General features: G+C 60.4%; 53 protein-coding genes and 1 tRNA gene (2 of these 54 cut by a window edge). 27 read left to right on the top strand and 27 right to left on the bottom strand.

Features of this window, described 5'->3' with window-relative positions; genetic code table 11:
- The 7 genes from AB5Y83_RS08190 to argS all read right to left on the bottom strand — a co-directional run.
- Positions 1-181 carry the 5' portion of an ATP-binding cassette domain-containing protein gene (locus AB5Y83_RS08190; protein WP_368174980.1) on the bottom strand. The gene continues 1,574 nt to the left of window position 1, outside the view, so only the first 181 of its 1,755 coding nucleotides appear in the window; the start codon lies at positions 179-181; the stop codon falls past the left edge of the window.
- A complete protein-coding gene (gene hlyD / locus AB5Y83_RS08185) occupies positions 178-1,146 on the bottom strand; it encodes a secretion protein HlyD (protein ID WP_368174979.1) in 969 nt (322 codons plus the stop codon). Before hlyD ends, AB5Y83_RS08190 begins: the two co-directional genes overlap by 4 nt.
- Before the next feature lie 85 nt (positions 1,147-1,231).
- Positions 1,232-1,873: a TetR/AcrR family transcriptional regulator gene (locus tag AB5Y83_RS08180; protein WP_204420011.1), complete on the bottom strand. Its 642-nt coding sequence runs from the start codon at positions 1,871-1,873 to the stop codon at positions 1,232-1,234.
- A 184-nt stretch (positions 1,874-2,057) separates the two neighbouring features.
- Positions 2,058-3,386, bottom strand: a complete 1,329-nt coding sequence (gene hslU, locus AB5Y83_RS08175) for an HslU--HslV peptidase ATPase subunit (protein ID WP_160880622.1) — start codon at positions 3,384-3,386, stop codon at positions 2,058-2,060.
- A gap of 66 nt (positions 3,387-3,452) precedes the next feature.
- Positions 3,453-3,986: an ATP-dependent protease subunit HslV gene (gene hslV, locus AB5Y83_RS08170; RefSeq protein WP_005340772.1), complete on the bottom strand. Its 534-nt coding sequence runs from the start codon at positions 3,984-3,986 to the stop codon at positions 3,453-3,455.
- Positions 3,987-4,188: 202 nt separating this feature from the next.
- Entirely contained in the window at positions 4,189-5,034 is an 846-nt protein-coding gene (locus tag AB5Y83_RS08165; RefSeq protein WP_368174978.1) for an SPOR domain-containing protein, read from the bottom strand.
- 3 nt (positions 5,035-5,037) lie between these two features.
- On the bottom strand, positions 5,038-6,783 hold the full coding sequence (gene argS, locus AB5Y83_RS08160) for an arginine--tRNA ligase (protein WP_120416343.1): 1,746 nt from the start codon (positions 6,781-6,783) through the stop codon (positions 5,038-5,040).
- A gap of 310 nt (positions 6,784-7,093) precedes the next feature.
- Between argS and AB5Y83_RS08155 the strand changes: the two genes are divergently transcribed.
- The 3 genes from AB5Y83_RS08155 to AB5Y83_RS08145 all read left to right on the top strand — a co-directional run bounded on the left by AB5Y83_RS08155 (position 7,094) and on the right by AB5Y83_RS08145 (position 9,058).
- The gene (locus AB5Y83_RS08155) at positions 7,094-7,660 is read left to right on the top strand and encodes an LON peptidase substrate-binding domain-containing protein (RefSeq protein WP_101530424.1); all 567 of its coding nucleotides are present in this window, start codon (positions 7,094-7,096) and stop codon (positions 7,658-7,660) included.
- 140 nt (positions 7,661-7,800) lie between these two features.
- Positions 7,801-8,370 (top strand): sigma-70 family RNA polymerase sigma factor, encoded by a 570-nt coding sequence (locus AB5Y83_RS08150; protein ID WP_005355542.1) that lies wholly within the window; start codon positions 7,801-7,803, stop codon positions 8,368-8,370.
- The gene (locus tag AB5Y83_RS08145) at positions 8,363-9,058 is read left to right on the top strand and encodes a ChrR family anti-sigma-E factor (protein ID WP_368174977.1); all 696 of its coding nucleotides are present in this window, start codon (positions 8,363-8,365) and stop codon (positions 9,056-9,058) included. Before AB5Y83_RS08150 ends, AB5Y83_RS08145 begins: the two co-directional genes overlap by 8 nt.
- A gap of 66 nt (positions 9,059-9,124) precedes the next feature.
- Here AB5Y83_RS08145 and bacA read toward each other — a convergent pair whose 3' ends face one another.
- The 5 genes from bacA to galE form a co-directional block, all read right to left on the bottom strand.
- Positions 9,125-9,940, bottom strand: a complete 816-nt coding sequence (gene bacA / locus AB5Y83_RS08140) for an undecaprenyl-diphosphate phosphatase (protein ID WP_368174976.1) — start codon at positions 9,938-9,940, stop codon at positions 9,125-9,127.
- A gap of 115 nt (positions 9,941-10,055) precedes the next feature.
- Positions 10,056-11,045: a galactose-1-epimerase gene (gene galM, locus AB5Y83_RS08135; protein ID WP_368174975.1), complete on the bottom strand. Its 990-nt coding sequence runs from the start codon at positions 11,043-11,045 to the stop codon at positions 10,056-10,058.
- Positions 11,042-12,190, bottom strand: coding sequence for a galactokinase (gene galK / locus AB5Y83_RS08130; RefSeq protein ID WP_236764701.1), 1,149 nt, complete (start codon positions 12,188-12,190; stop codon positions 11,042-11,044). The genes galM and galK overlap by 4 nt, the downstream gene beginning before the upstream one ends.
- Positions 12,187-13,245 carry a UDP-glucose--hexose-1-phosphate uridylyltransferase gene (locus tag AB5Y83_RS08125; RefSeq protein WP_181223155.1) on the bottom strand — a complete coding sequence of 353 codons (1,059 nt, stop codon included), beginning with the start codon at positions 13,243-13,245 and terminating at the stop codon, positions 12,187-12,189. The genes galK and AB5Y83_RS08125 overlap by 4 nt, the downstream gene beginning before the upstream one ends.
- A 60-nt stretch (positions 13,246-13,305) precedes the next feature.
- Positions 13,306-14,319 carry a UDP-glucose 4-epimerase GalE gene (galE, locus tag AB5Y83_RS08120; protein ID WP_368174974.1) on the bottom strand — a complete coding sequence of 338 codons (1,014 nt, stop codon included), beginning with the start codon at positions 14,317-14,319 and terminating at the stop codon, positions 13,306-13,308.
- Positions 14,320-14,520: 201 nt separating this feature from the next.
- On the opposite strand from galE, the gene AB5Y83_RS08115 reads away from it, so the two are divergent.
- From AB5Y83_RS08115 to AB5Y83_RS08090, 6 genes are all read left to right on the top strand, one after another.
- Positions 14,521-15,528: a substrate-binding domain-containing protein gene (locus AB5Y83_RS08115; RefSeq protein WP_159142721.1), complete on the top strand. Its 1,008-nt coding sequence runs from the start codon at positions 14,521-14,523 to the stop codon at positions 15,526-15,528.
- A gap of 189 nt (positions 15,529-15,717) precedes the next feature.
- Positions 15,718-18,777, top strand: a complete 3,060-nt coding sequence (locus AB5Y83_RS08110) for a beta-galactosidase (protein ID WP_368174973.1) — start codon at positions 15,718-15,720, stop codon at positions 18,775-18,777.
- A 276-nt stretch (positions 18,778-19,053) separates the two neighbouring features.
- Complete coding sequence (mglB, locus tag AB5Y83_RS08105) at positions 19,054-20,040, top strand: galactose/glucose ABC transporter substrate-binding protein MglB (RefSeq protein WP_005340747.1); 987 nt, start codon at positions 19,054-19,056, stop codon at positions 20,038-20,040.
- A 53-nt stretch (positions 20,041-20,093) separates the two neighbouring features.
- The gene (mglA, locus tag AB5Y83_RS08100) at positions 20,094-21,614 is read left to right on the top strand and encodes a galactose/methyl galactoside ABC transporter ATP-binding protein MglA (RefSeq protein ID WP_330125289.1); all 1,521 of its coding nucleotides are present in this window, start codon (positions 20,094-20,096) and stop codon (positions 21,612-21,614) included.
- A gap of 16 nt (positions 21,615-21,630) precedes the next feature.
- The gene (gene mglC, locus AB5Y83_RS08095; RefSeq protein WP_033136342.1) at positions 21,631-22,641 is read left to right on the top strand and encodes a galactose/methyl galactoside ABC transporter permease MglC; all 1,011 of its coding nucleotides are present in this window, start codon (positions 21,631-21,633) and stop codon (positions 22,639-22,641) included.
- 51 nt (positions 22,642-22,692) lie between these two features.
- Complete coding sequence (locus AB5Y83_RS08090) at positions 22,693-24,426, top strand: methyl-accepting chemotaxis protein (protein WP_368174972.1); 1,734 nt, start codon at positions 22,693-22,695, stop codon at positions 24,424-24,426.
- A 67-nt stretch (positions 24,427-24,493) separates the two neighbouring features.
- Here AB5Y83_RS08090 and trmA read toward each other — a convergent pair whose 3' ends face one another.
- Positions 24,494-25,627 (bottom strand): tRNA (uridine(54)-C5)-methyltransferase TrmA, encoded by a 1,134-nt coding sequence (gene trmA / locus AB5Y83_RS08085; RefSeq protein ID WP_368174971.1) that lies wholly within the window; start codon positions 25,625-25,627, stop codon positions 24,494-24,496.
- Between the two features lie 170 nt (positions 25,628-25,797).
- Between trmA and AB5Y83_RS08080 the strand changes: the two genes are divergently transcribed.
- A complete protein-coding gene (locus tag AB5Y83_RS08080) occupies positions 25,798-26,940 on the top strand; it encodes a DUF5610 domain-containing protein (RefSeq protein WP_368174970.1) in 1,143 nt (380 codons plus the stop codon).
- Positions 26,941-27,029: 89 nt separating this feature from the next.
- Positions 27,030-27,563 carry an ATP--cob(I)alamin adenosyltransferase gene (locus AB5Y83_RS08075; protein WP_042081773.1) on the top strand — a complete coding sequence of 178 codons (534 nt, stop codon included), beginning with the start codon at positions 27,030-27,032 and terminating at the stop codon, positions 27,561-27,563.
- Positions 27,564-27,662: 99 nt separating this feature from the next.
- Here the strand turns inward: AB5Y83_RS08075 and malZ are convergent, their stop codons facing one another.
- The 9 genes from malZ to AB5Y83_RS08030 form a co-directional block, all read right to left on the bottom strand.
- A complete protein-coding gene (gene malZ / locus AB5Y83_RS08070) occupies positions 27,663-29,492 on the bottom strand; it encodes a maltodextrin glucosidase (protein WP_005356962.1) in 1,830 nt (609 codons plus the stop codon).
- Positions 29,493-29,497: 5 nt separating this feature from the next.
- Entirely contained in the window at positions 29,498-30,328 is an 831-nt protein-coding gene (locus AB5Y83_RS08065) for an HDOD domain-containing protein (protein ID WP_005355498.1), read from the bottom strand.
- A gap of 88 nt (positions 30,329-30,416) precedes the next feature.
- The gene (locus tag AB5Y83_RS08060; RefSeq protein WP_100652293.1) at positions 30,417-30,833 is read right to left on the bottom strand and encodes an META domain-containing protein; all 417 of its coding nucleotides are present in this window, start codon (positions 30,831-30,833) and stop codon (positions 30,417-30,419) included.
- Between the two features lie 165 nt (positions 30,834-30,998).
- The gene (gene yegD, locus AB5Y83_RS08055) at positions 30,999-32,360 is read right to left on the bottom strand and encodes a molecular chaperone (protein WP_100652295.1); all 1,362 of its coding nucleotides are present in this window, start codon (positions 32,358-32,360) and stop codon (positions 30,999-31,001) included.
- A 92-nt stretch (positions 32,361-32,452) separates the two neighbouring features.
- Positions 32,453-33,442, bottom strand: coding sequence for a 2-hydroxyacid dehydrogenase (locus AB5Y83_RS08050; RefSeq protein ID WP_005340720.1), 990 nt, complete (start codon positions 33,440-33,442; stop codon positions 32,453-32,455).
- A gap of 74 nt (positions 33,443-33,516) precedes the next feature.
- Complete coding sequence (locus tag AB5Y83_RS08045; protein ID WP_005355485.1) at positions 33,517-34,011, bottom strand: CreA family protein; 495 nt, start codon at positions 34,009-34,011, stop codon at positions 33,517-33,519.
- A 26-nt stretch (positions 34,012-34,037) separates the two neighbouring features.
- The gene (locus AB5Y83_RS08040; RefSeq protein WP_368174969.1) at positions 34,038-34,484 is read right to left on the bottom strand and encodes a DUF962 domain-containing protein; all 447 of its coding nucleotides are present in this window, start codon (positions 34,482-34,484) and stop codon (positions 34,038-34,040) included.
- 62 nt (positions 34,485-34,546) lie between these two features.
- Positions 34,547-35,404, bottom strand: a complete 858-nt coding sequence (locus AB5Y83_RS08035) for a hypothetical protein (protein WP_279491523.1) — start codon at positions 35,402-35,404, stop codon at positions 34,547-34,549.
- A gap of 147 nt (positions 35,405-35,551) precedes the next feature.
- On the bottom strand, positions 35,552-35,938 hold the full coding sequence (locus AB5Y83_RS08030; RefSeq protein ID WP_005356952.1) for a TraR/DksA C4-type zinc finger protein: 387 nt from the start codon (positions 35,936-35,938) through the stop codon (positions 35,552-35,554).
- A gap of 478 nt (positions 35,939-36,416) precedes the next feature.
- Between AB5Y83_RS08030 and AB5Y83_RS08025 the strand changes: the two genes are divergently transcribed.
- From AB5Y83_RS08025 to AB5Y83_RS07985, 9 genes are all read left to right on the top strand, one after another.
- Entirely contained in the window at positions 36,417-37,748 is a 1,332-nt protein-coding gene (locus AB5Y83_RS08025; protein WP_013723370.1) for a glutamine synthetase family protein, read from the top strand.
- A gap of 276 nt (positions 37,749-38,024) precedes the next feature.
- Entirely contained in the window at positions 38,025-39,386 is a 1,362-nt protein-coding gene (locus tag AB5Y83_RS08020; protein ID WP_368174968.1) for an aspartate aminotransferase family protein, read from the top strand.
- Positions 39,387-39,439: 53 nt separating this feature from the next.
- Positions 39,440-40,537, top strand: coding sequence for an extracellular solute-binding protein (locus AB5Y83_RS08015; RefSeq protein WP_368175003.1), 1,098 nt, complete (start codon positions 39,440-39,442; stop codon positions 40,535-40,537).
- A 119-nt stretch (positions 40,538-40,656) separates the two neighbouring features.
- Positions 40,657-41,742: a polyamine ABC transporter substrate-binding protein gene (locus AB5Y83_RS08010; RefSeq protein ID WP_368174967.1), complete on the top strand. Its 1,086-nt coding sequence runs from the start codon at positions 40,657-40,659 to the stop codon at positions 41,740-41,742.
- 78 nt (positions 41,743-41,820) lie between these two features.
- Positions 41,821-42,975, top strand: coding sequence for a polyamine ABC transporter ATP-binding protein (gene potA, locus AB5Y83_RS08005; RefSeq protein ID WP_005340704.1), 1,155 nt, complete (start codon positions 41,821-41,823; stop codon positions 42,973-42,975).
- Entirely contained in the window at positions 42,972-43,877 is a 906-nt protein-coding gene (locus AB5Y83_RS08000) for an ABC transporter permease subunit (RefSeq protein ID WP_005340703.1), read from the top strand. The genes potA and AB5Y83_RS08000 overlap by 4 nt, the downstream gene beginning before the upstream one ends.
- Positions 43,877-44,719, top strand: coding sequence for an ABC transporter permease subunit (locus AB5Y83_RS07995; RefSeq protein WP_041202837.1), 843 nt, complete (start codon positions 43,877-43,879; stop codon positions 44,717-44,719). The genes AB5Y83_RS08000 and AB5Y83_RS07995 overlap by 1 nt, the downstream gene beginning before the upstream one ends.
- Positions 44,720-44,764: 45 nt before the next feature.
- Entirely contained in the window at positions 44,765-45,469 is a 705-nt protein-coding gene (locus AB5Y83_RS07990; protein WP_368174966.1) for an MOSC domain-containing protein, read from the top strand.
- 155 nt (positions 45,470-45,624) lie between these two features.
- Positions 45,625-45,701, top strand: a tRNA-Pro gene (locus AB5Y83_RS07985).
- Positions 45,702-45,960: 259 nt separating this feature from the next.
- Here the strand turns inward: AB5Y83_RS07985 and AB5Y83_RS07980 are convergent.
- Together AB5Y83_RS07980 and AB5Y83_RS07975 are read right to left on the bottom strand one after the other, a co-directional pair.
- Positions 45,961-46,488 carry a hypothetical protein gene (locus AB5Y83_RS07980; protein WP_005356927.1) on the bottom strand — a complete coding sequence of 176 codons (528 nt, stop codon included), beginning with the start codon at positions 46,486-46,488 and terminating at the stop codon, positions 45,961-45,963.
- A 124-nt stretch (positions 46,489-46,612) separates the two neighbouring features.
- Positions 46,613-47,077, bottom strand: a complete 465-nt coding sequence (locus AB5Y83_RS07975) for a thioesterase family protein (protein WP_005355465.1) — start codon at positions 47,075-47,077, stop codon at positions 46,613-46,615.
- Between the two features lie 133 nt (positions 47,078-47,210).
- On the opposite strand from AB5Y83_RS07975, the gene recQ reads away from it, so the two are divergent.
- Entirely contained in the window at positions 47,211-49,046 is a 1,836-nt protein-coding gene (gene recQ, locus AB5Y83_RS07970) for an ATP-dependent DNA helicase RecQ (protein ID WP_042081697.1), read from the top strand.
- A 67-nt stretch (positions 49,047-49,113) separates the two neighbouring features.
- Here the strand turns inward: recQ and AB5Y83_RS07965 are convergent, their stop codons facing one another.
- The gene (locus tag AB5Y83_RS07965; RefSeq protein WP_005340687.1) at positions 49,114-49,416 is read right to left on the bottom strand and encodes a cytochrome c; all 303 of its coding nucleotides are present in this window, start codon (positions 49,414-49,416) and stop codon (positions 49,114-49,116) included.
- 105 nt (positions 49,417-49,521) lie between these two features.
- On the opposite strand from AB5Y83_RS07965, the gene AB5Y83_RS07960 reads away from it, so the two are divergent.
- The 3 genes from AB5Y83_RS07960 (at position 49,522) to AB5Y83_RS07950 (ending at position 52,081) form a co-directional block, all read left to right on the top strand.
- Positions 49,522-50,949 (top strand): YdiU family protein, encoded by a 1,428-nt coding sequence (locus AB5Y83_RS07960; protein ID WP_368174965.1) that lies wholly within the window; start codon positions 49,522-49,524, stop codon positions 50,947-50,949.
- A gap of 10 nt (positions 50,950-50,959) precedes the next feature.
- On the top strand, positions 50,960-51,247 hold the full coding sequence (locus AB5Y83_RS07955; RefSeq protein WP_368174964.1) for a DUF3630 family protein: 288 nt from the start codon (positions 50,960-50,962) through the stop codon (positions 51,245-51,247).
- 159 nt (positions 51,248-51,406) lie between these two features.
- Positions 51,407-52,081 (top strand): 7-cyano-7-deazaguanine/7-aminomethyl-7-deazaguanine transporter, encoded by a 675-nt coding sequence (locus AB5Y83_RS07950; protein WP_005340680.1) that lies wholly within the window; start codon positions 51,407-51,409, stop codon positions 52,079-52,081.
- Between the two features lie 270 nt (positions 52,082-52,351).
- On the opposite strand, the gene rraA is transcribed toward AB5Y83_RS07950, so the two are convergent.
- Entirely contained in the window at positions 52,352-52,837 is a 486-nt protein-coding gene (gene rraA / locus AB5Y83_RS07945) for a ribonuclease E activity regulator RraA (RefSeq protein WP_005340678.1), read from the bottom strand.
- Positions 52,838-52,983: 146 nt separating this feature from the next.
- Between rraA and AB5Y83_RS07940 the strand changes: the two genes are divergently transcribed.
- Together AB5Y83_RS07940 and AB5Y83_RS07935 are read left to right on the top strand one after the other, a co-directional pair.
- Positions 52,984-54,837 carry a methyl-accepting chemotaxis protein gene (locus AB5Y83_RS07940; protein WP_368174963.1) on the top strand — a complete coding sequence of 618 codons (1,854 nt, stop codon included), beginning with the start codon at positions 52,984-52,986 and terminating at the stop codon, positions 54,835-54,837.
- 122 nt (positions 54,838-54,959) lie between these two features.
- A complete protein-coding gene (locus AB5Y83_RS07935) occupies positions 54,960-55,610 on the top strand; it encodes a chromophore lyase CpcT/CpeT (RefSeq protein WP_069527634.1) in 651 nt (216 codons plus the stop codon).
- Between the two features lie 100 nt (positions 55,611-55,710).
- Here the strand turns inward: AB5Y83_RS07935 and rpmE are convergent, their stop codons facing one another.
- Complete coding sequence (gene rpmE, locus AB5Y83_RS07930) at positions 55,711-55,926, bottom strand: 50S ribosomal protein L31 (RefSeq protein ID WP_005340673.1); 216 nt, start codon at positions 55,924-55,926, stop codon at positions 55,711-55,713.
- Between the two features lie 147 nt (positions 55,927-56,073).
- Here rpmE and priA point away from each other — a divergent pair, with 147 nt between their 5' ends.
- Positions 56,074-56,412 carry the 5' portion of a primosomal protein N' gene (gene priA, locus AB5Y83_RS07925; RefSeq protein ID WP_368174962.1) on the top strand. Its footprint extends 1,869 nt past the window's final position, so only the first 339 of its 2,208 coding nucleotides appear in the window; its start codon is at positions 56,074-56,076; the stop codon falls past the right edge of the window.

Below are 56,412 nucleotides of genomic sequence, written 5' to 3'. Positions count from 1 at the left end.
TGGTGCCCGCTTCGGGGATCAGCAGACCGGCCAGCAGGCGCAGCAAAGTGCTCTTGCCGGCGCCGTCGGGGCCGACCAGCCCGGTGATGCCGCCAGCCGGAATGGTGGCCGAGATGGCGTTGAGGGCGACCCGCTCGCCAAAGCGTTTGGTGAGCCCATCGAGGGAGATGGCGCAGCTCATGGCGCCAGCCTGACGGTGACCGGCATCCCCTGGCGTAGGGCCGGGTCGGGGTCCTGCACCACGATGCGCAGCCGGTAGACGAGGTGAGTGCGCAGGTCCGGCGTCTCCACCGATTTCGGGGTGAACTCGGCGGTCGGCGAGACAAATCCCACCACCCCGTGATAGGGCTTGTCCGGCCGCGAGTCGGTGGTGAGGGTCACCTTGGCGCCGCTCGGGAAGTGGCCGAGCCAGGGCTCCTCCACATAGGCTCGCACCCAGACCGGCGCGGTCAGGGAGAGGTTGAAGGCGGTCGCTCCGCTCTGCACCATGCTGCCGTTCTCGACGGCGCGGCTGATGATGATGCCGTCGCTGGGGGCGGTCAGGCTGGCATCTGCCAGCGCCAGTTCGGCACTGGCGAGCGCCGCTTTGGCCCCTTCCAGCTGGGCATCGGACTGGGCAATCTCTTCCGGGCGGTAACCGGTTTCGAGCTGGGCGAGCTGCTCGCGGGCCGAGCGCACCTGCGCCTGGGTCTGATCTCGCTGGGAGCGGGCGGTATCGAGCTGACCGCGGGAGATGGCACCGGTGGCAGCCAATGCGCTCTGGCGGCGCCACTGCTGGTCGGCCTCCAGCGCAGCGGCTTCGGCGGCGGCCAGTGCGGCCCGGGCGCGGTCGGTCTCTTCGCTGCGATAGCCTTTGTGGATCAAGGCGTTGGCGGCAGTGATCGCGGCCAGATTGGCGCGGGCGCTGTCGCGGCTGTGGGTGAGGGGAACCGGATCGAGGCGGGCCAGCAGTTGACCGGTTTTTACCCTATCCCCCTCATCAACCAGCACCTGATCGACGCGGCCGCCGACCCGAAAGGCCAGATTGACGTCGCGAATATCGACATTGCCGTAGAGGATGGAGCCGTCGGCCGGGCGCCCCTGCCACCAGAGGTAGCCACCGATAACGGTCAGCAGCAGGGCCACAATTGCAATGCGTTGCTTCATACCGCTTCTCCTTGAGGATGGCTCTGCAACCAGAGGTCACCACTGAGAACGGTCAGCAGCAGAGCTACCATCGCGATGCGTTGTTTCATACCGCTTCTCCTTGCTTCATGTCGGTGGGGCGCAGGCCGCGCAGTGCCCATACCAGCCGCTGTCTGGCGGCCTCGGGGTTGTCTATCTGGCTGAGAAAGGGGGCGGCCTTCTCGGGCAGCCAGCCGAGCTGACGACCACTGCCGGCGATGACCAGCGGCAGGCCGACCGACCCCATGATGAAGATCATCAGCTGGAGCGGGTGACCCGCGACCAGCGACCCTTCCGCCTGTGCCATCCGTACCTGTTCGATCAACAGCAGGGGGTGGCGGCGCGGCAGGCTGAGCAGAAAACGCTGGGCCGCCCCTTCGCCTGCCAGCGCATCGCCAAACAGGTGGTTGATAAAGCCGCGCTGGCGCGCCACCAGCCCGATCAGCGCCTCCATGGTCGCCTCGAACATGGCGATGGCAGAGGGGTAGGAGCCTTTGGCTGCCACCGATTTGAGCTCGTCATAGAGGGGGGCGTACCAGAGCTCCACCAGCTCGTCGATAAAGGCGTCGCGGTTGCCGAAGTGGTAGACGAAAGAGCCGAGGTTCACCTCTGCCGCCGCCGCCAGCTCGCGCACCGTCAGGCCGCGCAGCCCCTTCTCGGTGGCGATGGCGAGGCCGGTATCGAGCAGTTTCTGTCGGGTTGGATTCATCTCTCTGGTTCCTGTTGCGCAGCTTTCGATCTGATTTATACGTATGTATAAATCAATCACACATAAGTTGATAGATCTTTTTTTGAGCAGATTTCAGCAGGGATGAAAAACGGCGGGCTTTCGCAAGGGGCGGGGAAATAAAAACGCCTCCGCGAAGGGAGGCGTTTTATCGGGAGGGGCGCGCTTACAGAATAAAGCGGCTCAGATCCTCATCCTCGACAAGCGCACCGAGGTGGGCGTTGACGTATTCGGTGTCGATGACAAAGGTCTCGCCGGACTTCTCGGAGGCGTCATAGGAGATATCTTCCATCAGGCGCTCCATCACGGTGTGCAGACGACGGGCACCGATGTTCTCGGTACGCTCGTTGACCTGCCAGGCTGCTTCGGCCAGACGGCGGATGCCATCCTTGGTGAACTCGATGTTGACCCCTTCGGTGGCCATCAGCGCCTTGTACTGATCGGTCAGGGAGGCGTTCGGTTCGGTCAGGATGCGCTCGAAGTCATCTGTGGTCAGCGCGGTCAGCTCGACCCGGATCGGCAGACGGCCCTGCAGCTCGGGGATGAGGTCGGACGGCTTGGCGATCTGGAAGGCGCCGGAGGCAACAAACAGGATATGGTCGGTCTTGACCATGCCGTGCTTGGTGTTGACGGTGCAGCCTTCCACCAGCGGCAGCAGGTCGCGTTGTACCCCTTCACGGGAGACATCGGGGCCCGAGCTCTCGCCGCGCTTGCAGATCTTGTCGATCTCGTCGAGGAAGACGATGCCGTTGTTCTCGACCGCTGCGATCGCTTTCTGCTTCAGCTCTTCCGGATTGACCAGACGGGCCGCTTCCTCTTCGATCAGCGCCTTCATGGCCTCTTTGACCTTGATCTTGCGCTTCTTCTTCTGGTTCTGACCCAGGTTCTGGAACAGCCCCTGCAGCTGGTTGGCCATCTCTTCCATGCCCGGCGGGGTCATGATTTCGACGCCCATCGGGGAAGCGGAGAGTTCCAGCTCGATCTCCTTGTCATCCAGCTGACCTTCCCGCAGTTTCTTGCGGAAGATCTGGCGGGTGTTGGAGTTGTCGGCTTTCTCTTCCTCACCCCAGGTGTTGCGCGGGTTGGGCAGCAGGGCGTCGAGGATGCGCTCTTCGGCGGCTTCCTCGGCGCGATATTTCATCTTCTCCATCTCGGTCTCGCGCACCAGCTTGATGGCGGCATCGGTCAGATCGCGGATGATGCTATCCACTTCCTTGCCGACATAGCCCACTTCGGTGAACTTGGTCGCTTCCACCTTGATGAAGGGGGCGTTGGCCAGCTTGGCCAGACGACGGGCGATCTCGGTCTTGCCGACACCGGTCGGGCCGATCATCAGGATGTTTTTCGGGGTCACTTCATGGCGCATCTCTTCGTTGAGCTGCATCCGGCGCCAGCGGTTGCGCAGGGCAACGGCAACGGCGCGCTTGGCATCGGCCTGACCAATGATGTGTCTGTCCAGCTCGTGGACGATTTCTCTCGGGGTCATCTCGGACATGATGGTGTTCCTGTATCCGGGGCGGGCAGTGCCCACCCCTTGGGAAATTGGGTTTGGCTGGTGGCCTTATTTCGCCGAATAGTCCAGCACTTCGATGGTGTGGTTGCCGTTGGTGAAGACGCAGATGTCGCCCGCAATCTTGAGGGACTTCTCGACAATGGTCCTGGCATCCAGCTCGGTGTTTTCCAGCAGCGCGATGGCGGCGGACTGGGCAAAGTTGCCGCCGCTGCCGATGGCGATGAGATCGTGCTCCGGCTGTACCACGTCACCGTTGCCGGTGATGATGAAGGATTTGTGTTCGTCGGCCACGGCCAGCAGCGCTTCAAGGCGGCGCAGGGCGCGATCGGTGCGCCAATCTTTGGCCAGCGCCACGGCGGCGCGCTCCAGATTACCCTGATGGGCCTGCAGTTTTGCTTCGAAACGTTCGAGTAGGGTGAAGGCGTCGGCGGTACCGCCAGCGAAACCGGCCAGCACCTTGCCGTTATAGAGGCGATGAACCTTGCGGGCGTTGCCCTTCATGACGGTGTTGCCAAGAGAGACCTGGCCATCGCCACCGATGACGACCTGACCGTTGCGGCGAACTGAAACTATGGTAGTCACTTTACTTACCTCGCTTGAGCCGAATGACGGCCTGACTGTGCATGGCAAGAAAGATGGGGATGGCAAACGGGCTTTTCAACCCTGCCCTTGGTCGGGATAAACGGGGTAGTAAAGAGCGTGGGTGCGAGTGACACCAAAAGAAGTGACACCAAAAGAACAGGGCCGGGTGTTGCCACCCGGCCCTGCGTCATCGGTAAGCGGATTACCCTTTCTTGGGAATGCAGCCGCTGATGCCGGAGCTCTGCAGCTTGCTGTTGGCCGCGTCGGCGGCCGCCTTGCCGTTGAAGGGGCCCACCATCACCTTGTAGACGGTGCCGTTGGCGCCATTGATCACCTGCAGGCTGGAAGAGAGGCCAGCGGTGAAGGCGATACGCGCCTTGAGCGACTCTGCGGAATCCTGCGAGCGCAGGGCGGCGCACTGCATCATATAGCGACCGCTGTCGGCGGCTGCGGTCTGGGCTGGCGGAGTGGCCGCTTTGGCCTTGGCCGCTTCGGCCCGCTCCCGTTCCAGCTCGGCGCGGATCTCCCGCTCCATCCGTTCCCGTTCGGCCTTGCGGTCGATCACCTGCTCTTGCGCGCTGGCAACCGGTGCACCCAAGGTGGAAGGGGTGGTCGCCGGATTGGGCTGATAGGGCTTGGGCTGGCCGATGGGCGTTCCCGGTTGGGGAATGTCGGTCGGCACCGGTTGCGGCAGTTTCTCCGGTTGCAGGGTCATGGTATCTGCCGGTGGTGGCGGCAGCACACCCGGCTGGGTCGGCGGCTCTATGATATCGACCTGCTTGTTCTCAAGCCGTTCGATGTAGCTCCACTTCTCCTGAGGCAGCCCGTTATTCTGCGCTTTTGGCTTGTTGGCTTTTACCTGCTCCTCAATGGTGGGGGCGTCGTTGCCCTTGCCATTGATCATGTAAAGGAAGCCACCAAAGCCTGCCAGCAGTGCCACGACCAGCAGCACTGGAATAACAGGAAAGCGGCGAGGGGCCGCTTTCTTGGTATTGCGGCCACCCGCCCGACGTCGCGGGCGGCTGCCGACATAATCCCGGGTTGCCATCTATTACATGCGCTCCAGGGTATGGATGCCCAGTACGCCGAGGCCCAGTTTCAGCACCTTGGCGGTGGCGGCGCACAGCAGCAGACGGCTCTGACGGGTTGCTTCGTCCACGCCATCCTTGTTGATCGGGCAGGCTTCATAGAAGGTCATGAAGTTGCCGGACAACTCGTACAGGTAGGTACAGAGCAGGTGTGGCATGCCTTTGTCGGCTACGCCGTTGACCGCGTCGGAGAACTGGATCAGCTTCTGGGCCAGCACCTCTTCGGCTTCTTCGTTCAGGGTCACCTTGCCGGTCAGCGTCTCGGCATCGATGTTGGCCTTGCGGAAGATGGACTGGATACGGGTGTAGGCGTACTGCAGGTAAGGGGCAGTGTTGCCTTCAAACGACAGCATCAGATCCCAGTCGAAGATGTAGTCGGTAGTGCGGTTCTTGGAGAGATCCGCATACTTGACCGCGCCCATGGCGATGGCGTTGACCACGTTGGCCTTCTCTTCGGCAGAGAGGTCGCTGTTGCGGCTCTCCAGCAGCGCAGCGGCGCGCTCTTCGGCCTCGTTCAGCAGGTCAACCAGCTTGACGGTGCCACCGGAACGGGTCTTGTAGGGACGACCATCCTTGCCCAGCATCATGCCGAAGGCGTGGTGCTCAAGCGGTACGGATTCCGGCACATAGCCCGCCTTGCGGGTGATGGTCCAGGCCTGCATCAGGTGCTGGTGCTGACGGGAGTCAATGAAGTACATGACACGGTCGGCGCCCAGGGTCTCGTAACGGTATTTGGCACAGGCGATGTCGGTGGTGGTGTAGAGGAAACCGCCATCGCTCTTCTGGATGATGACGCCCATGGCCTCGCCATCCTTGTTCTTGAACTCGTCCAGGAAGACAACGGTGGCGCCTTCGCTCTCGACCGCCAGCCCCTTGGCTTTCAGGTCGGCAACGATCTCCGGCAGCATGTCGTTGTACATGGACTCGCCCATGATGTCCTTGTTGGTCAGGGAGACATTCAGGCGGTCGTAGTTGATCTGGTTCTGCTCCATGGTCATGTCGACCAGCTTCTTCCACATGGTACGGCAGTACTCGTCGCCGCCCTGCAGCTTGACCACGTAGTTACGGGCGCGCTCGGCGAAGGCTTCGTCTTCGTCGTAGCAACGCTTGGCCTGGGTGTAGAAGGCTTCCAGATCCTTGAGCGCCATGTCGCTGGCGTGCTCGTTGGACATCTTCTCCAGATAGGCGATCAGCATGCCGAACTGGGTGCCCCAGTCGCCGATGTGGTTGGCGCGGATCACTTTGTGGCCGAGGAATTCCAGCGCGCGCGCAGCTACGTCACCGAGTACGGTGGAGCGGATGTGGTGCACCGCCATCTCTTTGGCCACGTTGGGGGCGGAGTAGTCCACCACCACGGTTTGTGGCGCGGGCAACCGTACGTTGGCGTTGGCAGAGGTCACCATGGCCTCGACCTGACCGGCCAGCCAGCGCTGGTCGAAGAAGAAGTTGATGAAGCCGGGGCCAGCGATCTCGACCTTGGCGATCAGGTCGGAGGCGGGCAGGTGCTCGATGATGGCCGCTGCCAGCTCACGGGGATTCTTGCGGGCCGGTTTGGCCAGCAGCATGGCCAGGTTGGTAGCCAGGTCGCCGTGAGCTTTTTCCTTGCATCGGTCTACTTGCACGCGGGCTTCCAGGTCCGCCGGCAGGACGCCTGCTGACTTGAGATTGGCTACCGTTTGTTCAAGTAGATGATGAATATGCTCTTTCATAACTGACCACCAAGGTTGCGCGTCGAAAAATGACTGATATATAAGGGCGTGAATTTTACCCGCATCGGCCCGAGAAAACTATAGGGATGACCCGCCGCTCGCTGTCGGGCGGATATTTCACTGCGTTTAGCGCCATATTCCAGAATATTGGGCGGAAATTACGGTGCTTATCCATTTCTACTGCATATCGAAGCGGCTTGTCCAGGCTATTTTCCCCTGATTGTTAAGGGTTTTTCCTTTCCGATGACGGGAATGATCTCCTCCCTCTGGCCCGGCGTATTAACAGAGGTTCCCAACCGAGGAGTTTGCGATGCGACTGGCGCTGTTTCCCCTATCTGCCCACCTGCTGCCCGGCGGCGTCATGCCGCTGCGGATCTTCGAACCGAGATACCAGCGGATGATCGCCGAGGCGGGGGAGTCCGGCTTTGCCCTCTGCATGGTGGACCCTCGCCAGCCCGACGCCCTGCGCAACATGCTGCCCATCGCCACCCGGGTCACCATCATCGATTTCGACCGGCTGCCGGACGGCATGCTGGGGATCACGGTGCAGGGGATGGAGCGGGTGCAGATAGAGGATCTGTGGCAGGAGCAGGATGGCCTGCGTATCGGCGAGGTGACGCCGCTGACGGCCTGGCCGCCCCGCCGGCTCCATCCCGATCAGCAACCGCTGGTCGAGGCGTTGCGGGAGGTGTTTGCCGACTATCCCGACTATGCCGCCCTCTATCCCGCCCCCCGCTGGGATGATGGCAACTGGGTGGCCCAGCGCTGGCTGGAGGTGCTGCCGATCCCCCCCGAACAGAAGCAGCTGCTGCTGGCCGCTGCCGACAATCAGCCCGCCATCGCCCTGCTCAAGGGGGTTCTGGTGGCCAGCCACTGATTTTTTCTGACCTGCTGATCCGCCAGCGCCGCAGCGCCGTACAAGTCATCACCACAGCATGTTCGACAGCACACCAAAGGGATGGCGCAATGGCATATACTGGCCAACCACACTCGACCATACGCAGGACCTCGCCCGTGATGGATAACCCGGATGGCGACCTCAAATCTCTGCTGATCAGGGTGGCAGAGCAGGCCGACAAGGCTGCTTTTGCCCGCCTGTTCCAACACTTTGCGCCGCGCATTCGCAGCTACGGCTTGCGCCACCTCGGCAGCGAAGCCAACGCCATGGAGCTGGTGCAGGAGACCATGCTGCTGGTGTGGCAGAAAGCGCGCCTCTACCACCCCGAGAAGGGGGCGCCGACCACCTGGATCTACACCGTGATGCGCAACCAGTGCTTCGACATGCTGCGCCGTCGTCGCGCCAGCAAGGAGGATCTCTGTGCCGAGGAACTGTGGCCGGTGCTGGAGTTTCAGGCCGAAGAGGAGCACCTGAGCGGCGGTGAGGATGCGGTGCTGACCCGTCAGATGGCCCACTATCTGGGCACCCTGCCGGAGCCGCAACAGCAGGTGGTGCGCGGCATCTATCTGCAGGAGTTCTCCCAGCAAGAGCTGGCGGAGCGACTCGGCGTGCCGCTCGGTACCATCAAGTCCCGCCTCAGACTGGCGTTACAGAAACTGAAAGAGCAAGTGGAGCAAGGCCATGATTAAAGCCCATCCGACCGACCCTATGCTGCGTGCCTTCGCCGCCGATGAGCTCCCTCTGCCGCTGGCGGTAGGGCTCTCCGCCCACTGTGAACTCTGCCCCGATTGTGCTGCACGACTGAAGACATTCGAAGAGGAGCTGGCGCAGCAATATCTTGCCTCGCCAGCAGAGCCCGAGCTGGCCTCCCGCGATGAAGTGGGACTGGACGCCGGATTCGACGCCATGCTGGCGGATATTCTGGCCCAGCCGTTTGCAGAGCCCCTCTCCGAGCCAACACACGACCAGCCCCGAGCCCAGCCCTGCGAGCTGGAGGTGGCCGGTCACGCCTACCGTTTGCCACGGGTGCTGGCCCGTTATCGTTCGCCCAAGTGGCGCCATATCGGGGCTATTCGTCAGCATAGTTTGCCGCTGGACGAGATGGGGGCGCGCGCCAGTTTGCTCCATATCGAAGCGGGCGGCCGCATCCCCGAGCACACCCATCAGGGCTATGAGCTGACCTTGCTGCTGGCTGGCAATATTCAGGATGGCGATACCCTTTACAAGGCGGGAGATTTCATCTGGCGCGATGCCAGCCACTCCCACAGCCCGCACACGCCGGATGGCTGCCTTTGCTACACGGTGCAGGATGCGCCGGTGCAGTTTACCAAGGGGCTGTCGCGGCTGCTGAACGGCATCAGCCAGCACCTCTACTGAGCACCATGACGCCATAGAAAAAGGGACCAAGTTGGTCCCTTTTGTCATTTCATGGCTGGCTGCCGGTCAGGCGACAAACACCAGATAGACGGCGAATGCCACGACAAAGCGGTAGATGGCGAACGGGATAAAGTCGATGCGGCGGATCAATGTCAGGAAGGTCTTGATCGCAAACATCGCTACCACGAAGGCGGTGATAAAGCCCACTGCAAACATCGGGAAGTCGGCCATCGAGAGGAAATCGCGGCTCTTGTAGAGATCAAGCCCGCTGGCCGCCACCATCATGGGCACCGCCATGATGAAGGAGAACTCGGCGGCTGCGTGACGACTGATCCCCATCAGCATGCCACCACTGATGGTGGCGCCGGAGCGGGAGAAGCCGGGCCACAGGGCCAGACACTGGAACAGACCGATGCCAAACGCCTGCTTGTAGCTGATGTCATCCAGGGTTTCAGCTGTGACGGCCGGGCGGAACTTCTCGGCGATGATCAGCAGGATGCCGCCCGCGACCAGCGCGTACATGACGGTCTGCGGACCAAACAGGTTGGCCTTGATCCAGCTGTGGATGGCCAGACCGACCACGATGGCGGGCATCATGCCGAGGATGACGTGGATCAGCGACAGGGTGGCGTGATCCCGGGACGGCTTCTGGCCGAAGTGGATGCCAATCAGGCCAAACAGGCGGCGCCAGAAGACGGCGACCACGGCGAGGATGGAGCCAAGCTGGATCACCACTTCGAAAGTGGCAGCCTTGGGCCCTTCAAAGTCCAGCAGATGGCCGACGATAATCATGTGGCCGGTGGAGGAGACGGGGAGGAACTCAGTCAGCCCCTCGACGACGCCCAGAATAAAGGCGACCAGCAGGCTATAAGTGTCAGTCATCGAACAAACAATCCTTAACTTCGTTGATGTAAAAACGCCCCGGGAAGGTCTCGGGGCGACTTATCTTGCTCGATAGTCACTGCTGAGGCTATGTAAAAATCATGAAACCTTTAAGTCAGTCGCGGATAAAGCGGTAGCGGGTCTGGTGGTGATAACGCCCGCCCGGCAGCAGCCAGGGGTTGCCCAGCTCGGGGCGATTGGGGCTGTCCGGCAGCTGTTGCGCCTCAAGACAGAAGCCGTCGTGATCCCGGTGTGACAGGCCGCTGCGGTTCGGGGTATTGGCCAACCAGTTGCCGGTATAGAACTGCAGCGAGGGCTGGTTGGTGTAGACCTCCATCGCCAGCTGTCTGTCACCCGATACCACGCGAGCGGCCCATTCTGATGTCGGGCCGTTGAGCACAAAGGCGTGATCGTACCCCTTGGCCTGTTGTTGCTGGGGATGGTTCAGCCAATCCTGGCCAATCAGGCGCTCGCGGCGCAGATCGAATGGCCCCTCCACCGGAGTGATGGCGATCGGTAAACCGCTCGGGTCGGTCGGCAGGAAGTGGTCGGCATTGATGCTGATGAGGTGGTCACGGACATCTTCGCCATCGGTTTGCCCATCGAGATTGAAGTAGGCGTGGCTGGTGAGACTGACCGGCGTCGCTGCATCTGTGCTGGCCACAAAATCGACCACCAGATCGCTCTGCTCCAGCCGGTACTCCAGGGTGACCCGCAGATTGCCGGGAAAGCCCTGATCTCCCGCCCGGGAGAGCAACGCCAGCTTGACCCGATCCGCCTCCAGCTCCCTGATTTGCCAGCGCTGGCGATGAAAGCCTGCCTGCCCGCCGTGCAGACAGTTGGGTGCCTGATTGGCATTCAGCTGCCAGCGCTGTCCATCACGCACCAGCTCGGCACCGCCGATGCGGTTGGCAAAACGCCCGGCCACCGCACCCAGCCACACCTGCTGGGTGGGATAGGCGTCGTCGGCACAACCCAGCAGGACTTCGCGCCGTTTGCCCGCCACCGGCAGGGTGAGGGAGGTGAGGGTGGCGCCGAAGTCGAGGCCGCGCAGGCGCAGCCCCTCCTCGTTTTCCAGCTCGAATGGCGTCATGGCGCTGCTCATAGCTTGCCTGCACCGGCGCTGGCAGAGCAGACGTAGCAGTCAGCCTTGAGGCCAAAGCGGGTCGGATACTCGGCTTCAACCGCGGCGATCACCTCGGCCACCTTCTCGGGGCGCAGCAGGGCGACCACGCACCCGCCGAAGCCGCCGCCAGTCATCCGCACGCCGCCTTCGGTGCCGATCCTGGCCTTGATGATCTCTACCAGACCGTCGATGGCAGGCACTGTGATTTCGAAGTCATCGCGCATGGCGGCGTGTGAATCGGCCATCAGCTCGCCGAGACGAACCAGATCCCCTTGCGCCAGCGCATCGGCGGCGGCCAGGGTGCGGGTATTGTCGCCTACCACGTGGCGGGCACGGCGGTAGCAGACCTCATCCAGTCCGGCCTTGCCTGCTTCGAGAGCTGCCAGATCGAGATCGCGCAGCGCCTTGACTCCGTAGTGGCGGGCGGCCGCTTCGCACTGCTGACGACGGGTGTTGTATTCGCTGTCTACCAGACCGCGGCGCACATTGGAGTTGACGATCAGCACCGCCAGATCGGTGGGCATGGGGATGAGGCGAGTCTCCAGCGAGCGGCAGTCGAGCAGCAGGGCGTGGTCGGTTTTGCCGCTGGCGGAGATCATCTGATCCATGATGCCGCAGTTGCAGCCGACGAACTGGTTCTCCGCCTGCTGACCGTTGAGGGCGATCTCCGCCTGAGTGATGGCGAGCCCCAGTGCCTCCTTGAAGGCCTGACCGATAGCCACTTCCAGCGAGGCGGAGGAGGAGAGTCCCGCCCCCTGCGGCACGTTGCCGGAGACCACCAGATCGAGGCCGCGCAGGGCATATCCACGTTCCTGCAGATATTTCACCACGCCGCGGATGTAGTCGCTCCAGCGCTGGCTGGGGTGGTGCTCGATGGGCTGGTCGAGGTCGAACTGGTCGCGCTGGTTGTCGTAGTCGGCGGCGATCACCTGTACTTGCCGGTCATCGCGCAGTCCGATGGCGACGCAGGTCTCGTAGTCGATGGCACAGGGCAGCACGAAGCCGTCGTTGTAGTCGGTATGTTCACCGATGAGGTTGACGCGGCCGGGGGCGCGCACCAGCAGATCGGGCGCTTTGGCAAATTGCTCGGCAAAAACGGTGCTGACGCGTTGGCTGGGGGTCATAGGGCCTCCTCATTGGTGTGGCTGGTCTGGGTGTAGTGAACGGGGCTCAGGGCACGCAGCCGCTCGGCAGCCTGCTCGGGTGTAAGGTCGCGCTGGGTTTCGGCCAGCATCTCGAAGCCGACCATGAATTTGCGCACGGTGGCGGAGCGCAGCAGGGGCGGATAGAAGTGGGCGTGCAGCTGCCACGCCTCGGGGCAATCCGATTTGGGCGGTGCAAAGTGCCAGCCCATGGAGTAGGGGAAGCTGCACTCGAACAGATTATCGTAACGGCTGGTGAGCTCCTTGAGCGCCACCGCCAGATCCTGTTGCTGTGCCTGGGTCAGATTGAGCATGGAGGGGACGTGCGCTTTGGGCAGCAGCAGGGTTTCGAACGGCCAGGCGGCCCAGAAGGGAACCACGGCAAGCCAGTGCTCGGTCTCCACCACGATACGCGAGCGATCCGCCAGCTCCCGCTCCACATACTCCAGCAGCATGGGACGGCCATGCTCGGCCAGCCAGTCACGCTGGTGCTGCTCTTCGCGGGCGATCTCGTTGGGCAGGAAGTCGCTGCCCCAGATCTGGCCGTGGGGGTGCGGGTTGGAGCAGCCCATGACGGCCCCTTTGTTTTCAAAGACCTGCACCCACTCCCACTGGGCCGACAGCTCGGCGACCTGATCCATCCAGGTGGTGATCACCCCCTCGATGGCGGGTAGCGGCAGCTCGGGCAGGGTCTTGCCGTGATCCGGCGAGAAGCAGATCACCCGGCTGGTGCCGCGGGCGGCTTCCAGCTTCAGCAGGGGATCGCTGGCACTATCGGCGGCCGGGGTATCCTGCATCAGGGCGGCGAAGTCGTTGGTAAAGACGAAGGTGCCCTTGTAGTCGGGGTTGATGTCGCCAGTGACCCGGGTGTTGCCCGCGCAGAGGAAGCAGTCGGGATCGTGGGCCTGTTTGGGGGCCTGACTCACCTTCTCAACCTGCCCCTGCCAGGGGCGTTTGGCCCGGTGGGGGGAGACCAGCACATACTGGCCGGTCAGCGGGTTGAAGCGGCGATGGGGATGATCGACGGGGTTAAACATCATCTCTCCTGAGTAAGGTATTGAAAAATAGAGTCGTTTATTACCGAGGAGCAGGCAGGCCTACTCCTCGTAACCGTTCGGATTGGTGGATTGCCAGCGCCAGCTGTCGGCGCACATGGCGTCTATGTCCCGGGTCGCCTGCCAGCCCAGTTCCCGCTCGGCCTTGGCCGGATCGGCCCAGCAGGCGGCGATATCGCCGGGACGGCGCGGTTCGATGCGAAACGGCAGCGGCTTGCCGCAGGCATTGGAAAAGGCAGCGACCAGCTGCAACACGCTCTGACCCTGGCCGGTGCCCAGGTTGTAGGTGTGCACGCCACCCTTGCCAGCGCAGTGTTGCAACGCCTTGACGTGCCCTTCGGCGAGATCCATCACGTGGATGTAGTCGCGCACGCCGGTGCCATCCGGGGTGGGGTAATCGTTTCCAAAGACCGAGAGGCAGTCGCGACGGCCAATGGCCACCTGGGTGATATAGGGCATCAGGTTGTTGGGGATACCTTGCGGGTCTTCACCCATGGTGCCCGATTCGTGGGCGCCGACCGGATTGAAGTAGCGCAGCAGGGTCATGCTCCAGTGGGGCTCGGCCAGCTGCAGATCTTCGAGGATCTCCTCGATGATCAGCTTGGATCGCCCGTAAGGGTTGGTGGCGCTGCGAGAGAAATCCTCGCGGATCGGCAGGCTGGCGGGATCGCCATAGACGGTGGCAGAGGAGCTGAACACCAGATTGTGCACATTGGCCCGCTTCATCGCCTGCAGCAGGGTGAGGGTGCCACCGAGATTGTTCTCGTAGTAATCCAGTGGAATGCGGGTCGATTCACCGACCGCTTTGAGGGCGGCAAAGTGGATCACCGCATCGATCTGCTGCTCGGCGAAGATCCGGTCCAGCAGGGCGGCATCGCGAATATCTCCTTGATAGAAAACGGGTTGTTGGCCGCTGATGGCTGCGACTCGGGCCAGCACGCTGCGTTTGCTGTTGCCGAGGTTGTCGACCACCACGGGATTCATGCTTGCCGCTTGCAAGGCCAGACAGGTGTGGCTGCCGATATATCCGCAACCGCCGGTGACCAGAACGTTCATCTTGCTCTCCACTGAAAAGTGTCTGGAAGGAGTCTAGCCGAGGGTGTGGCGACCAAACTGTGAGCTTGCTTGCAAAACAGTGTAAACGATTACACTATTTCTGTGGTCATCCTGACGGCAGATATGCGTTTCACCTCTGTTTTCAATGGGTTTGCTGGGTATAATGGCGCTCTATTGCACAGTGAAATAAGTGAAAACAGTATGAGCACCATCAAGGATGTCGCCCGTTTGGCCAATGTGTCGGTGGCAACGGTTTCACGGGTGATGAACAACTCCCCCAAGGCCAGCGCCGCGTCTCGCGAAGTGGTGCAGAAGGCCATGGCCGAACTGGGCTATACCCCCAACGCCAACGCGCGGGCACTGGTGAACCAGACTTGCGACACCATGGGGGTGGTGGTCGGTGATGTAGCCGATCCCTTCTTCGGTGCACTGGTGAAGGGGGTCTCCGGCGTGGCCGTCGAGCAGAACCTTCACCTGCTGATGGGTAACGGTTTTCACAAGGCGCGTCAGGAGCGTGAAGCGATCGAGCTGCTGATCGGCAAGCGCTGCGAGGCGCTGGTGGTGCACAGCAAGGCGCTGAGCGACGAGGAACTTTACGATTACGCCATGCGGGTGCCCGGTATGGTGCTGATCAACCGTGATATTCCGGCCCTTAAGGGGCGCTGCATCGCCCTCAACAACCGGCTGGGGGCGGCTACGGCGACTCGCCACCTGATCGAACTGGGCCACCGCCATATCGCCTTTATCAGCTCTGATCACGCCATCGAGGATGCCACCTTGCGTCTGCAGGGGTATCAGGATGGGCTGATGGAGGCTGGTCTGGCAGCCGATCCCGAGCTTATCGAGAGTGGCACCCCGAACGAGGAGGGGGGGGAGCGCGCCATGCTCAACCTGTTGGCCAAGGGGCTCAAGGTGACCGCCGTGGTTGCCTATAACGATGCCATGGCGGCGGGCGCCATCTCAGTGCTGGCCGACAACGGCCTGCGAGTGCCGGAGGAGGTTTCGGTGGTGGGCTTCGATGACATCATCTATGCCAGATACCTGAGGCCCAAGCTCTCCACCATGCGCTATCCCATCGAGTTGATGGCGGCCCAGGCGGCCAAGCTGGCCATTCAGCTGGCGGCGGGGGAGAGTGACGCGACCCAGAGCCGGATCTATACCCCCACCCTGATCAATCGCCACTCGGTGGCACCGGTTCGGGCCGGATAGCCCCCTTTTGCGGCCCTGTTCGGGGCCGTTTCTTGCACAGTTATTGTTTTACCTGTTTTTAATCATTTTTACTCCGCTTTACTTAACAAAAACAGTGTAATCGTTTACATCTGTGTGAGCGAGATCGCCGTTCCCAGTGTCATACTTCTCTAGACTGAATACGTTTTCCAATCAGCAGGGAGAGAGTGAATGCTCAGGGAGATAGTGGCGCGTCAGGATTGGCAGACTCAGGCGATTACTTCGGTAAACCGCTTGGCTGCCCATACCCCTATGTTCAGCTGGCGCAGCGAAACGGATGCCAGGGGTGACCTGGCCTCTTCCTCCCGTCTCTTGCTCGATGGCGAGTGGCGCTTCTCCTTCTTTGCCGCTCCCGAATTGGTGCCCGAGATCTGGCAGGTGCAGGATCTGGCTGATGCCACTCCCATTACCGTGCCGGGCAACTGGCAGCTGGATGCCGCCTATCCGGCTGCGCGGCTGCTCACCGATGGCCCCATCTACACCAATATCAAGTACCCCTTTCCCTGCGATCCACCGCGAGTGCCAGCAGAGAATCCTACTGGCTGCTACTCCCGCGAGTTCGAACTGCCCGCCGACTGGCTGGCCAGCGGCCAGAGCCGGATCATCTTCGACGGGGTGAGCAGTGCCTTCCACCTCTTCTGCAACGGTCGCTGGGTCGGCTACTCCCAGGACAGCCGGCTGCCCGCCGAATTCGATCTGACCCCATATCTGCAGAGCGGTCGCAACCGGCTGGCGGTGCTGGTGCTGCGCTGGTCCGACGGATCCTATCTGGAAGATCAGGATATGTGGTGGCTGTCGGGGATCTTCCGCTCCGTCAGCCTGTTGCACAAACCGTCCCGCCATCTGATGGATATGCGGGTGACGCCTGAACTGGATGCCTGCTATCGGGATGGCCGTCTCAAGATTGCACTGCAGGCGGCCAATGCGACCGGTCTGTCGGTTGAGGCCAATCTCTATGACGGCAGCGAGCGGATCGCGACCCTGCGCCAACTGATCGGCACCCAAGCCATTGATGAAAAAGGGGCTTACGACGATCGCGCCGAACTGTGGATCGATGTGGCTGCGCCGCGCAAGTGGAGCGCCGAGACGCCCCATCTCTATCGTCTGACCCTGACCTTGCTGGACGAGCAGGGCCAGGCCATCGAGAGCGAAGCGTGCGATGTGGGCTTTCGGGTGGTGGAGATCCGTGGTGGCCTGCTGCGGGTCAACGGTCAGCCGCTGCTTATTCGCGGTGCCAACCGTCACGAGCATCACCCCGCCAAGGGTTATGCCATCGATCGCGCCACCATGGAGCGGGATCTGCTGCTGATGAAGCGCCATAACTTCAATGCGGTGCGCTGCTCTCACTATCCCAACCACCCCGACTTCTATCGCCTTTGTGATCGGCTCGGTCTCTATGTGGTGGACGAGGCGAATCTGGAGACCCACGGCATGACCCCCATGGGGCGGCTGGCGCGGGATCCCGCCTGGAGCAACGCTTTTCTGGAGCGGGCGACCCGCATGGTGGCACGGGATTTCAACCACCCCTCCATCATCATCTGGTCGCTGGGCAACGAGTCGGGTTACGGCCCGGCCCACGATGCCATGTATGGCTGGATAAAGCGCAGCGATCCGAGCCGTCCGGTGCAGTACGAGGGGGGCGGGGCCGATACCCCGGCGACCGACATCATCTGCCCCATGTATGCCAGAACCCATCAGGATCAGCCCTTCCCGGCGGTGCCCAAGTGGGCGCTGGCCAAGTGGATCGGCCTGCCCGGCGAGCACCGACCGCTGATCCTCTGCGAATATGCCCACGCCATGGGCAACAGTCTCGGGGGCTACGGCCACTATTGGCAGGCGTTTCGCGATCATCCACGTCTGCAAGGCGGGTTTGTCTGGGATTGGGTCGATCAGGGGCTCGACAAATACACCGCCGATGGCCGTCACTACTGGGGTTATGGCGGCGACTTCGGTGATGTGCAAAACGATCGCCAGTTCTGCTGCAATGGCCTGCTGTTCCCTGATCGCACCCCCCATCCCGCCCTGTGCGAAGCGAAGCGCGCCCAACAGCCGTTCCGCTTCACCCTGCTCGAGCACACCCCGCTGCGGGTGAGGATCGAGAGTGAATACCTGTTTCGGGAAACCGATAACGAGCGGCTTTGCTGGCAGCTGTGTGAGAACGGCCATGTGCAGCAGCAGGGGGAGGTTTCCCTCATGCTGGAGCCGCAAGGGGTGGTCGAGTTGACCCTGAGCGAGAGGCTGCCTCCCTTTACGGCAGGCTCACTGGCCTGGCTAGATCTGGCCATCGTTCAGCCCCAGGCCACCCCCTGGTCGCAGGCAGATCACAAGGTCGCCCGTCAGCAGTTCACCCTGCCGAGCCCCCTTGCCCTGCCAGCGCCGGTCGCTGCCGCTACCCTGAGCGAGCAGCCGGATGGCTGGTTGGTCACTGCCGCAAACAGCCAGTGGTGGCTCGACAAGCAGAGCGGCCGCATCACCAGTTGGCAAAAATCGGGGCAGGAGCAGTTGTTGGCGCCGATCATGGATCACTTCTACCGGGCGCCGCTCGACAACGACATCGGCACCAGCGAAGCGGATCACGCCGACCCCAACTCCTGGATTGCTCGCTGGCAGGCGTGTGGTCTCGATCAGTGGCAGCACCGCTGTCTGGGGATCGTGGTCGCCGGAGGGGATATCCGGGTTAGTCATGGCTACTTCCATCACGATGAGCTGCTGCTGGTGAGTCACTGGCATCACCGCTTTACCGACGATGGAGCCATGAGCCTGGAGATAGAGACCGAGCTGGCGCAAGCGCTGCCTTCGCTGCCGCGGATCGGTCTGCTGCTTCATCTGGCCGAGGTACCGGCGCGAGCCGAATGGCTGGGGCGTGGCCCTCACGAGAACTATCCGGATCGCCTGCTGGGTGCCGATCTGGGGCGCTGGAGTTTGCCGCTGGAGGCCATGCACACCCCTTACATCTTCCCGAGCGACAACGGCTTGCGCTGCGATACTCGTCAGCTGCAGCTGGGCAGCACGACGGTGAACGGCAGCTTCCATTTCAGTGCCAGCCGCTTCAGTCAGCAGCAGCTGGCCGCCGCCCGTCACCAGAGCGATCTGGTGGCCGAAGATGGGCTGTGGGTCTGTCTCGATGGCGCCCACATGGGGGTGGGCGGTGATGACTCCTGGAGCCAGAGCGTGCGTCCCGAGTATCAACTGCTTGAGCGTCGTTACCGTTGGAGCTGCACTCTCCGTTAAGCCAGCTATGGAGGCGACTGCCTAGCCAGTGCGCCATTTTGACAACAGACCAGTAACGACTAGCCTCAATGCTGTGGGAAAGATTGAGTCTCAAATCTAACTTTAATTTGTATGTATTTGAAAAATAAAAACAAAGTTTCAATGTAACAGAGTGTAATCGTTTTCATTTTGTCGTCATGATCACAGAAGAAATGACAACAAACTGATTACATTGATTGGCGCTTGCTCAATTGCTCGCCACCCTACAACACAGATAGACACATCGGAGCACACATAATGAAAAAACTGACCACAGTTGCCGCCCTGCTGATGGGCATGATGGCTGGAGCCAATGCCCAAGCTGACACTCGTATCGGGGTAACCGTCTACAAATACGACGACAACTTCATGGCGGTCGTGCGCAAGGCCATCGAGAAGGAGGCGGCAGCCACTCCGGGGGTGGAGCTGCTGATGAACGACTCCCAGAACGACCAGTCCAAGCAGAACGACCAGATCGACGTGCTGCTGGCCAAAGGGGTGAAGGCGCTGGCCATCAACCTGGTTGACCCGGCTGCGGCCCCGGTGGTGATTGAGAAAGCCCGTGGCGAAGATATCCCGGTTGTTTTCTACAACAAGGAACCGAGCGCTACCGATCTGGCCAGCTACGACAAGGCCTACTACGTGGGCACCGACTCCAAGGAGTCAGGGATCATCCAGGGTCAGCTGATTGCCAAACACTGGAAAGCCCATCCGGAGTGGGATCTGAACAAGGATGGCGTGATCCAGTTCGTGCTGCTGAAAGGGGAGCCGGGTCACCCGGATGCCGAAGCGCGCACCTCCTACGTGGTCAAGACCCTGAACGATGGTGGCGTCAAGACCGAGCAACTGCACATGGATACCGGTATGTGGGATACCGCCATGGCGAAAGACAAGATGGACGCCTGGATCTCCGGCCCCAACGCCAACAAGATCGAAGTGGTCATCGCCAACAACGACGGCATGGCAATGGGTGCAGTCGAGTCACTGAAAGCCCAGGGCAAGACTGCCATTCCGGTATTCGGCGTCGATGCGCTGCCGGAAGCGTTGGCCATGGTCAAGAGCGGTGCCATGGCGGGTACCGTGCTGAACGATGCGGCCAACCAGGCCAAAGCCACCTTCGAGCTGACCAAGAACCTGGCTGAAGGCAAACCGGCCGGTGAAGGCACCAAGTGGAATATCGTCGACAAGGTAGTACGTGTTGCCTACGTCGGTGTGGATAAAGACAACCTGTCCCAATTCGAGTAATTCCCTCCTCCAGGGCAAGGGAGATCCCCTTGCCCTTTTTTCAACCAGATGTGATGGCTGATATGACAACACAGCAACAATCAGAATGGCTGTTGGAGATGATTGACGTCAGTAAGAGCTTTCCCGGCGTCAAGGCACTCGATAATGTCAATTTACGGGTCCGTCCTCATTCTGTGCATGCGTTGATGGGCGAGAACGGAGCGGGAAAATCCACACTGCTCAAGTGCCTGTTCGGCATTTACGAGAAGGATCAGGGCAAGATCTTCTTCAAGGGGCAGGAGATCAACTTCACCTCCTCGAAAGAAGCGCTGGAAAATGGCGTCTCCATGGTGCATCAGGAGCTCAACCTGGTGTTGCAGCGTACTGTGATGGACAACATGTGGCTCGGCCGCTACCCGACCAAGGGGTGGTTCATCGACCACGGCAAGATGTATGACGACACCAAGCGTATTTTCGATGAACTCGATATCGACATCGACCCCAGGGTCAAGGTCGCGACCCTGTCGGTCTCCCAGATGCAGATGATCGAGATCGCCAAGGCGTTCTCCTACGATGCCAAGATCGTCATCATGGACGAACCCACCTCCTCGCTGACCGAGAAAGAGGTGAACCACCTCTTCAAGATCATCAACAAGTTGAAGGAGAAGGGGTGCGGCATCGTCTACATCTCTCACAAGATGGAGGAGATCTTCCAGCTCTGTGACGAGATCACCATATTGCGGGATGGCCAGTGGGTGGCAACCCAGCCGCTCAAGGGCATGACCATGGATCAGATCATCGGCATGATGGTCGGCCGTGAACTGACTCAGCGCTTCCCTGAAAAAACCAACCTGCCGAAAGAGGTGATCCTCGAGATCGAACATCTGACGGCGAAGAACCAGCCCTCCATTCAGGATGTGACCTTCAACCTGCACAAGGGGGAGATCCTCGGCATCGCCGGACTGGTGGGGGCCAAGCGCACCGACATCGTCGAGACCCTGTTCGGTATTCGTGATCGCAGTCAGGGCAGCATCAAGCTGCACGGCAAAGAGGTGGCCAACCACAACGCCCACGAAGCGATCCGCAACGGCTTTGCGCTGGTGACGGAAGAGCGCCGATCCACCGGTATCTACTCCCGGCTCGATATCGCCTTCAACTCCCTGATCGCCAACATGGACAGCTACAAGGGCTCCATGGGGCTGCTCAGCGACAACAAGATGAAGAGCGATACCCAGTGGGTGATCGACTCCATGCGGGTCAAGACGCCGACCCAGCAGACCCAGATCGGTTCCCTCTCCGGGGGCAACCAGCAGAAGGTGATCATCGGTCGCTGGCTGCTGACCCAGCCGGAGATCCTGATGCTCGACGAGCCCACCCGCGGCATCGACGTTGGGGCCAAGTTCGAGATCTACCAGCTCATCCTGGAGCTGGCGAAGAAGGACAAGGGGATCATCATCATCTCGTCAGAGATGCCGGAATTGCTGGGGATCACCGACCGCATCATGGTGATGAGCAATGGCCGGGTCGCCGGGATCGTCAATACCAAAGAAACTGACCAGAGCGAGATACTGCGCCTGGCATCTCTGTACCTCTAGAGACAGGAAGACATTTATGGAGTCGGCTAAAAATTTCAATCTGATGCAGGCGCTCAAGGAAAACGCCATCTATCTGGTGCTGCTGGTGCTGCTCATGGTCATCGTGATCCAGGAGCCCTCCTTCCTGAGCCTCACCAACTTCAGCAACATCCTGACCCAGTCCTCGGTGCGGGTCATCATAGCGCTGGGGGTGGCGGGCATCATCATCACCCAGGGGACGGATCTCTCGGCCGGTCGACAGGTCGGTCTGGCTGCACTCATCGCGGCAACCATGTTGCAGGCGCTGACCAACGTCAACAAGGTGTTCCCGACGCTGGGGGAGGTACCCATTCCGGTGGTGATCCTGCTGGTGTGTGTGGTGGGGGCGCTGATTGGTCTGGTCAACGGTCTGATCGTGGCCTACCTGAACGTCACCCCGTTCATTACTACCCTGGGCACCATGATCATCGTTTACGGTATCAACTCCCTCTACTTTGACTCGGTGGGTGCTTCGCCGGTGGCCGGGTTTGACCCCCGCTTCTCCAGCTTCGCCCAAGGGTTTATCCGGATCGGCGGATTCAAGCTCTCCTATCTCACCTTCTATGCGGCCATCGCCAGCGTCTTTGTCTGGGTGCTGTGGAACAAGACCCGCTTTGGCAAGAACATCTTCGCCATCGGCGGCAACCCCGAGGCAGCCAAGGTCTCTGGCGTCAACGTGGCAGTCAATCTGGTGATGATCTATGCGCTGGCTGGGGTCTTCTACGCCTTCGGCGGCATGCTGGAAGCGGGCCGGATCGGCAGTGCCACCAACAACCTCGGCTTCATGTACGAGCTCGATGCCATCGCGGCGTGCGTGGTGGGCGGCGTGTCGTTTGCCGGCGGGGTGGGAACGGTCGCGGGTGTGATCACCGGCGTACTTATCTTCACCCTGATCAACTATGGTTTGACCTATATCGGGGTCAGCCCTTACTGGCAGTTCATCATCAAGGGCGGCATCATCATTTTGGCGGTGGCATTGGATTCCATGAAGTACGCCAAGAAGAAATAACGATTGGCAGGGAGGGTTGGCGTTGCCAGCCCTCTCTTCTGGAGGGAACCCATGCCATTCAAGGTCAAGATTTACCTCTTGCTGCTACTGGCCATTCTGGTCACCATCGGCACCGCCGGGCTCAGCGTGAATTACTTCATCAGTGGCTACATTCGCACTCAGGCCACCCACAACATCACCGAGCAGATCACTCTGGTCAAAGAGAAGCTGGCCAGCGACATCAATCAGAAAATCCTGTTGGCCGCCAACCTCAACTTCGGGGTGACCAACGTCAAGAAGACCCTGCAAGAGACCGGCTTTCACAACATCGTCAAGGTGATCGGCGACATGGCCTTCGATGTGAGCGGGGTCATCAACGACAGCGCCAAAGTCGATGCCCTGCGCAAGCAGATCCCCGCCGCCAACAACCAGATCACCGTCAGCCCGCTGCAACAAGTGGATGGCAAGCCGGTCATCACCATTCTGGTGCCGCGCGGTGCCGATTCTGCCTATCTCTACTACCTCGACATGAGCGAGTTCAAAAGCCTGCTGGAGAAGATGAGTGGCGATGGCCGCTACTTCTCGTTGGCCGACAGTCAGGGCAACAACCTCTATGACAGCAAGCCGCAGGGGGAGAGCGAAGCGCGTCCCAACCAGCTGGATATTCGTGGCAGCAGCTGGACGCTGACCGGCTACATCGACCTTGACTACATCCGTGCCATGACCCGGGCCCTCAACGGTCAGATCATCATGGCGCTGTGCGGCGTGGCGATCGTGGTGATGGTGCTGGCAATGCTGGCACTCAACGTGGCCTATCGCCCCATTCTCTCGCTGCGGGATCTGGTGCTGGAGCTCTCCCGCGGCAGCGGCGATCTCACCCGCCGACTGGCGGTAACCAGCAAGGATGACCTTGGCCAGATCTCGGCCGGCATCAACCGCTTTATCGAGCGGCTGCAGGAGATGATGGGGGAGGTGCGGCAGGCGAGCGGCCAGCTCAACAGCGGTATAGAAGGGCTAGCCAACCAGACCGGTGCCGCCCAGTCCCTGCTGGCGGACCACGTGCGCGAGACCGAACAGGTGGTGACCGCCATCAACGAGATGAGCCGCACCGCGGTCTCCGTCTCTGAGAGTGCGGCCAGCACCGCCCAGCTCACCGGCCAGAGCCAGCAGCTGGCGAGCCAGTCCCGTCAGGTGGTGGATCAGGCGATGGCCAGCGTGATGGCGCTGGTGGACGAGGTGGAGGAGACGGCCCGCTCCATCGAGGCGATGCAGCAGGATGTGCAGCAGATAGGCTCCGTGCTGGGGGTGATCGGCAGCATTGCCGAGCAGACCAACCTGTTGGCCCTCAACGCTGCTATCGAGGCGGCTCGTGCTGGCGAGCAGGGGCGTGGCTTTGCAGTGGTGGCCGATGAGGTTCGCTCCCTTGCCGCCCGCACCCAGCAGAGCACAGCCGAGATCCAGACTATGCTGGCCAGCCTGCAGCGGGGCACCCGCACCGTGGTGGATGCCATGGGCAATACCAAGCAGAGCTGTCAGGGGGCGGCCGAGAACACCACCAGGGTCAACGAGTCGCTGGATCTGATGGCAGGGGAAGTAGTGGAGATCAACGATCTCATCAGCCATATCGCCACGGCGGCGGAGCAGCAGAGCGCGGTGGCCGAAGAGATCAATCGCAACATGAGCGCCATCGCTGAAGTGATCCGCCAGCTGACCCACAATGGCGAAGCGACGGTTGCCAGCTCCGCGGCGATGGGGCAGACCTACGACCGGCTGCGGGAGATAGTGGGTCACTTCCGGCTGGAGTGAGGCCGGTGTTCAGTCAATAACAAAACAGGGCCATCCGGCCCTGTTGTTGTTTTCCTGTCTGCCTGAATCAACCGGCCTTGCGGCGCAGATAGACCCCGGCTTCCATGTGATGGGTCCAGGGGAACTGGTCGAACAGGGCGAAACGGGCGATCTCGTGGGTTTCGCCCAGCACGGCCATGTTGGCCTGCAGGGTCTCTGGGTTGCAGGAGATGTAGAGGATGTTGTCGTACTCCTGCACCAGCTTGACGGTGGCATCGTCAAGACCGGCGCGGGGCGGATCGACGAAGATGGTGTTGCACTGGTAGCTCTTGAGGTCGATCCCCTTGAGGCGGTTGAACTCCCGTTCACCACGCATCGCCATGGTGAACTCCTCGGCCGACATGCGCAGGATGATCAGGTTGTCGACGCCGTTGGCGGCGATGTTGAACTGGGCGGAGTCGACGCTCGGCTTGGCGATTTCGGTGGCCAGCACCTTGCGGAAGTTCTGCGCCAGCGCGATGGAGAAGTTGCCGTTGCCGCAATAGAGCTCCAGCAGGTCCCCTTCGCTCCTCTTGGTCACATCCAGCGCCCAGGCCAGCATTTGCTCGTTGATGGCGGCGTTGGGCTGGGTGAAGCTGTTCTCCACCTGCTTGTAGATGAGCTGGCGACCCGCCACGTTGAGCTGTTCGATGACGAAGTCATCCCCCAGACAGATCTTCTGCTTGTGGGCGCGGCCAATCAATTGCAGCTCGAACCCCTTGGCGCGCAGATCGGCCTGCAGCGCTTCGGCGGCCTGTTGCCACTCTGCTTCCAGCTTGCGGTGATAGAGCAGGCTGACAATGATCTGGCCGGACTGGGTGGAGAGGTAGTCAATCTGGAACAGCTTGCGGCGCAGCACCGGATGCGGGCGCAGCCCCTCCAGCAGCAGCGGCATCAACTGGTTGATGAGGCGGCTGGCGGTGGGGAAGTGGTCTATCTTGATGATCTCTTTGGTCGCCGGGGCATACATGCAGTGGAAGAGGTCATCCCCTTCGTGCCAGATGCGAAATTCGGCGCGCATCCGGTAGTACTCCGCCGGCGAGCTGTGCACTTCCAGCGCCGGGAGGGTGAAGCCGGCAAACAGCTCGGTGAGGCGAGCGCGCTTTTCATCGAGTTGGGCCTGATAGTCGGCCGCGGTTCTAGGCGCCGGAGCGTTCGCGGAAGGCTGTTGGGACTGGGTCATAAATACCTCACATGCACACCGGCCGGGCCGGGTCGAAATCGGGGGAAGGCAACAGGCCACCCAAAGGGGCCCGATTTTAAAAGCCAGCCGCAGATTGTCCAGCATTTTGTGGTCAAGAAGTGTTCAGTCAGGCCGATAGCTGATCTACAGGCATGGTGGGAGGACACATTATGCAGATCGAAGGCGTGGGCGCAGCCCAACCCAAGGGAGTGGGTGTTTCTCCCAAATCGCCGCAACAGGCGGAGCAGAAACAGGTCAAGAGCGAGGAGGAGGTCTCCTTGCACAAGCCGCCCAAGTGGGCGCAGGTGCTGATCCAGCAGGCGTTGCAGTTCTCGCTGGAGATCAACGGCCAGGGCTATCAGGCGCCGAAGGTGAAAGAGCCCGAGGAGATCACCCCGGAGACCCTGTTCGACTTCCAGTCGGTGGCGGACAACGTGCTGCAGTTCGTGACCGGGCGGCTCGGTGCCGCGCGGGCCGATGGCAAATCCGACGACGACCTGACCGGGATGATGGAGCAGGCCCGCAAGGGGGTCGACAAGGGCTTTGACGAGGCGAAGAAACAGCTCGGCAAGTGGGCGACCGACAACGACGATATCAAAACCGGTATCGATCAGAGCTACAAGCTGATCCAGAAAGGGCTCGAGGAGTTCGAGAAGGAGTTCTTCGGCAAGGTCTCCCCGACCGACATGGGACAGGCCGAGATGGCCAGTCGCCAGCAGGGGTATCTGGAGATCCAGACCAAGGATGGCGACAAGGTGGTGCTGCGCTTCAACGACAGCTGGCAGACCAAGTCCCAGAGCAGCGAGAGCGGCAGCCAGTTCAGCCTCAAATCGAGCCAGAGCTTCAGCTTCTCGCTGGAGGGAGATCTCAGCAGCGACGAGATGGAGTCCATCGGCAAGTTGGTCAAGGGGATCGACGAGCTGGCGGGGAGCTTCTTCTCCGGCAACTTCGAGGATCTGCTGGACAAGGCGGGCGAGCTGAAACTGGATGACAGCCAGCTGGCTTCTTATTCCCTCAAGCTCAAGCAGAGCGTCAAGCTGAGCCAGACCTATCAGGGGGCGCACTCCCTGCAGGATCTGATCAAGCCGTTTGCCGACTACCTGCCCAAGCTGGATCAGGTACAGAAACAGGCGGATACCCTGCTGCCAGCATCCCAGCAACAGGCGCTGACCCCTGCCGTGCTGGCCGCGAGAGGGGAAGAAGACCCGCTGCAGGTCGATCGCTTCACCAGCTTCAACCAGCGGATGCTGGAGGCGCTGCGGATGATCAACCAGTTCCAGCCCTCCACCGAGCCCACCAGTAAGAACGTCTGAGCCACTGCGCGTTAAGCAAGTAATGACCTGCCGTTTGCCAGCCCTTTCCGGGGCTGGCAAACTGGCCTTTTCTCCAATCCGGTTGCCCCATGAACCCCAAGAAGCCAAGAGACAAGCGCGAGCTCTGCTACCCCTTTATCTTCGAAACCTCGCTCAAATGTGATTTTGAAATCGCCACCGACGAGCTCTGTTGTCAGGTTGGGGCCGTGCTGTCACACCTTGCGCCGGATGCGGATACCGAGCCCATGCTGGCGGATCTCGCGGCGTTGCAGCGACTTATCTACAACCTAAACGGCTCGGTACGCGGCAAGCTGGGGATCTTCGATGCAGATCTTGAGTGGCTCAAGGCCCGTTACGACCACTACAACGAGGCGAGTCGCGGCAGCGTCACCGGTTTCGTGCTGCCGCAGGGGCCGCAGCCCATCCCCACCCTCCATCTGTGCCGCTGTGGCAGCAAGAAGGTGGTGCGGCTGCTGGTCAGGCTGGAAGAGAGCGAGGTGGCCTTCGATCCCATTCTCTATCGCTTCGCCAACCTGCTGGCCAACTTCTTCTTCGTGCTCACCGTCTACCTCAAGCAGCGCTGGCAGGTGCCGGAAGTGCCCTACGTCAGTATCAACTACTGATGGCGGCTGGTTAGGGGCCAGACGTCATGGTGGATTGAACGGAATAAAAAACCGGAGCCTTGGGCTCCGGTTTTGTTTTTCAGCGCGTCAGTTGCCCGCTCAGCTGGAGATCAGCACTCTCGCCGAGTTGGCGGGGATGGTGAGCTGTACCTCGCCCTGCACCACTTCAAACTTCTCACCGTTGAAGGCGTCGGTGAAACGGCTGGCGGGGCTAGCGGTTTGCCACAGGGGCAGGCTGATGGTGCGCGGCTCGCTCGGATGGCGGTTGCAAGCCACTACTACCTGATCGCTTTGCAGGGTACGGGCGAACACATAGCTGTGGGGCCCGGCGTAGAGGGTCTGGATATCGCCACGGCGCAGGGAGGGGCGCTGGCGGCGGATCTGGATCAGCCGACGATAGTGGTCGTGCAGCACATGATCCCAGTCTGTGGTATCCCACGGGAAGCAGCGGCGGCAGTCCGGGTCGTTGCCGCCGGAGAGCCCCACTTCATCGCCATAGTAGATGGAGGGCACACCGATATAGGTGAGCAGCAGGGTGGCGGCCAGCTGCATCCGCTGCTTGTCTTCACCCAGCAGATGGAGGAAACGGGCGGTATCGTGGCTGTCCAGCAGGTTGAACTGGGCCAGCTGGTTCTTGAACGGGATGTGGGCCCGCGCCAGCTTGAGCCAGCGATCCAGCTCTTCGGCGCTGATCTTGATGGGGTGGTAGGCGATATCCTGCCCCGCCAGGAAGGCGCGGATCGGATGGGCGAAGCCGTAGTAGTTCATGGCGCCATCCTCCTGATCCCCTTGCAGCCACTGGCTCGCCTCGAAGAAGTGTTCGCCGAGCACATAGGCGTCCGGGTTCTCCTGCTTCACTGCCCCGCGAATGGCGCGTACATGGCTGCGGTTGCCCTCGGCGGTGCCGCGCTCACCCAGCATGTGGATGACGTCAAAGCGCCAGCCATCGATCTGGTAGGGGGCGCGCATCCAGTAACGGAGGATGGCGTCGTCGGCCCGATAGACGGCGTCTTGCACCTTCTCGCAGGAGAAGTCGAGCTTGGGCAGGCTGCGAATGCCCTTCCAGCTGACGTAATCCCCTTCTTTATCAAAGGTGTAGAAGCTGCGCCACGGGGAGTCCGGATTGCTCTGGGCTCCCAGTGGCGGGCAGAACCAGGGGTGCTCGGTAGAGGTGTGGTTGACCACCGCATCGAGGATGATCTTCATGCCGCGCTGGTGCAGGTTGCGGGTCAGCTCGGCGAACTGTTCGTTGCTGCCGAGGTGGGCATCGACCTTGAAGTAGTCCTGTGTGTCGTACTTGTGGTTGCTCGGCGAATCGAAGATGGGGTTGAGGTAGAGCGCCGTCACCCCGAGAGATTGCAGGTAGTGGAGCTTGGCATCGATGCCTGCCAGGTCGCCGCCGTAAAATTCGCAGGCGCCGTGGCCCTCTTCGTGGCGACTGACCGGCTCGCCCCACGCCTTGCTGATCACCGCTTTGCCACGGTACTCGTACTCGTGATGCTTGACGCTCAGCGACGGATCGCCGTTGCAGAAACGGTCGGGGAAGATCTGGTAGAACACCTGATCCTGCACCCAGGCCGGTGGCTGGTGCAGGCTGTTGAAGCGAAAATGCTGCTCCCGTGGCGGCATGGACGCGCTGACGCCCGCCCCGTGCAGCCACCACTGCTCCTCGTCGGTGAGGCACTTGAAGCTGTAGAGGTGGATATCCTGTCCCTTGATGAGCGGCAGGGTCGCCTGCCACACCTGCAGCCGATCGCGGGTGGAGACCGCCGTCATCGGGATCAGGTACTCCTCGTTATCCGGCTCGTGGCGCAGCCACACCTCGCGGATCGGTGCATCCAGCTCGCTAAAGAGGGTCAATTGCAGTGCGTCGGCGCTCTCTTTGAACCAGGGCGCCACCTGGGGATGAAACAGAAACGGATGGGTCATGATGCTTATTGAGTCAGAAGATCGGCGAGGGCATTACCCTGTTCATGCAGTGTTTCGAGCTGGCCTGCCAGCGACTTGGGATCCAGTCCCAACTGGTCGGCGAGCGGTTTAGGGAAGCGGGCGATGATGGCCTGGGCAGGCACGCCCGCGTTCCAGGCGAAGGAGATAAACACGGCGAGGCGGATCAGCACCGCCTCCTTGCTGACTGGATCGTGGGAGAGCGGGTCAAGCTGCTGGGAGATGGCATCGACGAAGGCCTCGGAGAGGTTCCAGCGCCGCGCCAGCTCGGCACCAAGCTGGGCATAGTCGTAGCCCAGCATCTCCCGCTGGGCCTCGACCCGGCTGCTGCCGTTCTGGATCGCCATGTTGATGAGCTCGGCCTCTTCCGGCAAGGTGCTCTGGATAAGCAGTTCGCCGATGTTGTGGATCAGAGCGCAGGTGAAGGCGGTCTCGGGATCCATCACCTTGGCCTCCTGGGCCAGGGTCTTGGCTATGGTGGCGACCTGGAAGGTCTCGGTCCAGAACTTGTTCTTGTCGAAGCTGGGCGGGGCCTTGAAGGTGCCGATGATGCCGGAGGCGACCACCACGGAGCGCAGCCGGTTGAAGCCGAGCCGGATCACCGCCTGTTCAATAGAAGTCACTTCGTTGCCCCGGCGCAGGGCGGCCGAGTTGGCCATCCGCAGCACCTTGACGCTGATCACCTGATCCATGGCGATCTTGGCCGCAATCTCGTCGATGCGGGCATTCTCGTCGTTGAAGCTCTGCATCAACTCGTGCAGCAGCTTGGGAATAGTGGGGAGTTGTTTGATCTTGTCAAACAGGCGATCCATCGACATGGCTGAGGCAGCCTCCGTTGCGAACTCTGCCTCATATTGTGCCACAGCCGGACAACATGTTCCTGTTTGTGATGCGGCTTTGTGAGCGCTAGAACACCCAGTCGCGCAAGGTGTATTCCAAACGGTGCTGTTTGCCCTGCAGGATCAGGTTCTGACTGGTGCCGCTCAGGGTCGCCCCCTCGGTAAGGGTGGTCAGCACGGCCTGCTCTATGGTGTCCAGCGGCGGCATGCAGGCCATTTCGGTGCTGCCCAGACTGGTGACCCACAGTTTGTCATCTTCCAGATGGCCCTGACCGAAGTAGCGGTTGCAACCGGCGATGCCGTTGACGGTGAAGTGCTCGCCGATCTCGAAATCGGGGGGATTGTCGCGGGGGGCCTTGATCGGCTGGCCATCCAGTTTGCTCAGTACCCAGTGGTGGTGTTGCAGATCTTGCTGAACAAAGGCGGTCGAGCTGCAGCCAGCGAGCAGTAACAGGGGTATCAGCAAAAAGGGCAATCTGGGCATGAGGGGGCTCCTGTTGGGGGAGCGTCAAGAATACCCTTTTTAGGCAGTCGGGAGCAGGGCGGGAGAGGGGACGACCGACCGCTTCTGTCGCCCCTTGCCCCGCACGACTGTCGCTTAATGGCAACACCTTGGGGATGTTGCCATCGATTTACGCTATCTCAGGGCTCAGTTGGCGAACAGCCGCTCGGCATAACGGGCAAGACCCGCGGCCACCGAGCCGAAGTCATCCCCCCCCTCAAGCGGGATGGACGGGAGCTTCTGGCGGATAAAGCTGGCGATCAGCGGCGAGCGGGCGCTACCGCCGGTGACGAAGATGCGATCCGGCTGCACACCGGCAGCGGCAATCGCTTCGTCCATCAGCTCGCCAATCTTCTCCAGCAGCAGGGCCGAAGCGTTGGCCAGCTGTTCGCGGGTCAGCTCCGCTTCCAACCCTTTTTCCAACTCGGCCAGCGACTGGCGATTGAGCTCCTGCTCCGAGAGGGCGATCTTGCCCTGCTCGGCACGCCACACCAGCTGGTGGCTCAGCTTGTGGGCCCGCAGGCTGGCCAGACGCCCCAACTTGCTGCCGGGCTGGCTGTCGAGCTGCAGATCCTGCAGCTGGCGGGCGGTGTCGAGGCTGTAGAAGCGGCTCTGGGCGCTGACGTCGTTGATGGCGGCCGCATCCCAGAACAGCGGGTGGGGCAGCGGCTTGCCGGTCTTGAGGGTCTCGTGCATGCCGAGCAGCGGCATCATCCCCTCCACCGTCAGGCGGATATCGAAGTCGTTGCCGCCAATACGCTGGCCACTGTGGCCGAGCAGATCGCCGCTGCGATCCAACTGATCGCGGTAGCTGGGCCCCATCCGCAGCATGGAGCAGTCGGTGGTACCGCCGCCGATATCCACCACCAGCACCACGGCGTCTTCGGTGAGGCGCGCCTCGAATTCAAACCCGGCGGCCACCGGCTCGTAGAGGAACTCCACCTGCTCGAAACCGGCCAGACGGGCTGCCTCGGTCAGGATGGCGATAGCTTGCTGGTTGCTCTCTTCCCCCGCCAGACCCTGGAAGTTGACCGGACGGCCGATCACCGCCTGGCGGATCGGGGCGCCGAGCTGCTGCTCTGCCTGCTGGCGGACGTGGAGCATCATGGCGCAGACGATGTCTTCAAACAGGGCGATCTGGGGGGCCTTGAGGCCATAGGCGCCGAGGAAGGATTTCGGCGATTTGATGTAGTAGCCGTCGTCCGGCTCTTCCAGATAGCGCTCCAGCGCGGCACCACCAAAGCTCAGCTCGTCGATCAGTCCCTCTTCGCGCATCTGGCGACGAACCGTCTGGGCGCGGGTGACCACGGGGCCACGCAGCTTGAGGTACTCCGCCTGCTGGGCGGGGGCCAGCCCTTCGGCCAGCAGACCGGCGATAGCATCCCGGTGGGGGGCATGCAGGGTGGAGGGGAGATAGCGGGATGCACCAAGATTCAGCAGCCTGGGGCTACCTTGTTCCATCACGGCCACGGCACAGTTGGAGGTGCCGTAATCAAATCCGATAAACATGGGCGCCAGACTCCTGAATAAAAAAGGGGGGCTAGCCTACCCGAAGGCGCCGGGTCTCACAACCCGGCGCGTGACGAAGAGAGGGCGAGCCCTTATTCCACTTCGTTGTCGCAGCGGCCTTGGCTCTCGATGGCGCGGATATTGCCGAGGGTGGTATCGGCGATGGCGTGCAACGCCTCGCGGGTCAGGAACGCCTGATGGCCGGTGAACAGCACGTTGTGGCAGGCGGACAGGCGGCGGAACACGTCATCGGTGATCACCTCGTTGGACTTGTCGGAGAAGAAGAGATCCTCTTCCTCTTCGTAGACGTCCAGCCCCAGCGCGCCAATGCGGGAAGTCTTGAGCGCCTCGATGGCGGCGTTGGAGTCGAGCAGGCCGCCACGACTGGTGTTGATGATCATCACCCCGTCCTTCATCTTGGCAAATGCCTCCTTGTTCAACAGGTGGTAGTTCTCTTTGAACAGCGGGCAGTGCAGGCTGATGATGTCGGATTGGCGGAACAGAGTATCGAGATCCACGTACTCGGCTCCCAGCTCGATGGCTGCCGGATTCTGGTAAGGATCGTTCACCAGCAGGCGAACCCCGAAGCCCTTGAGGATGCGCAGGGCGGCCAGACCGATCTTGCCGGTGCCGATGACGCCAACGGTCTTGCCATGCATGTTGAAGCCGACCAGCCCTTCCAGCGAGAAGTTGGCGTCGCGGGTGCGCTGATAAGCCTTATGGATGCGGCGGTTGAGGCACATCATCATGCCGACGGCGTGTTCTGCGGTCGCCTCGGGGGAGTAGGCGGGCACCCGCACCACTTTCAGCCCCAGCTCTTTGGCTGCGGCCAGATCTACGTTGTTGTAACCGGCGCAGCGCAGGGCAATCACCTGGGTGCCGTTGGCAGCCAGTTCGGTCAATACCTCGCGGTCGGCATCGTCATTGACGAACAGACACACCACCGGGAAGCCGTGAGCCAGTCGGGCCGTTTTGGCCTCCAGCCGCACATCGAAAAACTCCAGGTCGAAGCCGTATTGGCTGTTGGCCTGGTTGAAATGCTCTTTGTCATAGCTCTTGGTACTGAATACGGCGACTTTCATGGTATGTGCTCCGCAGCGTGTGTGTCGTCAAATTACAACAAAATGGGTCGGCTATCACCGGACAAACCGGCTGGTTATTGTCCCCACGGCATAATGGGAACGGCGCTGACTGCACTCTTGTACGAACCATCCACCAGTTTGGTGCTGTAGGTCAGGTAAACCAGTGCATTGCGTTTCTTGTCGTAAAAACGCACCACTTTCTGCTCCTTGAACACCAGTGAAGTGCTGACATCGAACACCTCTTCTCCCGCCTTCAGCTTTTCGGGCAGGGTGATGGGGCCGATCTGGTGGCACGACAGGGAGGCGTGGGAGGGATCTTCCGCCAGTCCCAGCCCGCCCTTGACACCGCCGGTCTTGGGGCGCGCCAGATAGCAGGCGACGCCGTCGATGCGCGGGTCGTCGAACGCCTCCACCAGGATCTTGTGGTTGGGACCGAAGAGCTTGAAGGCGGTGCTCACTTCACCGACCGGGTCGGCCTTGTCGGCCAGCGCCGGGCCGGCAAACAGGGCCCCCAGCAGCAGGGGCAGGGCGCGGCGCAGGGCATTATGTCGCGTGTGGTTATGTGTCATGGTCTCTCCTGTTGGCCCGGCATTCCTCAATAGGGAATGCCCAGGCGACGATAGAGGCTGGCAAGCACCCAGGCAGGGCCTATCAGCAGAAATTGCAGGTCGGCGAGGAAGGAGGGGCGCTTGCCCTCGATCTTGTGGCCGACAAACTGGGCTATCCAGAGCAGCACGAACGCTGCCACGGCCGGCCACAACAGCGGCCCCTGCCATGGGTGGCAGATCCACAGTCCCAGTGCGGTCAGCCCGGCCATCCCCGCGAACAGCGAAAACGACAGCTGCAGATAGAACAGCAGCACCGGAATGGCTGCCACTGCCGCCCAGTTGAGTGGCTCTGGCAAGGGCCCGTGTGGCAGACACCAGAGCAGCGCCAGCGAGCAGAGATAGATGCCCGGCACCGCCAGCTTGTGGATGGCGACGTTGACCGGATGGCGATGACTCTGGCCATACTCCGCAAACCACTCCTGGATTCCCTTCATGGCACCTCCCTGGCGCACTGTGTTCTCGCAGCCTGACCTTCGTGGTCAGGCGCTCGGGATGCTTATCCCTGCGGTGGATACTCCCAATATTGGGCTGGAATGGATTTTAGCAACGGGGTCATATCCGGATTGGGCAGGGCGATGGTGACCCGCTGATCGAGGTTGGCGCTGGCGAGCGCTTCGCGGATCTTGGGGTTGTCATTGAAGAACTTCATAAAACTGCCATCGGCATAGGCCCGCTCCAGCCCGGTCTGAATCGCCTTGGCCAGCTTGGGGTATTCGGGGCTGACGAAGAAGAACTGGGCGAAGGGGTAGCGGATCAGCAGATGCTGCTCGATAGCGAGGTTGGGATACTGCGCCACCAGCTCGCTGCGCTCGGCGAAGATCTCCACCAGGGCGCGCGGGAAGAAGTCGATCTTGTCGCCATCGTTGATAAGGCGAAACAGGCTGCTGTATCGGCCGGAGAAGGTCGGGATGCCCGCATTTTCCAGAATTTTGTTATCGGCCCAACCGACCCCTTGCGCCGCCTTCAGCTGTTTGAGGTCGGCCAGGGTATTGATCTGGTTGAACTTCTCTTGGGTATCCGCGTGGATGAAGGACAGCCGCAATCCTTCCAGCCCGCGAAACAGCGGAATGGGGACGGCAATCAGGGAGGATTCGAGCTCGCTGGAGGTGCCCATCCAGAAGACGTTGATGGTCTTGCCCTTGCTCAGCTGCTGCTGGAGGGTGAACTGGTTGAGGTCGAGTTCGACAGGCTGGATGCGAAAGGGTTGCCCGGAGCGGGTCAGGGCCAGTTCCAGCAGCTTGTACTGGTACTCCTGGTCAAGATTGTTGACGGGACGGCTGGGGACCTTGACCGTCAGAACCTGTGCTTGTGCCAGCAGTGGCAGGCACAAACACAGCTTGATGAGCCATTTCACTCTCTGTTCTCCTGTAGATTCCGGAAGGTGTCCGGAGTCTAACAGAACTTGTCACCATCTTGCTGCGAGGCGTTGTGCAAGGTTTGAGCGCAGGGCCCTGCCTTGCTGGCGTCTGTTGCACCAGAATGGTGACGGTTCTTCGAAGAATCAGGCGACGCGACGGAACACGTGGGTATCGTTAAATTCCTTGGTGCTCTGGCATTCGACGCAGAAACGGGATTCCGGACGGGCATGCAGCCGCTTGAGGGAGATCTCGTCACCGCAAGATTCGCAGTAACCAAAATCCCCTTCGCTGATGCGCTTCAATGCGCCCCGCAGCTTGCGCAGGTGCAGCTTGTCGTGCTCGATGCGGTTCAGCTCCAGACGGCGGGCTTCCTCGATACTGGCACGGTCAATTTCATCAGCCATCTCGTTGGTGTCGGTGGCGATGGCCTGGCTGGCCTGGGAGTTCAGGCGCTCTTCGAGCTCGACGATCTGTCGCTCGATCTGCCCCTTGTAAAAGGCCAGTTGGTCTTCAGTCATGAAATCACACATACGATTAACTACCAGTCAGTTTACTAACCCAATTATCCCTGTTTATGGGGGCTGTCTGCCTACAGACCAAGCCCTTGTATCCCGATTTGCACCTGTTTCATGCAAGAGAGTGCAAATCAGGGCGGGCCTTGTACCAAAAAAATGCAGCCAAGCAAAGCAAATAGGATAAGGATTGTGCGCCCTTGCAAAAAAATGGCCCGTTCCTGCGGGGGATTGGTCGGGATCTGGCGCCTGCTTCACCCTCTGTTGGCATCGCCTTTGCAACGATGAGAGGGGGGCTTCGTACGGATTTGAGTGTTTAGTATTTGGTGCCGCCTTGGTCATTATATGCGCCATTATTTATAGTTTTTTAAACACGCCCGCTTGACATTGCCCTTGATGGCGGGCTTTTATGGTGATGTTGATTACAATTTTATAACAAGGGTGTTCCATATATTAGACACCCTTGCCAATGGCAACCGTAAAGTCGGGGTTTAACATGGACAGTATCAAAGGCTGGATGGAGAGCAATCGCATCACGGAGGTGGAGTGCCTGTTCCCGGATTTCACCGGCAACGCCCGGGGCAAGATCATCCCAGCCAACAAGTTTTTGCGTGAAGGGGGCATGCGTCTGCCCGAGGTGATTTTCACCCAGACGGTGACCGGCGAATATCCGGATGACGATAGCATGATCGACCCGCTGGAGCGGGACATGCAGCTCTATCCCGACCCCAACACCATCCGTTTTGTCCCCTGGGCGCTGGAGCCCACTGCACAGGTGATCCACGACTGTTTCGACGTCAACGGCAAGCTGATCGACATCGCGCCGCGCTCCGTGCTGCGTCGGGTTCTGTCATTTTACGAGAAGCAGGGCTGGAAGCCGGTGGTGGCGCCCGAGCTGGAATTCTATCTGGTCACCCGCAACGAAGACCCCGACTATCCGCTGGTGCCGCCGGTCGGTCGCAACGGCCGCCCTGAGACCGCCCGCCAGTCGTTCAGCATCGATGCGGTCAACGAGTTCGACCCCATCTTTGAAGACATGTATGACTACTGCGAGGCGCAGGAACTGGAAGTGGACACCCTGATCCACGAGTCGGGCGCCGCCCAGATGGAGATCAACTTCCTGCATGGTGATGCCATCGATCTGGCGGATCAGGTGTTCCTGTTCAAGCGCACCATGCGTGAAGCCGCTCACCGCCACGGCATCTATGCCACCTTCATGGCCAAGCCGATGAGCGACGAACCGGGGTCGGCCATGCACATCCACCAGAGTCTGGAAGATGTGAACGGCCACAACCTGTTCGGTACCCCGAACGGCGGCAACAGCGAACAGTTCATGCACTTCATCGCCGGTTTGCAGAAATACACCCCGGCGGTGACAGCCCTGCTGGCCCCCAACGTCAACTCCTACCGCCGCCTCACCTTTGGCGAGAGCGCGCCGCGCAACGTCCAGTGGGGGGTGGAAAACCGCACCTGCGGCCTGCGCGTGCCCTTCTCCGATCCCAGTGCCCGCCGGGTGGAGAACCGCTTCGCCGGTGCCGATGCCAACCCCTATCTGGCGCTGGCCGCCACTCTGGCCTGTGGCTATCTCGGCATGATGGAGAAGCTGGAGCCGCTGCCGGAGATGAAGTCGAGCGCCTATGACCTGCCCTACAGCCTGCCCCGCTCGCTGGAAGAGGCGCTCAGCCATCTCGAACAGTGCGAGCCCATCAAGGAGATGCTGGGGGAGCGCTTCACCCGCGCCTTTGTTGCGGTCAAACGCAAAGAGTACGAGACCTACTTCGGGGTGATCAGTCGCTGGGAGCGGGAGTTCCTGCTGCTGAACGTCTGATCCCCCTGTAACGGGGAGGTCGGAGTCGGCCTCCCCGATCCCTGTATCGAAGAGACCGGAACGCGAGCCAGGTGGCGGCAGCCACCTGTGAGTGGTTGTGGCCGAAAGAGCGCTGCCACCTGGATTGATTAACGACTGAATCTTGCCAAATCGAAGGCGCAGGGGAGTAACGAATGCAGCAGACACGCCGTGAGTGACTGTGGCTGCGAACGTGCCGACTCACCTGACTATTTGACGACTGAATCTTGCTAAATTGAAGGAACCGAGGAGCAACAAATGCAGCAGACAACCCGTGAGTGGCAACAACTGGATGCCAGCCACCACCTGCACCCCTTTACCGACTTTCAGGCCCTGAACAAGAAGGGCTCGCGCATCATTACTAAAGCCAGCGGTGTCTATCTGGAAGACTCCGAGGGCAAACGCATTCTCGACGGCATGGCAGGCCTGTGGTGCGTCAATATGGGCTATGGCCGCCAGGAGCTGGTGGATGCCGCTACCCGCCAGATGCAGCAGTTGCCCTACTACAACCTCTTCTTCCAGACCGCTCACCCGCCGGTGATCGAGCTGGCGACCCTGCTGGCCGAGGTGACGCCAGCCCATCTCAACCACGTCTTCTTCACCGGCTCCGGCTCCGAGTGCAACGATACCGTGCTGCGGATGGTGCGCCACTACTGGGCCAGCAAGGGTCAGCCTGACAAACAGGTGATCATCAGCCGCCACAACGCCTATCACGGCTCCACCGTGGCGGGGGCGAGTCTGGGTGGCATGAAGGGGATGCATCAGCAGGGCAACCTGCCCATTCCCGGCATAGTGCACATCGATCAGCCCTACCACTTCGGTGAGGGGCAGGGGATGAGCGCCCACGAGTTCGGGCTGGAGCGGGCCCGTCAGCTGGAGCAGAAGATTCTGGAGCTGGGGGTGGACAAGGTGGCTGCCTTTATCGGCGAGCCGATCCAGGGGGCGGGCGGCGTCATCATTCCGCCTGACAGCTACTGGCCGGAGATCCAGCGCATCTGCGATCACTACGGCATCCTTCTGATCGCTGACGAGGTGATCTGCGGCTTTGGCCGTACCGGCCACTGGTTTGCCAGCGAAGGGTTTGGCATCAAGCCGGACCTGATGTGTCTGGCCAAGGGGATCACCTCCGGTTATCTGCCGCTCGGCGCTGTGATGGTCAGTGACCGGGTTGCCAAGGGGTTGGTGGAGGAGGGGGGCGAGTTCAACCACGGCTTCACCTACTCGGGCCATCCGGTCTCTTGCGCCGTGGCGGTGGCCAATATCCAGCTTATGCAGAAAGAGAGCATAGTTAAGCGAGTGCATGATACTATCGGCCCCTATTTGCAGCGCCGCTGGGCGGAGCTGGCCGATCATCCGTTGGTGGGAGAAACCCGAGGCAAAGGATTGGTCGCTGCGCTGGAAATCGTTGAGGACAAGCAGACCAACCGGCGTTTTCCGGCTCAGGCAAATGCGGGGATGACCTGCCGAGAGTTCTGCTTTAACAATGGCTTGGTGATGAGGGCGGTAGGCGATACCATGATCATATCGCCCCCCTTGGTCATCACCGAGGAACAGGTTGATGAATTGGTCGATCTGGCCAGGCGCAGTCTGGATCTGACAGCCGCAAAGCTGAAGGGTTGAGGTGGGTCGGGCAGGTTGGCATGCGCATACAATTTGCTTAGGAGACAAGGATGATGTCTTTCAAAACAGGAGTGATCGCTGCCTCTGTGGCTCTGGGCATGGCAAGTGCCGGAGCAATGGCTGAAGAGAAGGTGCTGCACGTCTACAACTGGAGCGACTACATAGCGCCGGATACCCTGGATAACTTCCAGAAGGAGACGGGGATCAAGGTGGTCTATGACGTGTTCGACAGTAACGAGGTACTGGAAGCCAAGTTGCTGGCGGGTAGTTCGGGCTACGACATCGTGGTGCCATCCAACCCCTTCCTGGCCAAGCAGATCAAGGCGGGCGTGTTCCAGAAACTGGACAAGTCCAAGCTCTCCAACTGGCAAAACATGGATGTCGACCTGCTCAAGGCGCTCGAGCCGAGCGATCCGGGCAACCAGTACTCCATCCCCTATCTGTGGGGCACCATCGGCTATGCCTACAACGCCGAGAAGGTGAAAGCCGTGCTGGGGGCTGATGCCCCGGTCAACTCCTGGGATCTGGTGTTCAAGCCGGAGAACATGGCCAAGTTGAAAGAGTGTGGCGTATCCTTCCTCGATTCACCGACCGAAATGCTGCCGGCTGCCCTGCAATATCTGGGCTTCAAACCGGATAGCCAGAAACCGGCTGAGCTGAAGAAGGCTGAGGAGCTGTTCCTCTCCATCCGCCCCTATACCGCCTATTTCCACTCCTCCAAGTACATCTCGGATCTGGCCAACGGCAACCTTTGCGTAGCGGTCGGTTACTCCGGTGACTTGCAGCAGTCCAAGGCGCGGGCTGCCGAGGCCAAGAATGGCGTCGCGCTCACCTACACCATTCCGAAAGAGGGGGCAGGCAGCTTCTTTGACATGATCGCCATTCCGGCGGATGCCAAGAACGTCGAGGCGGCCCACACCTTCATCAACTACCTGATGAAGCCCGAGGTGATCGCCAATATCACCAACGTGGTGCAGTTCCCGAACGGCAACAAGGCGGCGACCCCGCTGGTGGATGAGGCGATCCGCACCGATCCGGGTATCTACCCTGATGCGGCGACCCTGCAGAAAATCTACACCTTCCCGGATCTGCCGGCCAAGGTGCAGCGTCTGATGACCCGCAGCTGGACCAAGATCAAGTCCGGCAAGTAAGTAACGAATGCCCCTCCCGGTCCGCAGTTCGGCCGGGAGGGTAGTGATGCCATCCATCCGGATGGGCCGTGCGAATGGATGCGCAGACGGTCAACCACTGAAACAGGAGAACTGACACCGTGAATACAACCAAATTGCTAACCATAGCGCTGACCATGGGATTGGCGAATGTGGCCCAGGCTGCCCCTGTGCTGCACTTCTACAACTGGTCTGACTATATCGGCGAGACTACCCTCAGCGATTTCCAGCAGGCGACCGGGATCAAGACCGTCTATGACGTGTTTGACTCCAACGAGACTCTGGAAGGCAAGTTGCTGACGGGGCGGACCGGTTACGATTTGGTGGTGCCCTCCAATAATTTCCTGGCCAAGCAGATCAAGGCGGGAGCCTTCCAGAAACTGGATAAATCCCTGCTGCCCAATCTGGCCAACCTGGATCCCGTGCTGCTCAAGCAGCTCGACAAGGTGGATCCGGGTCATCAGTACGCGGTGCCCTATCTGTGGGGGACCAACGGCATTGGCTACAACGTCGACAAAATCAAGGCGGTGCTGGGGGTCGACAAGATTGACTCCTGGGCCACCATCTTCGAACCGGAAAACATGGCGAAACTCTCTCGCTGCGGCGTCGCCTTTCTCGACTCTGCCGACGAGATGATCCCTGCTGCCCTCAACTACCTCGGACTCGATCCCAACAGTCATGCGACGGGGGATATCAAGCAGGCCGAGGCGCTGCTGCTCAAGGTGCGGCCCTATGTGGCCTACTTCCACTCCTCCAAATACATCGGCGATCTCGCCAATGGCGACATCTGCGTGGCGGCCGGTTTTTCCGGCGACATCCTGCAAGCCGCTGCCCGCGCCGATGAAGCTGGCAAGGGGGTGAAAATTGCCTACAGCATTCCGAAAGAGGGGGGCAATCTCTGGTTCGACATGATGGCGATCCCGTCCGATGCCACCAATGTCAAAGAGGCGCACGCTCTCATCAACTATGTCCTGCAGCCCGAAGTGATCGCCAAGGTCAGCGACTATGTGGGCTACGCGAATCCCAACTCAAGGGCGGGCGAGTTTATGGATGAGGCGGTGCGCAACAACGAGGAGGTTTATCCCCCTCAAGCCGTGCTGGAGCGACTCTATGTGCAGGAAGCACATCCCCGCTCGGTACAGCGTCTAATCACCCGGAGTTGGACCAAGATCAAGTCCGGTACCTAACCTTGGTGCCCGTTCGGGGGCGCCAAATCGCTTTTATGGATCGGCCGCAAGGCCGGTATCACGTTGGGGAGTTTGGTAATGGCGATAGCCTCCAGTGCCTACAAGAAAGCCCTCGAGGGCAGTCAGCAGCGCAAAGAAGTGCTGGTGAAAATTGATCGGGTAAGCAAGCAGTTCGACGAAACGCTGGCGGTCGATAACGTATCTCTCAATATTCACAAGGGGGAGATTTTCGCCCTGCTCGGCGGATCCGGTTCCGGCAAATCGACCCTGCTGCGGATGCTGGCCGGTTTCGAGCGCCCGACCGAGGGGCGGCTGTTCCTCGACGGGGTCGACATCACCGACATGCCCCCCTATGAACGCCCCATCAACATGATGTTCCAGTCCTACGCCCTGTTCCCCCATATGACGGTGGCCCAGAACATCGCCTTTGGCCTCAAGCAGGATGGCCTGCCCAAGGCCGAGATCGATGCCCGGGTAGAAGAGATGCTCAAGCTGGTACAGATGACCCAGTATGCCCGTCGCAAGCCGCATCAGCTCTCCGGTGGCCAGCGCCAGCGGGTGGCGTTGGCTCGCTCGCTAGCCAAGCGTCCCAAGTTGCTGCTGCTGGATGAACCCATGGGGGCGCTCGACAAGAAGCTGCGTTCCAAGATGCAGCTGGAGCTGGTAGAGATCATCGAGCGGGTCGGGGTTACCTGCGTCATGGTGACCCACGATCAGGAAGAGGCCATGACCATGGCGGAGCGGATCGCCATCATGCACCTCGGCTGCATCGAGCAGATCGGCAGTCCGATGGATATCTACGAGACTCCGGCCAGTCGGCTGGTGTGCGAGTTCATCGGCAACGTCAACCTGTTTGACGGCCTGCTGGTGGAGGATGAGCAGGACCACGCCACCATCGCCTGCGCCGACTTGGAACAGCCCATCTATGTGGGCCACGGTATCAGCTCCCGCGCCGAGAACAAGAAGGTGACCTACGCCCTGCGGCCGGAAAAACTGCTGATGAGTCTGCAAAAACCGGAGGAGATCGAGCACCCGGACTTCAACTGGACCAAGGGGGAGGTCTATGACATCGCTTATCTGGGCGGTCACTCGGTTTATCACATCCAGCTGCCCTCGGGCAAAATCGTTCAGGCTTTCATCGCCAATGCCGAACGCCACGGCAAGCGGCCAACCTGGGATGACCAGGTGTTCCTCTACTGGGAAGATGACAGCGGCGTGGTGCTGCAATCATGAAGTTCTTGCAACGACTGAAGCGGGTCGGGGGGCGCCGACTGGTGATCGGCATCCCCTTCTTCTGGCTGTTCCTCTTCTTCCTGCTGCCCTTTGTCATCGTGGTGAAGATCAGTTTTGCGGAAGCGGATGTGGCGATCCCGCCCTACACCGATGTGGTGAGCTGGGCCGACAATCAGCTCACCATCCTGCTCAACATGGGCAACTACTTGCTGCTGCAGGAGGATGAGCTCTATATCGCTGCCTATCTGGGCTCCCTCAAGATGGCCTTCGTCAGCACTTTGCTCTGCCTGCTGATTGGCTATCCGATGGCCTACTCCATCGCCCGGGCCAACAAGGAGACCCAGACCGTTCTGCTGCTGCTGATCATGATGCCGACCTGGACCGCCATTCTGATCCGGGTCTATGCATGGATGGGGATCCTCAGTAACAACGGCCTGCTCAACAGCGTCTTGCTGGGGATCGGGGTGATCGACGAGCCGCTGCAGATCCTCAACACCAACCTGGCGGTCTATATCGGCATCGTTTACTCCTATCTGCCCTTCATGGTGCTGCCGCTCTACGCCAATCTGGTCAAACACGATCAGAGCCTGCTGGAGGCTGCTTCTGACCTGGGGGCCCGCAACCTGACCCGTTTCTGGCAGATCACGGTGCCGCTCTCCAAGAACGGCATCATCGCCGGCTGCATGCTGGTGTTCATTCCGGTAGTGGGGGAGTTCGTTATTCCGGAAATGCTGGGCGGCCCGGAGACCCTGATGATCGGCAAGGTGCTGTGGCAGGAGTTCTTCAACAACCGCGACTGGCCGGTTGCCTCTGCGCTGGCGGTAGTGATGCTGGCGGTGCTGATCATTCCGATCATCCTCTTCAACCGTAACCAGGCCAAAGAGCTGGAGGGCAAGGCATGATGAAGCGTTTCGGTTTTGCCAAACTGATGCTCTGGCTGGGGCTGCTGTTTATCTACCTGCCCATGATCATCATGGTGATCTACTCCTTCAACGCCTCCAAGCTGGTGACGGTGTGGGGCGGGTGGTCGCTCAAGTGGTACTTCGGCCTGCTCGACAACAAGCAGCTGATCGGATCCGTGTTCCGTTCGCTGGAGATCGCCTTCTACACCGCGATCGCCGCGGTGGCGCTGGGGACGGTGGCAGCCTTCGTGCTGACTCGAATTCCCCACTTCCGTGGTCGCACCCTGTTCGGCGGCATGGTGACGGCGCCGCTGGTGATGCCCGAGGTGATCACCGGTCTGTCGCTGCTGCTGCTGTTCGTAGCCATGGCCCAGCTGGTGGGCTGGCCCGCCGAGCGGGGCATGTTGACCATCTGGATCGCCCACACTACCTTCTGTACCGCCTACGTGGCGATCGTGGTGTCGGCGCGGTTGCGGGAGCTGGATCTCTCCATCGAGGAGGCGGCCATGGATCTTGGCGCCAAGCCGTGGAAGGTGTTCTTCCTGATCACCATCCCGATGATCGCCCCCTCGCTGGCGGCAGGTGGCATGATGTCGTTCGCCCTGTCGCTCGATGATCTGGTGCTGGCGAGCTTCGTCTCCGGCCCGGGCTCCACAACCTTGCCGATGGAGGTCTTCTCGGCGGTGCGGCTCGGGGTAAAACCCGAGATCAACGCAGTGGCCAGCCTGATCCTGCTGTCGGTATCGCTCTTTACCTTCGGCAGCTGGTATCTGATGGCCAGGGCGGAGAAGCGCCGTCGCGCCGAGATCGCCATGACCACCCAGATGCAGGCCGTCGTCTGATGGCATGATAAGATCCGCCTACTCTCGTCAACCTGGAGGATGAGTATGCGGATCTCCCTTTTTAGCGGTCGTGGCACCGAGCTGGTGCCCGGCCTCACCAGCGCCATTCACAAGCAACCGATCTCTGCACCAGTTCGCTGTACCTTTGCCGGTCTGGAAGGGGATGAACAGTGTGACCTGCGCCACCACGGTGGCCCGGATCGGGCGCTCCACTACTATCCTGCCGATCACTATCTCTGGTGGCAGACTTGGCAAACCGCACTGGGCTTGCCTGCGCCACGTACACCCTGGCAACCTGCCGCCTTTGGCGAGAACCTCTCCGGTATCGGGCTGACCGAGGCGCAAGCCTGCATCGGCGATGTCTATCGGCTCGGTGAGTCACTGATCCAGATCAGCCAGCCGAGATCCCCCTGTTTCAAGCTCAACCAGCGCTTTGGCTATGGCCAGATGTCGCAGGTGATGCAGCTGGGTGGCCGCTGTGGCTGGTTGCTGCGGGTGCTGGAGGAGGGCATGATCGCGCCTGACACGGCCATGGAGCTGATAGACAGACCCTATCCCGAACTGACGGTGAAGCGCACGGCGGATATCCTGTTCAATCAGGTGCGCAATGAAGCGGATCTGCTGATGCTGCTGGAGAATCCGGCTCTCTCGCCCAACTGGCGCCAGCATGCAGCCGACTGGCTGGAGCATGGCACTGTGGCTGACTGGCAGCGTCGTCTGCTGGGGCCAGCATCCCTGCGCCTGGCCTGACGGCCAGTTGCCGGAATGTCACCAGCTGGCTGCAGTCCGGTAAACGGGTGAAAAGAGTGCTGAATAGTTGAGCGAACAGCACTTTTTTTCCTGCAAAATGCAAAAAAGGCTTGTGTCAGGTCTGGGCTTTCGGTAAATTCCCGTCCCGCAGACATCGGTGTGTAGCGCAGCTTGGTAGCGCACTTCGTTCGGGACGAAGGGGTCGGAGGTTCGAATCCTCTCACACCGACCAAATTTGAAAAGGCCGCTCAATAGAGCGGCCTTTTTGCATTTTCCTTCCAGTTACTCGGTTTTTCATTAGCTGCTGACCTGTTACCTGGCCAAGTGATCTGACTTGATGTATGCAGGGTCGAAGCAAGCCCACAGACATTAAAAGGGCCACCGCTCGGTGGCCCATCGGTGGAGTCTGATCCTGACTCCGGCACTCTAGATTGTGGCAATCTCGCTATGGGTCTTGTCTATGGTGCCCTCCTTGCGCGCCAGGCGCTTACTCAGATATGCCAGTGCTGATGCCGCAAAGCCTTGAAACTGTGTTGAGGCAGCAAGGCCGCGTGCTTGGGGTACTCACTAATGAAATGTTCTATTCCCTCCATCAGTTGTGCACGTAATGAAATAACGGGCTCATGCCAGGCTTGCAGGCATAGATGGCCGGGGATCAACTGCTCCTGATAATCTTCCAGCAGCTGTTCTGGCCAGGGTTCAATACCGGAATTGCGTTGCAGCAAATAGTGGGCGGCGGGTTCACGGGCATAAATGAACTGAATTTGGGCCAGATCGCGTTGGCATAGCGTTTGACTGTTGATATGACAGGTCAAATATTTTCCCGTTTTCAGATCCAGAAAGTGACCGCGTTGCCGACAGGGAACGATGCGATACCAAGGCAGGGGTGAGGAGAGAGAATACCCCTCAAGCTCCTGTTCCAACCAGTGGCGACACTCGGGTGTCTGCACCTCGTCGAGCATGGACTCGAGCTGTGTCAACAAGGCTCTGGATGGTTTGATGGCCAGTTTCGCACTCATCGCCTGCAATCCTCCCTCTGCACACAATCCCGACTATCAGTATGGACCTTGTTCGGCCAGAGGGGGTAAGGAATCTAATGATTAAAAGTAGATTAGCCGCGTGGTTTTTATGCACTAACTTGGTTCAACCCACCAGATAGGTACCAGTGCCGAAGGCGATGTGGGTGCCCTCTTCGTTGTGCAGCTCCATCCGGGCGACGGCCACCTTGCTGCCAGCCCGGATGATGTGGGCGGTGGCGATAAACTCGTTGCCGCGCCCCGGGCGCAGGTAGTCCACCCGCAGATCTATGGTGCCGAGGCGAGCGAAGCGCTCCTTGAGATAACTGGGGGAGAACTCCTCCAGCTCGTCGATGCAGGATGCGGCGACGATCATGCCGCCCGCCACATCCAGCAGCGTGGCTGTGACGCCGCCATGCAGGATGTTGTGGAAGGGGTTGCCGATCAGCTTCTCATCCATCTTGATGCGCAGTTCCACCTTGTCGAAGTCGTAGTGGGTCACCTGCATGCCGATCAGCTTGTTGAACGGCATCTTCTCGGCAAACAGGTTGGCAATGCCACTGAGCGCCATCTTCTTGAGCATCTGTTTCATTCTCTGATCCCAATCCTTGTCATCAAAGCCGAGTAAAAACTCCAGCCAGTCTGCAACAGTTCCTTAACAGTCGCAATGGCAGGTTTATTGTGGGCGGCGGCTGCTTTAGAATGGCGACCCCAAAGGAGAGCCCATGACCGCGATTGCCGAAACCCTGCCAGATCCTCAGCCAGAGAGTCCGCTTGCCCTGCTGCAGGCAGTCTTCGGCTATCAGCAGTTTCGGCCGGGTCAGCTCGAGATCATCGAGCAGATCGTCGCGGGGCGCGATGCGCTGGTGCTCAAGCCCACCGGTGGCGGCAAGTCGCTCTGCTACCAGATCCCGGCACTGCTGCGGCCCGGACTCGGTGTGGTGGTCTCCCCCCTTATTTCGCTGATGAAGGATCAGGTCGACAGCCTGCGCGCCAACGGCGTAGCGGCGGTCTACATCAACTCGGCCCTGAGCCGGGAGGAGATGATCCAGAACTTCGCCGCCATGCGCCGTGGCGAGATCAAGCTGGTCTATGTCTCCCCCGAGCGCTTGCTGCAGCACGAGTTTATGGATCGGCTGGCCGAGCTGCCGCTCGGGCTGTTCGCCATCGATGAGGCGCACTGTGTCTCCCAGTGGGGCCACGATTTCCGGCCTGAGTATGCGGCGCTGGGGCGACTCAAGCAGTGGTTCCCGCAGGTGCCGGTGGTAGCGCTCACCGCCACCGCCGACGAGGCGACCCGCAGTGACATGCTGCACCGGTTGGAACTCAACGATCCCTTTATTCACACAGCCAGCTTTGATCGCCCCAATATCCGCTACAGCCTGGTGGAGAAGTTCAAGGCGGCCGAGCAACTGCTGCGTTATGTGCAGAGCCAGAAGGGCAACTGCGGCATCGTCTACTGCTCCAGCCGCAACCGGGTGGAGGAGGTGGCCGAGCGGTTATCCCGCCACGGCTGCAAGGCTGCTCCCTATCATGCGGGGCTGCCGCTCGAGCAGCGCCAGCAGACCCAGGATGCCTTCCTCAAGGATGACATCGAGATAGTGGTGGCGACGGTGGCGTTTGGGATGGGTATCGACAAGCCCAATGTGCGCTTCGTGGTGCACTACGACATCCCGAAGAACATCGAATCCTACTATCAGGAGACCGGTCGCGCCGGGCGCGATGGCACTCCCGCCGAGGCGCTGCTGCTCTACGATCCTGCCGACATCGGCCGAGTGCGCCGCCTGCTCGACAACATCGAGAACCCGCAGCAGTTGCAGGTGGAGCAGTACAAGCTCAACGTGATGGCCGCATTTGCCGAAGCGCAGACCTGCCGCCGTCAGGTGCTGCTCAACTACTTCGGCGAGTACAACGACAAGCCGTGCGGCAACTGCGATATCTGTCTCGATCCGCCCAAGAGCTATGACGGCACCGAAGATGCCCAGAAGGCGCTCTCCTGCGTCTGGCGGGTGGGGCAGAATTTCGGGGTGGGTTATGTGGTGGAGGTGCTGCGCGGGTCGCTGAACCAGCGCATCAAGGATCACGGCCATGACAAGCTGTCGACCTATGGCATCGGCAAGGATCAGAGCCACGAATACTGGATGAGCGTGATCCGCCAGCTGATCCACAAGGGGCTGCTGACCCAGAACATCACTCGCAATCTGGTGCTGCAGCTGACCGAAGCGGCCCGCCCCGTGCTGCGTGGCGAGGTGAAGCTTGAGCTGGCGGTGCCCCGCTTGCAGCCCATCTCCAGCCGCAAGGAGAAGCGCAATGGCCTGCTCGACAACGCCAACTACGACAAACGGCTGTTCAAGGAGCTGCGCGGCCTGCGCAAGCAGATTGCCGAGGATGAAGAGGTGCCGCCCTACGTGGTATTCAACGATGCGACCCTGGTTGAGATGGCTCAACTGATGCCGATGACCGAAGACGAGATGCTGGCTATCAACGGCGTTGGTCACCGCAAGCTGGAACGCTTCGGTGAAGCCTTTATGGACCTGATCATCGATTACTGCCGCCGGTAGGGTCGATTAGGCAGCCCAATCGACCACGGCAAGCACGGCTCGGAAGAACTTGGGGTCAGACGCGAGGTTATTTCAGGCTGGCGTAGAAGGCCGCTAGATTGTCGATATCCGCATCGGTCAGCGGCGCCATGAAGGGGTCCATCAAGGGCTCTTTGCGAGTGCCATCCTTGAACGCTTTCAACTGTTTCACCAGATAGGCGGCATTCTGACCCGCCAGATGGGGATAGTTGGGGATCATCGCCTTGCCTTCCACCCCGTGACAGGCAGCACAGACCGCCGCCTTGGCCTTGCCTGCCTCGATATCTGCAGCCTTGGCCTGATGACCCCACGCCAGTGCCAGCAAGGGCAGGGCATATACCCATTTTTGCATCTTCTTCTCCTTGAATTGAAAAATGATGGTCGCCAGTTAGCGCAAGCATGGCTGACGGCAGTATAAAGAGTGACACGAGCATACGCAGGGACGAATGGCACAACCATGAAGTTGATCAACACTTTTGCGACCGAGTTGCCCTGGGCCTGTGAACCTGTAGCCCCCCAGCCGCTGCAGCAACCCCGGTTGCTTCATCTCAACCGGGCTTTGCTGGATGAGTTGGGGCTGGGAGGCGTCAGCGAGGCTGACTGGATCGCCTGTTGTGGCGAGGGAAAAGTGCTGCTAGGCATGCAGCCGGTAGCGCAGGTCTATGCGGGCCATCAATTCGGGGGTTATAGCCCCCGGCTTGGAGATGGTCGCGCGCTGCTGCTGGGTGAGCAGCTGGCGCCGGATGGTCAGCGCTGGGATCTGCACCTGAAGGGGGCAGGAAAGACGCCGTTTTCCCGCTTTGGCGACGGCCGCGCTGTATTGCGTTCGAGCATTCGCGAATATCTCGCCTCCGAAGCGCTCCATGCCCTCGGCATACCGACCACCCGGGCGCTGGTGCTGGTGGGCAGCCAGGAGCCCGTTTATCGCGAGCAGGTTGAGACCGGGGCGACCGTGCTGCGTACCGCCCCCAGCCATCTGCGCTTCGGCCATATCGAGTATTTCGCCTGGAGCGGGCAGGGAGAGAAGATCCCGCCACTCATCGACTATCTGCTGCGCCACCACTTCCCCGAACTGGAGAGTGGTGCCGAACTGTTTGCCGAGGTAGTGCGCCGCACCGCGCGGTTGATTGCCAAATGGCAGGCGGCGGGCTTCTGTCACGGGGTAATGAATACCGACAACATGTCGCTGTTCGGCCTGACGCTGGATTACGGCCCCTACGGCTTTATCGATGCCTACGTGCCCGATTTTGTCTGCAACCACTCGGATCCGGCGGGCCGCTACGCGCTGGATCAGCAGCCCGCGGTCGGTTACTGGAATCTGCAAAAGCTGGCACAGGCACTGGCGGGGCATGTAGACGGTGATGTGCTGGCTGCTGCGTTGGCCCAGTACGAACAGCAGTTGATGCTGCACTACTCCGAACTGATGCGGGCCAAACTCGGGCTGGCAGTGTGGGAGGAGGATGACCCGGCTCTGTTCCGCGAGCTGTTCCGGTTGCTGGCGGCCCACAAGGTGGATTACCACCTGTTCCTTCGTCGTCTCGGTGAGGTGACGCAAGAGGGGGCGTGGCCTGCATCTCTGCTGGCCCTGTTGCCTGAACCACTGGGTTGGCAGGCGTGGCTGGAACGCTATCGGGCGCGGCTAATGCGCGAAGGTAGCGAGGATGCCGTGCGCAAGGCGCAGATGGATGCCATCAATCCCAAATATGTGCTGCGCAATGCGCTGGCCCAGCAGGTGATAGACGCCGCCGACGCAGGGGATATGCGGCCTTTCGAGCGGCTGTTCGCCGCCTTGCAGCGCCCCTATGATGAACAACCCGAATATGAGGATCTCGCCACCCCGACTCCGGCATGGTATTGCGGTGGTGAGCTCTCCTGCAGTAGCTGAGAGATTGGGCATGAGTTGGCAAATCAAACAGGTAGATAGCGAAGCTGGCGTAGTGACGCTGGATTGTCCGGAACTCGACTGGGACACTTTTCCGCTGTTGGCGCAGGCCTTGCTGCGAGAGTGGGAGCTGCAGCCGCTCGAGCAGGATGCGGGGGCCGACCGCCATAGCTGGTTGCTGGCGTTTGAAGAGGGTCAGTTTCGGCTGGAGTATGAACACTACAGCGGTTGCTGGCTGGAGGCGGTGCGCCCGGCAGATCGGGAGGCGCTGCTCTGGCTCGCCAGACAGCACAAGGTGTGACTATCGCCCACAAGGCCTGCTCTGCCGCTGGCCAACCTGGACAAGCGTAATCGCATAAAGATTGAACTATCGGTTTGGGGGCGTATAATCTCGCCCCTCGATTATCGCCAATGGTGGCGATATGGGTTCCCTAACCCCATTAACCAAAAAGGTCACAAGATGAATCTGACCCCTGCGCAGTACCAAACGGCGCTCGTTCGCCTGTCGTTGTTCCACATCCTGATCATTGCCAGCAGCAACTATCTGGTGCAGCTGCCGATCACCGTGTTTGGCTTCCATACCACCTGGGGTGCGTTCAGCTTCCCGTTTATCTTCCTAGCGACCGACCTGACGGTGCGGATCTTCGGTGCCGGTCTGGCACGCAAGATTATCCAGACCGTGATGCTGCCTGCGCTGGCGGTCTCCTATGCGCTCTCTGTGCTCTTCTTTGAAGGGAGCTTCCAGGGCGTTGGTCATCTGGCCGAATTCAACCTGTTCGTGGCGCGTATCGCGTTGGCCAGCTTTATGGCCTATCTGGTAGGGCAGTTCATGGATGTGGTGGTGTTCAACCGCCTGCGTCTGCTCAAGCAGTGGTGGATTGCGCCAGCGGCCTCCACCCTGTTCGGTAATCTGGTCGATACCATCGCTTTCTTCAGTGTGGCCTTCTGGCGCACCACAGATCCTTTCATGGCAGAGCACTGGGTCGAGATCGCAACCGTCGATTACGTATTCAAGTTGCTGATAAGCCTTGGTTTATTCGTGCCACTCTACGGTGTCTTGTTGCGCTACCTCAGCCGCAAGCTGGTGGGCGAGGCCGGATTATCCAGCCTGCAAACGGCCACCCGGCAAGCCTGACCAGATTGACCACCCTTCGCGGTGGTCAATTTTTTTGCACTTTCTGCAAATAGCGCTTGCCTAGTTAAATGAGAATGATTATTGTTAACTTGTTTTCCGGGAAAGACTTCATTCGTTCCAACGTGATGGACTTCTTGTGAAGGCACGACATTGCTCACATTGCTTCCAGTTAAGGGCCAGTTTATCTGGCCCTCTTTTTTTGTCATTTTTCAGCAAGTTGCAGGCATAAAAAACGGGAGCCAAGGCTCCCGTCGTCACGCTGTCTGTGGCTTACTCGATATCGAGTGCCTCGGGGGAGAGGATCACCCCTGTGGTATCGGCGTAGAGGTGGTCGTCAGGCAGGAAGGTCACGCCACCGAAGTTGACCGGCAGATCGGTCTCCCCAACATCCTTGCTGTCGGCACCGACCGGAATGGCTGCCAGTGCCTGAATGCCGATATCCAGATCTTCCAGAATATCGACTTCGCGGACGCAGCCGTAGCAGACAATCCCTTCCCAATCATTCTCGGCCGCCGTGGTGGCGATGTCGCTGTCAATCAGGGCACGGCGCATGGAGCCACCGCCATCGATCAGCAAGACGCGTCCCAGTCCGTTCTCTTTGACGAGTTCACGGATCAGGCCATTCGATTCGAAGCATTTGACGGTGGTGATGACGCCGCCGAAAGAGGCGCGGCCGCCGAAGGAGCAGAGCATGGGTTCAAGCACATCCACCATGTCCTGATAGATGTCGCACAGTTCAGAAGTATTGTATTCCATAGTGTCAAATCCACGGCTGGAAACAGGTGCAACCAGTATAAGGAGTGGGTGTGGCATTTCAATGAATATTCCTTGCACAGATCACCTGTCGCCGCTTTTCTGCATAAGCTCAATGCAGTTCACTGCCAGTTTGCGAGAGGTCCATCGTGCTTATCCGTCATAAGTTGATCCTGAATACCGTGCTGGTTGCCGTTGCCATGCTGGTACTGAGCGGCCTGTTTATCTACTCCAGCCAGGTGCACCGTCACCTGACCGAAGCCCAGCGCAATATCGACCAGCTGGAGATCGCCATGCTCAACCTGCGGCGCGCCGAGAAGGATTTTCTGATCCGCAAGGATATGACCTTCGTCGAGCGCTTCAATCAGGGGCTGTCTGACTTTCACCAGCACAACCGGGAGCTGGTGACCGATGACAATCTGGCGGCTGTCGAGGGGGAGCTGACCAGACTGGATCAGCAGATCAGCGGTTATGGCAAAGCCTTCAACGATCTGGTGGCCCAGCAGCAGAAGATTGGTCTGGGGCCGGAGGAGGGGCTCTATGGCAAGCTGCGGGCGGCGGTGCATGAGGTGGAGAATGGGCTCAAGCAGCTGGATCAGCAGGGGTTGCTCATCACCATGTTGCAGCTGAGACGGGCGGAGAAAGACTTCATGCTGCGCTCCGATATCCAATATCTGGAGCGTTTCGAAACCTTGCACAAGAGTTTTCAGGATAGCCTTGCCACTTTGCCGGAGGCGGGTCGCGGCAAGCTGGAGCAGGCAAGCAAGCAGTACCGGCAGGACTTTGTGGCGCTGGTGCAGGGGATGCAGATACTGGGGCTGAAAGAGGATGAGGGGCTGCGTAACCAGATGCGGGATCTGGTGCATCAGACCGAACAGGGGTTTGCCGCCGTCGATCAGCACATTGTCGCTGAGCTGGAGCGGCAGAGCGCTCGCCTCAACAGCCTGATGCTGGTCTGTGGCGGGGTGATTGTGGTGCTGATCGGCATCATGAGCGTGTTGCTGGGGCGCAGCATCGACCGTCCCATTACTCAGGTGAATGACACCGTCAACCGCATTCGTCAGGATAATGACCTGCGCCTGAAGATAGAGCTGCGCGGTGCCGATGAAATGGCCCAGCTGGCAGGCAATCTCGACGTGATGCTGGGCGGGTTTCGCAACCTGATTGGCGATGTGAAGCAGAGCGTGCACACCCTGACCGAAGCGGCGGATCACCTCTCGGCCAACGTCAAACGCACCAGTGAAGGGGCCGCGCGCCAGCTGCAGGAAACCGATATGGTGGCGACCGCGTCCACCGAGATGGGATCCACCATCGAAGAGATCGCCCGCAACACCGAGCAGGCGGCCAACAATGCACAGGCGACCAACAACAAGGCGATGGAGGGGCGGGCAGCGGTCGAGAATACTGTCGAGCAGATCCGCTCGCTGGCGGGCAATCTGGAGAGTTCATCCCGCGAGGTGAGCCAGCTGCAAAAAGAGAGCGAGACCATCGGCTCCGTGCTCGATGTGATCCGCGGCATTGCCGAGCAGACCAACCTGCTGGCCCTCAACGCAGCCATCGAAGCAGCTCGGGCAGGAGATCAGGGGCGTGGTTTTGCGGTGGTGGCCGATGAGGTGCGCAATCTGGCCATCCGTACCCAGAAATCGACCCAGGAGATTGCCGGCATCATCAGCTCGCTGCAGAAACAGACCGGCAGCATCGTCGAGGTGATGGCAACCTGCCGCGAGCAGGGCAACCGCAGCTCGGATCAGGCCAGTACCGCAGGGGAGTTGCTGGGGCAGATCACTCAGGATGTTACCCACATCATGGACATGAGCACCCAGATTGCGGCAGCCATCGAGCAACAGAGTCTGGTGGCCAACGAGGTGAACCGCAACGTCAACAACATCCGCGACATCGCCCAGGAGTCGAGCATCATGGCGGAGGAAAATGCGAGATCCAGCGAGGGCCTCAACGAGCAGGCCCAACTGCTCAACAAGGCGGTAGCAAAATATCGGGTTTAGTGAGCGGACTGGCATCCTTGTGAGGTTTTTGCACCAGAGTGGCAATGATTTGATCGTAATGGCTGTTATTGGGGTAATTCGCTCATATAATCGCCGCCACTATGATGATTCGGAAGGATTCGATGGCAAAGTTGCTGGTGGCCGTATTCGGGCTGCTCTGCTCCTGCCTGGTGTTGGCAGGTTCGGCGCCTCAGGCTACCCCACTCAAGCCCGGTATGGAGCCGCTACTCAGCTGGTTCAACGGGGCCTTTACGAGCCGGGAGCAGGCCAGTTACGACAGTCGCTTTACCAGTGCCGAGCTGCGCCTGATGGAGATCTGGCCTGGCTATCAGGGCTATCGCTGGGTCTATGCCGAGCAGTATCTGAGCATGCGCTCCATCCGCCCCTTTCGCCAGCGTATTTATCGCTTCTCACCCGCCCCTGACGGGCGGATCCTGATGGCAGAGCTGACTATGCCCCGAGCCACCGATTTTGCCGGTGCCTGGCATGATCCCGCCCTGCTCGACAGTCTGACCCCGCAGCAGCTCTCCTTGCGCCACGGTTGCGAGATCTGGCTGACACGCACTCCCTCCGGCGAATATGCCGGTCACACCCGGGTGGGCCATTGCTCCACCGATTTTGGTGGTGCCACTACGCTGGTGCAGCATATCTGGATTGGTCCCGACAGTGTCAGATTGCTGGATCGCGCCTATGACAACGCAGGGAGTCCGCGCTGGGGCAGCCCGGGTGAGGGGTATGTCTATTTGCGTCGTTCCAAAGGATTTGGCCAGTAGGGGAGAGTGCGTCTGGCTGCGGGAACATGAATGATGAAAAACAGGGATCGTAAAAAAGGCGCCCATTGGGCGCCTTTTTCAGAATTCTTCAGAAGTAAAATTACTTCTTGGTGGTCATCGCACCGAAACGCTTGTTGAACTTGTCTACGCGGCCGCCGCTAGAAACTTCTTTCTGCTTGCCGGTGTAGAACGGGTGGCACTCGGAGCACACGTCCAGGTTCAGATCTTTACCGATGGTAGAGAAAGTGTTGATGACGTTACCGCAAGAGCACTTGGCGGTGATGGCTACGTAGTCAGGATGGATACCAGCTTTCATGGACAACCTCAATTAATAGGCCGTGTCGCCATCCGATCTCTTGTCGGACACCACACGATTGTTGAACACAGTTTCAAAGGCTGCGAATAATATAGGAAATGCCTGAGATCAGGCAAGTGGCTTCGCAGAAAAAATAGGCAACCCCTGGTGAATTCTTCCCAAACGCTGGATCTGGTTCGTGTCGCTGTCCCGGTACCGTTACGCCGTCACTTCGACTATCTCTCTCCCCTGCCGTTACCTGCCCCCGGTTGCCGGGTCGAGATCCCTTTCGGTCCCCAGACCCTGGTCGGGCTGGTGGTGGAGCATCCGGCCGACAGCCAGGTGCCCCGCAACAAGCTCAAGCCCATCAAACGGGTATTGGACACGGCTCCGGTGCTGGGGCCGGATATTTTGGCGCTGATGAACTGGAGCGCCAGCTACTACCAGCATCCGCTGGGGGAAGTGCTGCCCCACGCCCTGCCGGTGTTGGTGCGCAAGGGGGAGCCT

Origin of the sequence: Aeromonas sp. R5-4, from assembly GCF_040908215.1 — a bacterium.
Classification (GTDB): domain Bacteria; phylum Pseudomonadota; class Gammaproteobacteria; order Enterobacterales; family Aeromonadaceae; genus Aeromonas; species Aeromonas veronii.
The sequence above is the reverse complement of the archived record's forward strand: the minus strand, read 5'-3'. Positions and strand labels throughout refer to the sequence as shown.

What these genes read in the sequence shown, in the direction of transcription:
- rraA (WP_005340678.1), bottom strand. Translation starts at nt 52,837, where the DNA reads ATGGAATACAATACTTCTGAACTGTGCGACATCTATCAGGACATGGTG.
- AB5Y83_RS07990 (WP_368174966.1), top strand. Translation starts at nt 44,765, where the DNA reads ATGCGGATCTCCCTTTTTAGCGGTCGTGGCACCGAGCTGGTGCCCGGC.
- malZ (WP_005356962.1), bottom strand. Translation starts at nt 29,492, where the DNA reads ATGACCCATCCGTTTCTGTTTCATCCCCAGGTGGCGCCCTGGTTCAAA.
- AB5Y83_RS08015 (WP_368175003.1), top strand. Translation starts at nt 39,440, where the DNA reads ATGTCTTTCAAAACAGGAGTGATCGCTGCCTCTGTGGCTCTGGGCATG.
- AB5Y83_RS08030 (WP_005356952.1), bottom strand. Translation starts at nt 35,938, where the DNA reads ATGTGTGATTTCATGACTGAAGACCAACTGGCCTTTTACAAGGGGCAG.
- AB5Y83_RS08000 (WP_005340703.1), top strand. Translation starts at nt 42,972, where the DNA reads ATGAAGTTCTTGCAACGACTGAAGCGGGTCGGGGGGCGCCGACTGGTG.
- rpmE (WP_005340673.1), bottom strand. Translation starts at nt 55,926, where the DNA reads ATGAAAGCTGGTATCCATCCTGACTACGTAGCCATCACCGCCAAGTGC.
- AB5Y83_RS07995 (WP_041202837.1), top strand. Translation starts at nt 43,877, where the DNA reads ATGAAGCGTTTCGGTTTTGCCAAACTGATGCTCTGGCTGGGGCTGCTG.
- AB5Y83_RS08025 (WP_013723370.1), top strand. Translation starts at nt 36,417, where the DNA reads ATGGACAGTATCAAAGGCTGGATGGAGAGCAATCGCATCACGGAGGTG.
- mglB (WP_005340747.1), top strand. Translation starts at nt 19,054, where the DNA reads ATGAAAAAACTGACCACAGTTGCCGCCCTGCTGATGGGCATGATGGCT.
- argS (WP_120416343.1), bottom strand. Translation starts at nt 6,783, where the DNA reads ATGAAAGAGCATATTCATCATCTACTTGAACAAACGGTAGCCAATCTC.
- AB5Y83_RS08145 (WP_368174977.1), top strand. Translation starts at nt 8,363, where the DNA reads ATGATTAAAGCCCATCCGACCGACCCTATGCTGCGTGCCTTCGCCGCC.
- AB5Y83_RS08180 (WP_204420011.1), bottom strand. Translation starts at nt 1,873, where the DNA reads ATGAATCCAACCCGACAGAAACTGCTCGATACCGGCCTCGCCATCGCC.
- AB5Y83_RS07960 (WP_368174965.1), top strand. Translation starts at nt 49,522, where the DNA reads ATGAAGTTGATCAACACTTTTGCGACCGAGTTGCCCTGGGCCTGTGAA.
- hlyD (WP_368174979.1), bottom strand. Translation starts at nt 1,146, where the DNA reads ATGAAGCAACGCATTGCAATTGTGGCCCTGCTGCTGACCGTTATCGGT.
- trmA (WP_368174971.1), bottom strand. Translation starts at nt 25,627, where the DNA reads ATGACCCAGTCCCAACAGCCTTCCGCGAACGCTCCGGCGCCTAGAACC.
- AB5Y83_RS07975 (WP_005355465.1), bottom strand. Translation starts at nt 47,077, where the DNA reads ATGAAACAGATGCTCAAGAAGATGGCGCTCAGTGGCATTGCCAACCTG.
- AB5Y83_RS08125 (WP_181223155.1), bottom strand. Translation starts at nt 13,245, where the DNA reads ATGTTTAACCCCGTCGATCATCCCCATCGCCGCTTCAACCCGCTGACC.
- AB5Y83_RS08075 (WP_042081773.1), top strand. Translation starts at nt 27,030, where the DNA reads ATGAACCCCAAGAAGCCAAGAGACAAGCGCGAGCTCTGCTACCCCTTT.
- AB5Y83_RS07955 (WP_368174964.1), top strand. Translation starts at nt 50,960, where the DNA reads ATGAGTTGGCAAATCAAACAGGTAGATAGCGAAGCTGGCGTAGTGACG.
- AB5Y83_RS07980 (WP_005356927.1), bottom strand. Translation starts at nt 46,488, where the DNA reads ATGAGTGCGAAACTGGCCATCAAACCATCCAGAGCCTTGTTGACACAG.
- AB5Y83_RS08090 (WP_368174972.1), top strand. Translation starts at nt 22,693, where the DNA reads ATGCCATTCAAGGTCAAGATTTACCTCTTGCTGCTACTGGCCATTCTG.
- AB5Y83_RS08080 (WP_368174970.1), top strand. Translation starts at nt 25,798, where the DNA reads ATGCAGATCGAAGGCGTGGGCGCAGCCCAACCCAAGGGAGTGGGTGTT.
- AB5Y83_RS08155 (WP_101530424.1), top strand. Translation starts at nt 7,094, where the DNA reads ATGCGACTGGCGCTGTTTCCCCTATCTGCCCACCTGCTGCCCGGCGGC.
- bacA (WP_368174976.1), bottom strand. Translation starts at nt 9,940, where the DNA reads ATGACTGACACTTATAGCCTGCTGGTCGCCTTTATTCTGGGCGTCGTC.
- yegD (WP_100652295.1), bottom strand. Translation starts at nt 32,360, where the DNA reads ATGTTTATCGGATTTGATTACGGCACCTCCAACTGTGCCGTGGCCGTG.
- AB5Y83_RS07950 (WP_005340680.1), top strand. Translation starts at nt 51,407, where the DNA reads ATGAATCTGACCCCTGCGCAGTACCAAACGGCGCTCGTTCGCCTGTCG.
- potA (WP_005340704.1), top strand. Translation starts at nt 41,821, where the DNA reads ATGGCGATAGCCTCCAGTGCCTACAAGAAAGCCCTCGAGGGCAGTCAG.
- AB5Y83_RS08045 (WP_005355485.1), bottom strand. Translation starts at nt 34,011, where the DNA reads ATGACACATAACCACACGCGACATAATGCCCTGCGCCGCGCCCTGCCC.
- AB5Y83_RS08020 (WP_368174968.1), top strand. Translation starts at nt 38,025, where the DNA reads ATGCAGCAGACAACCCGTGAGTGGCAACAACTGGATGCCAGCCACCAC.
- recQ (WP_042081697.1), top strand. Translation starts at nt 47,211, where the DNA reads ATGACCGCGATTGCCGAAACCCTGCCAGATCCTCAGCCAGAGAGTCCG.
- AB5Y83_RS08165 (WP_368174978.1), bottom strand. Translation starts at nt 5,034, where the DNA reads ATGGCAACCCGGGATTATGTCGGCAGCCGCCCGCGACGTCGGGCGGGT.
- AB5Y83_RS08110 (WP_368174973.1), top strand. Translation starts at nt 15,718, where the DNA reads ATGCTCAGGGAGATAGTGGCGCGTCAGGATTGGCAGACTCAGGCGATT.
- AB5Y83_RS08065 (WP_005355498.1), bottom strand. Translation starts at nt 30,328, where the DNA reads ATGTCGATGGATCGCCTGTTTGACAAGATCAAACAACTCCCCACTATT.
- galM (WP_368174975.1), bottom strand. Translation starts at nt 11,045, where the DNA reads ATGAGCAGCGCCATGACGCCATTCGAGCTGGAAAACGAGGAGGGGCTG.
- AB5Y83_RS08050 (WP_005340720.1), bottom strand. Translation starts at nt 33,442, where the DNA reads ATGAAAGTCGCCGTATTCAGTACCAAGAGCTATGACAAAGAGCATTTC.
- galK (WP_236764701.1), bottom strand. Translation starts at nt 12,190, where the DNA reads ATGACCCCCAGCCAACGCGTCAGCACCGTTTTTGCCGAGCAATTTGCC.
- AB5Y83_RS08115 (WP_159142721.1), top strand. Translation starts at nt 14,521, where the DNA reads ATGAGCACCATCAAGGATGTCGCCCGTTTGGCCAATGTGTCGGTGGCA.
- galE (WP_368174974.1), bottom strand. Translation starts at nt 14,319, where the DNA reads ATGAACGTTCTGGTCACCGGCGGTTGCGGATATATCGGCAGCCACACC.
- AB5Y83_RS08060 (WP_100652293.1), bottom strand. Translation starts at nt 30,833, where the DNA reads ATGCCCAGATTGCCCTTTTTGCTGATACCCCTGTTACTGCTCGCTGGC.
- mglC (WP_033136342.1), top strand. Translation starts at nt 21,631, where the DNA reads ATGGAGTCGGCTAAAAATTTCAATCTGATGCAGGCGCTCAAGGAAAAC.
- AB5Y83_RS07935 (WP_069527634.1), top strand. Translation starts at nt 54,960, where the DNA reads ATGGCAAAGTTGCTGGTGGCCGTATTCGGGCTGCTCTGCTCCTGCCTG.
- AB5Y83_RS08040 (WP_368174969.1), bottom strand. Translation starts at nt 34,484, where the DNA reads ATGAAGGGAATCCAGGAGTGGTTTGCGGAGTATGGCCAGAGTCATCGC.
- hslU (WP_160880622.1), bottom strand. Translation starts at nt 3,386, where the DNA reads ATGTCCGAGATGACCCCGAGAGAAATCGTCCACGAGCTGGACAGACAC.
- mglA (WP_330125289.1), top strand. Translation starts at nt 20,094, where the DNA reads ATGGCTGATATGACAACACAGCAACAATCAGAATGGCTGTTGGAGATG.
- AB5Y83_RS08150 (WP_005355542.1), top strand. Translation starts at nt 7,801, where the DNA reads ATGGATAACCCGGATGGCGACCTCAAATCTCTGCTGATCAGGGTGGCA.
- AB5Y83_RS07965 (WP_005340687.1), bottom strand. Translation starts at nt 49,416, where the DNA reads ATGCAAAAATGGGTATATGCCCTGCCCTTGCTGGCACTGGCGTGGGGT.